We start from the raw sequence: 40,619 nt of genomic DNA on the forward strand, positions 1-40,619 counted from the left end.
CGAGCGGACCGGTCGCAAAGACCAGCATCGCCTTGCCGAAATGCTGCAGCTGCGCCATCAGCAGGATCATGATGACGACGAGCATGATCGGCGCCTTGGCGGCAATCGAATCCTGGCTCTCGGCAGCATCTTCAGCACCGCCCTGAATCTGCACCTGATAGCCGGCGGGCAAGCTGTCGCGCAGCCCCTTCATGTCGGCATACATCTTCATGGCAACGTCGTTCGGCTGCACGCCGTCAGGCAACGTGGCACGCACGCTGATCGTCGGCAGGCGGTTGCGGCGCCATTCGATGCCCTGCTCCATCACTGGAACCACCTTGGCAATCTGCGACACCGGCACGAAGCCGCCGAAATCGGTCGGCACATAGACCGAGTTGACGGCCGAGAGCAGCGAACGGCTCGTCTCCGACTCCCGGGCAACGATCGAGACCGTCTCTTCGCCATCACGGAAGTCATCGAGCGGCGCCCCGGACATCGCGGTCTGCAGCATCTGCCGGACGCGCTGCGAGGTAACACCCAGCGAACGGGCGCGATCCTGGTCGATGATGAGCTTCATCGCCGGTACCGGTTCCAGCCAATCGTCGTGGATGGCACCAAGTTCGGGGTTCTCGGCAAACTTGGCCTTCACCTCGTCGGCAATCCGGCGAACTTCCTGGCGGTCGGGCCCCATGACGCGCATCTGCACGGGCCAGCCAGTCGGCGGCCCCAGGAACAGGCGGTCGACCTTGCCACGGATATCGGGAAAGTCTTCGGCAAGGATCGTCCTGAGCTTGACGATCAGCCGCTCGCGCGCCGGTTCGTCATTCGCCATGATCAGGAGCTGGGCGAAGTTCGGATTGGCAAGCTGCTGGTCGAGCGGCAGGAAGAAGCGCGGCGCGCCTTCGCCGATATAGGTGGCGATAAACTTCTTGTCCGTATCCGCCATCATCTTGGCTTCGAGGGCCTTCGCGTTGGTCTCGACGTCCTTGATGCTGGTGCCTTCAGGCAGCCAGAGATCAACGAGGATTTCGGGACGCGAAGACTGCGGGAAGAAGTTCTGCGGGATGAACTGGAAGCTCCAGAGACTGGTGACGAAGGCGCCAACGGTGATCAGAAGCACGATGGCGCGATGGCGCACCGCCCAGCCGACGCTGTTGCGCAGGCCGCGGTAGAAGCGCGTATCGAAGACATCGTGATGCTCGCCGGTATGATGCCGCTGCTTCAGGATCATATAGCCGAGCCATGGCGTGAAATAGACCGCCACGAACCATGAAACGATAAGCGCGATACCCACGACATAGAACAGCGAACGGACATATTCACCGGCCGTCGATGCCGCAAAACCGACGGGAATGAACCCGGCTATGGTGATCAACGTGCCAGTCAGCATCGGGAAGGCTGTCGATGAATAGGCGAAACTTGCCGCCTCGACCTTCACCAGTCCCTCTTCGAGTTTTCGCTCCATCATCTCGACAACGATCATCGCATCGTCGACAAGAAGGCCGAGCGCGATGATCAATGCACCGAGCGAGATGCGCTGCAGATCGATGCCGAGCTCGTACATGATGGCGAATGTGGCCGCTAGCACCAAGGGGATCGCAATGGCGATCACCAGGCCGGAGCGCCAGCCGATCGACAGGAACGAGACGATAAGCACGATAACCAGTGCTTCGCCCAGCGCATGCATGAACTCGCTGATCGCATCGGTCACGACATCGGGCTGGTTGGAGATCTGATCGACAGCGACGCCATAGGGCAGCGCCCTCTCGAAGCGCTCGTAGGTCGCTTCGACATCCGTGCCGACATCGGTAACCTTGAAGCCCTTGGCCATGACGACGCCGACCTGAACGCTCTCATGACCGTTGAAGCGGTACTTGCGCTGATAGGGATCATCGAGACCGGAATAGACGGTGGCGATATCGCCAAGGCGGGTCACCTGATTGCCGGAGCGCAGCCGCAGTTCCCGGATATCCTCGACCTTGCGGACATCGCCTTCGACCGAGATGCGCACGGACCGCAGGCCGGTATCGACCGAACCTGCCGGATCGACATTGTTCTGGCCCTTGATCGCGTTCTGCAGATCGATGACGGTCAGGCCGCGTTCGGCCAGCGCCTTGGAGGAGACGTCGATATAGATCTTCTCCGGCTGGTCGCCGATGATGACAGCCTTCTCGACGCCGGGCGTCGTCAGCAGCATGTCACGCGCCTGGATCGCGAATTTCTTCAGCTCTGGATAGGAATAGCCGTCGCCACTGATAGAATGCAGCGTGATGAACGTATCGCCGAATTCGTCGTTGAAATAGGGGCCGAGCAGGCCCTGCGGCAGCTCGCTGGCGATATCGCCGACCTTCTTGCGGACCTGATAGAACGCGTCGGCAACGTCGGCCGAGCTGGTGTCGCCCTTCACCTGAACGGTGATGATAGAGCTGCCGGCACGGGTATAGGATTTCACCCAGTCGAGATGCGGGGTTTCCTGCAGCTTGCGCTCGATCTTGTTGGTGACCTGGTCTTCCATCTCCTGAATGGAGGAGCCGGGCCAGACGGCCTGCACGACCATGACGCGGAAGGTGAAATCCGGGTCTTCCTTCTGGCCCATGCGCATCAGCCCGAGCACCCCGGTGATCAGGATGAGGCCGAAGAGGAAGCGGGCGATGCTCGGATGGCCGATTGCCCAGCGCGACAGATTGAACGGGCGCTTCTCGGTGGTGTCGTTGCTGTCCATGATCTGTGTTCCCTCTCGCTACGCCTTACTCGACAGCGCTGGTCGCTTCGGTGGAAGCGGCCTGCTGATCGGGCAGCTTGACCTTGAGGTTCTCGGTCATGAACTGCGTGCCGGCAGCAACGACGATATCGCCGCTCTGCAGACCTTCGGTGACGCTGACGCCGTCGCCGGTGAAATCGGCAATCTTGATCTCGCGGGCATGGACGGTCGCAGCATTGCGGTCGACGATCCAGACGATCTTCTTGCCATCTTTTTCCGCCAATGCCGTCAGCGGCACGGCGACGTCAGGATTGGTATTGGTGACATTGGCCTCGACGGTCGCGGTCATGCCGAGAAGCACGCGCGGATCGTTCGGCAGGCTGACGCGGACGGAGAAGGTCCGCGACTGCGGATCGGCCGCACCCGAGACTTCGCGAACCTTGCCCTGCAGAACCAGCTTGTCATCGGACCAGAAGCTTGCCTTTACGGGTTTGCCAGGCTTGAACTCGGCAATGTCGTTCTCCGGTACGGCGATCTGCACTTCCTTCTCGCCATCGACGGCTACCGCGACGACGGGCGTACCCGAAGCCACGACCTGCCCGGTATCGGCATTGATTGCGGTCACGATGCCGTTCTGATCGGCCTGCAGCGCAGCGTAGCTTACCTGGTTTTTCGCCTGGTCGAGCGACGACAGAGCGGCATCGCGCGTCGATACCGCCTGATCGTAGGTCAGCGACGCTTGCTCAAGTTGCGATTTCGAGGCGACGCTCTTGTCGAAGAGCTGGATGGCACGCTTGTTGGCCAGATCGGCGGTCTGTACGCCCTTCTGGGCCGCCGCCAGATTGGCTTCAGCACTCTTCACGGCAAGCTCGTAGTCGGTCGCATCGACGCGTGCCAAGAGGTCACCCGGCTTCACGCGGTCGCCGATATTGACGGCGCGTTCGGTGATCTTGCCGGCAACGCGGAAGCCGAGATTCATCTCGGTGCGCGCCTTGACGGCGCCGGAATAATCAAGCGCCCGCGTGTCGCCAGCCTTGGCGATCTCGACAACCTTCACGGGCCGCAACACTTGCGGGGCTTCCGCCTTCTTCTCGTCGCTGCAGCCGGAAAGGCCGAGACTGAGAGCGCCGGCGAGCGCGAGACTGAAAATGGACGGCATAAGGCGGCTATTGAGCGAAATCATCTTCGCGCTCCCGATCTTTCGAATGTTATAGGGCGGCCGAACCGCCTGTTATTTCAATGCTTTCAGAGAGAATTCGACGAGCTCGTCAATCGTCGCCCGATTGGTCTTGGCAAGACACTGAGCAACGATTTGCGGATGGCACAGGGTGACCGTCGCCGCACCGAAACAACGCGAAGCCGCATCCGCGTCCTGTTCGGCAAACTCACCGGCCGCAATCCCCTCGCGGATCACGTCGGCAAGCAATGCATGAATGCTGTCGATATGCTTGTCGATCACGTGCCAATCGCGCTCGATCGCGACGACCACCATTTCGTGAACCTTTTCGCGATCGAGCATGGTGTCGACCGTCATCTGATACTGGCCATGCACGAAAAGCCGCAGCCGCTCCGAAGCGCTGAGCGGCAAATGGCAGGCGTCATAGGCCTGCTTGTAGCCTGCGGCCAGCATGCGTCCGCAGATCGCCTGGTGGATTTCCACCTTGGATGCAAAGAACCGGTAGATGTTGGCCGGCGACATGCCCAGATCACGGGCGACGTCGGCAACGGTCGTCTTGGCATATCCGTAATGACGGAAAAGCTTTTCCGCCGAATCCAGAATGCGCGTCACATTCTCCTGACGGCTGCTTTCGATCGTGGCTTCTGCAATTTCGCCCATGCTTTGGGTGGCCTCACTTACGACTGACGAATTTTAAATTTCGTCAGTCGTAAGATATCAGCCATCACATGTCAATCAGTGAATCAAACGTAAAAATGCCGCGGCCAACGGGCGCGCGGCATTGTATGAATGTTTTCAAATGGATCAGGAAAGCGTGACGTCGAGCGTGATCGGCACGGCCGACAGCGCCTTGGAAACCGGGCACCCGGCCTTGGCCTTGTTGGCAAGCTCGGTGAACTTCGCCTGATCGGCGCCCGGTACCTTGCCGGACAGCGAAAGATGGATGGCGGTGATCGCAAAGCCGCCTTCGACGCTTTCCAACGTCACCTTCGCCGTCGTCTCCATGCTCTCGGCCGTCAGCCCGGCTTCACCGAGGATCAGTGAAAGCGCCATCGTGAAGCAACCGGCATGCGCCGCGCCGATCAGCTCTTCCGGATTGGTACCGGGAACGCCTTCGAAACGCGTTGCAAAGCCATAGGGCTGCTCCTTGAGAGCGCCGCTCTGGGTCGAAATCTTGCCCTTGCCATCCTTGAGCCCGCCGGACCATTGGGCCGATGCTGTGCGATTGATCTGCATGCCGTCCTCCGTTGCGATTGAAACCTGAAGTGGCCAATGCCGCCACCGCGGAAGGCATCACCTTCCTTGGCGCAATATAAGGCTCGATCTCGCATTGGCGACCACCACGCGAAAATCATTCAGGCCGGATGCTGCTGCACGCTCAAACCGCCATCAACAGTCAGACAGGTGGCATTCATGAACGGGCATTCGTCAGAGATCATGAAGACGGCGGCCATGGCGATCTCCTCCGGCGTGGCGATCCGCCCGCCGGGATGAAGCTTCATCGTTTCGGCCTTGGCGGCCTCCGGATCGGGAAAACCGTTCCAGTAATCGATGACCTTCTGGGTCGCGACATAGCCCGGCGCCAGCGCGTTCACGCGGATATTCTTCGTCGCATATTCGAGCCCCAGCGACTTGGTCATGCCGAGCAACGCATGCTTTGCAAGCGGATAGGGAAATGTATGCTGGATGATGGTGAAGGCATGCGTAGAGGCGATATTGAGGATCACGCCGCCGCCCTGCTCGATCAATCCAGGCAGCACGGATTTCGTGCAATTCCAGGCGCCCTTGAGATTGATGTCGAAGCAGCGGTCCCATTCCGCATCGCTTGTTTCAAGCGGCTCGGCAAAGACATTGACGCCGGCATTATTGACCAGCGCGTTGATCGGCCCGATTTCCGAGGCAGCCTGTGAAACGGCAGCCGCGATCGCCGGAACATCGGTAATATCGGCGCGCATATACCCAACGCGGCCGCCCTTTGCGCGAAGCCCGGCCGCGGCTGCGGCAAGACGCGCCTCGTCGGTATCGATGAGAAAGACGGCAGCATCCTCGCGCAGGAAGGCCTCGGCAATCGCCAGACCGATACCCTGCGCCGCACCTGTGATCAGCACGCGCTTTCCCTTGAGACGCTCCACCAAAATTTCCTCCGTCAGATTTCCAAGGCCGAAAGGCTGATCGCCATTTGCCCCGCAAGGCTCTCGCCGGGCTGCAGCACGACAAGGCCGCCAAACTCGGGCATATGATGGCCATTCGGCAAGTGGGTCATCGGCTCGAAGCAGAAGAAACCCGCCTCGCCGCCGGGTGTATAGATCATGTAGTTGCCGAAGACCGGATCCGCCTCGATCTCAGCCATAAGCTTCAGCTCCGGCCAGACGATGCGGGCACGGCCATCCCAGCCTTCGAAGGCATTGTTGATCCACTGCGGCGGAACAGTTCGAGGCCGCGAAAAATCGAGCAGTTCGGGCACTGGCCCCCGCCTATCCGGAAGATGGCCGTCCCGCTCGGTCCAGAAATGCCGCGCTGGAGCGGTCAACGACATCTGCGCCGTCAGCAGGAAATAGGGATGAAAGCCGAGACCGAACGGAAGCGGCGCATCACCGCTGTTCGTCACGCTGAGCGCATTCACCAGGCAATTGCCGGAAATCGAAAAACTCTGCGACGCCTGATAGCTATACGGCGAAAGATCATCCGCAGCGTGGCGGAAGGTCATGTCCACTTGTTGGCGGCTGAGGGAGACGATATCCCAAAGCCCGAGCCAGCCATCACCGTGTAGATGGAGCGGATCGGCCGTGTTGGCGCGGAAGCAATAATCGCGGCCGTCAACGGTCATGACATTGTCGCCGACCCGGTTGCCGAAAGGCACCAGAGGGAAACTGGCGGAGCCGCCATCGGCACCGCCAGCGGCCACCATGAAGGCACGGCCGCGAAAACTGGCGCTGTGGATCGCGCCGCCAAGACGGGACAGGGAGATTTGAAGATCGCCATCGGCGATCCGGATCTCCTCCATGTCCGCAGACCCGCTCACCCGCGCCGTCCGGCCGCCGACGATCTCAGATTGTCGAGCAGAACGGCAATCAGCAGGATCAGGCCGCGCACGACATACTGGTAGAAGGCCTGAATGTTCAAAAGGTTCATGACGTTTTCGGCAATCCCCATGATCAGCACGCCGACAATGACACCGGTCATCGCCGCACGCCCACCGGCTAGCGACACGCCGCCGAGGACGCAGGCGGAAATGACCGAAAGCTCAAGCCCGGTCGCCGCATTCGGCTGACCGGAGGTGATGCGCGAGGCCAGCAGAATGCCGGCGATGGCGCAGACCAGACCCTGCAGCGCAAAGATCCAGATGCGCATGTTGACGACGTTGACGCCGGCAAGACGTGAGGCTTCCGGATTGCCGCCGATGGCGAGCGTGTTCTTGCCGAAGACCGTGCGGTTCAGCACGAAGCCGAAGACGATAAACAGCGCGATCATGATCCAGATCGGCGTCGGCACCGTCAGGAAGCGCGACAGCGCCAGCTGGTAAAACGAAGGATCGTTGATGCCGACAGCACGGCCATCCGAAGCGATCAGCGCGAAGCCGCGGACGATCTGCATCGTCGCCAGCGTAGTGATCAACGCATTGATGCGGAACTTGGCGATAACCACACCGTTGATGACGCCGACGATGCTGCCGCAGATCAGCGCCGCCAGCAGGCCGAGCGGGATCGAGCCGGTCGAATTCGACACCATGACGGCGATCATGCCGGAGAAGGCGACCGTCGAGCCGACCGAGAGGTCGAAGTCGCGCGACGCCAGGCAGAACATCATCGTGCAGGCGACGATGCCGATGGTGACCACCGACTGCAGCAGGCCGAGCATGTTGCGTTCCGTCAGGAAGCTCGGAACAAAGATCGAGACGATGACGAAGGCAATGGCGAAGATCACCACGAGGCCCTGTTCGCCGAGAAGGATTTTTTTCAACGAGTTCATCGTGCTGTTCCTGAATTAGATTGTGCCGGCGGCATTCTTGTCGGGCAGGGCCGCGGTCAGAATGCTGCGTTCGTCGAAATCGGCGCGTGCCACATTGGCGGCAACGCGGCCCTGGCACATGACCATGATGCGATCCGAAATACCCATCACCTCCGGCAATTCGCTGGAGATGACGACGATCGCCATGCCACCGGCCGCCAGTTCATAAAGGATTTCGTAGATCTCGGACTTGGCGCCGACATCGATGCCGCGCGTCGGCTCGTCGATGACGAGGACCTTGACACCCTGCTCCGAAAGCCAGCGGCCAAGGATCACCTTCTGCTGGTTACCACCCGACAGATTGATGATGTCCTGCTTGCGCGACGGCGTGCGCACCCGAAGCTTGGCGATGAACTGGTCGGCGACCGACGCTTCCTTCTTCGGGTTCAGCACACCGAAGGGCGATAAGTGGCGGCGCGAGGAAATCGCGATGTTCTCCTGAATCGACCGTCCCTGGATGATCCCGTCGAACTTGCGATCCTCAGGGCAGAGAACCATCCCGGCATTGATTGCCGCCTTGGGATTGTTGGGCGAGACGGCAACGCCGTCGATCGTCACTGCGCCCTGATGCCGGTGATCGGCGCCATAGAGCAACCGCGCCATTTCACTACGCCCCGCCCCAATAAGGCCGAAAAAGCCGAGGATTTCGCCCTGACGGACAGAGAAGCTGATCGGGTTGCGCAGCTTCGAGCCGGAGAGGTTCTTCACCTCGAGCCTGACGTTGCCAAGTGGCCTCTCGCGCCAGCCCCAGATATTGTTGATCTCGCGCCCGACCATCTCGGCGATGATCTGGTCGCGCGTCGTATCGGCGACTTTTGGATGATGGGCCGCAAGCTTGCCGTCACGCAAAACGGTCAGGCTGTCGCAAAGCCGGAAGATTTCGTCCAGCCGGTGCGAGACATAGAGAATGACGGTGCCTTTGGACTTCAGCTTTTCGATCAGTGAAAAGAGAATCTCGCTTTCGCGTGACGACAACGAAGATGTCGGCTCATCGAGCGCGATGACCCGCGCATCCAGCATCACAGCCTTGGCGATCTCCACCATCTGGCGGGCGCCGATCGACAGCGTCGCAACCTTTGCCGAAGGATCGACATCAATGCCGATATCATCGAGCTTGGCGCGCACCGTCTCGATCAGCGTCTTGCTGTCAATGACTCCGGCTTTGCCCGGGAAGCGTCCGAGCCAGAGGTTTTCGGCAACGGTCAGCTCGGGAACGAGCTGAAGTTCCTGGTGAATGACGATTACGCCGGCGTTGAAGGCATCGCGGACGGAGCTGTATTTCTGCTCCTCACCATCGATGACGATCGTGCCATCATCAGCCGACTGATCGCCCGAGAGGATCCGGATCAGTGTCGACTTGCCGGCGCCGTTCTCACCCATCAGCCCATGGACGGCGCCCTTTTCGACACCGAACGAGACATTGGAGAGCGCCTGCACGCCCGGATAGCCTTTGGAAATGGTCTTGAATTCGAGGAAAGCCATCATCGCTCCATCGAGAAAGAGCCCGGCGGCAGACATGCGCCGCCGGGATTAAAATCACCTTGGGAGGATGATTATTCGATGCCCAGGTCCTTGCGAACCTTTTCGTAGTCGCCGCGCAGTGCCAGCGAACCGGAGGTCAGCGTCAGCTTGGCCGGTTCCTTGCCGTTGGCGATCCAGTCGTACATGTTCATGGCGGTTTCGTAGCCATGACGCTTCGGCGAGATGATGACCGTGCCGAAGAAGCCGGTTGCGGCAGGCTTCTTGAACTCGTTGATCGCCGAGTCAGCGCCACCGATGCCGACGCCGATCACGTGGTCGGCAGCAATACCGACCGATTCCGATGCGCGGACCGCGCCAAGAACGGCTTCGTCATTGAGGCCGAAGGCAACCCAGTATTTCACGTCGGCATGCTTGTTGAGAACGGTGGTCGCAGCGTTCAGAGCGGCTTCCGTATCGGTCTTGGCCTGCGGCGCATCGAAGATGTTTTCAGCCGGGAAGCCGGCGGTCTTCAGAACCGAAATCGCGCCTTCGACGCGGTCAACAGCGGTCGGAAGCTGGTCGTAGGAAACGCGGATTGCGCCGACATTCTTCATGTCCCAGCCGCGCTTCTTGATCTCGTCGACAAGCGCCTGGCCGACGGTCTCGCCGATCTTGGTGGCGGAAATACCCATATGCGGAACGTCTTCCAGCGGCTTGCCATCGGCATCGACCAGGCGGTCGTCGACGGTCATGACCTTCAGCTGGTTGGCGGCAGCCTTGGCGACGATGCCGGGGCCGAGCTTGACGTCGGGCGTGCAGACGATGAAACCCTGGGCGCCCTGGGCGCCGAGATTGTCGATCGCCGACTGAACCTTCTCGCCGTCTTCGGCGCCGATCTTGACGACCGTGAAGCCCTTTTCCTTGGCGGCCTGGTCTGCGAACTTCCATTCATCCTGGAACCAAGGCTCTTCCGGCTGCTTGACGATGAAGCCGATCTTGACGTCTTCGGCAAAGGCGGAGCCGGCGGCCAGAATGGCAAATGTGCCAGCCAGGATGGCTGCTTTGAACAAGCGCATGTCTCTCTCCCTAACTCTCAAAAATGAGCATCTGCCTCCCAGGCAGTGCGCTAGAATTAAGTTAAATCATCATACCAGTCAATTGCCTTTGTATGATGATTGGAATAATAAGATAATATCAAGCGTGCCGGGAGGAGCCGTCGCAAAGGAAATCGAATTCGGCTAAGACGGTTCGGTTTGCTTCGCGGGCAAGGGAAAGCGGAGAAGTCATTTGGATTCCATCGAGCAGCAGAGTGGGGATGCCAATCCGCGCATCGGAAGCCGTCCGCGCGTTCGCAAGAACGTGACAGCTGCTATGGCCGAAGACATCTTTTCGGAGCGCTATCCGGCCGGATCGCCTTTGCCGCGCGAAAACGATCTCTGCGAGCTCTACGGCGTCAGCCGCACCGTGATCCGTGAATCCCTCAAGGTGCTGGAATCCAAGGGACTTGTGCGCGGCAAGCCGCGGATCGGCACCTCGGTTTGCGACCGCGACGACTGGAATATCATCGACGCCGAAGTGCTCGAATGGATGGGTCCTTATATCAAGGACTTCGATCTGCTCGGCTGCATTCTGGAAGCACGCCGCACGATCGAACCGGCTGCAGCGGAATATGCCGCCGAACGGGCAACGACCCAGGAGATCGCCGATCTCGACAGCGCCTGGCGCCAGATGCGGGATTCCGCCGGCGACCCCGAGGCCTTCACCGATGCCGACGTGACCTTCCATGCCGTACTCCTCAAGGCGAGCCATAACCAGGTCTTCCGGCGCCTGCTCAGCGCCATCCATGCCGCGCTGAAATATGCGCTGCATGCCTCGAACATTGCCGTCGAAAGCCGCGAGGACGCCGTTGCCGTGCATGGCGAACTTGTCGAGGCACTGAGGCTGCGCAACCGAGCCAAGGCGCGTGAATGCGCCAATCGCATGCTGGATCTGGCCGTGCGCGATCTCGCCGCCGCCGAAAAGGCGATCGGCCGGACCAAGTAACCAGACAGGCGGCACCGCCGCAGACGCAACACGAGATGAATGAAAGCCCGACCCCATGAAGATCACCAAGCTCACGACCTACATCGTTCCGCCGCGCTGGCTGTTTCTGAAGATCGAGACGGATGAGGGTGTCGTCGGCTGGGGCGAACCGGTGGTCGAGGGACGGGCGCTGACGGTCGAGGCCGCCGTCCACGAGCTGGCCGATTACCTGATCGGGAAGGATCCGTTCCTGATCGAAGATCACTGGACGGTCATGTATCGCGGCGGCTTCTACCGTGGTGGCGCCGTCCACATGAGCGCGATTTCCGGCATCGACCAGGCGCTATGGGACATCAAGGGCAAGGCGCTCGGGCAGCCCATCCACTCGCTCCTCGGCGGCCAGGTGCGCGACCGCATCAAGGTTTATTCCTGGATCGGCGGCGACCGCCCCTCCGACGTTGCCCGCAACGCCAAGGACGTCGTTGCCCGCGGCTTCAAGGCGATCAAGCTCAACGGCTGCGAGGAAATGCAGATCGTCGATTCCAACGAGAAGATCGATCGCGCCGTCGAGACCATCGCCACCATCCGCGAAGCGATTGGCCCGCATATCGGCATCGGCGTCGATTTCCACGGCCGCGTCCACAAGCCGATGGCCAAGGTTCTCGCCAAGGAGCTCGAGCCCTACAAGCTGATGTTCATCGAAGAGCCGGTGCTCTCGGAACACCGCGAAACGCTGAAGGAAATCGCCAACCATTGCTCGACGCCGATCGCGCTCGGCGAGCGCCTCTATTCGCGCTGGGACTTCAAGTCGGTTCTGACAGACGGCTATGTCGATATCATCCAGCCGGATCTCTCCCATGCCGGCGGCATCACCGAATGCCGCAAGATCGCCTCGATGGCGGAAGCCTATGACGTGGCGCTCGCCCCGCATTGCCCGCTCGGCCCGATCGCACTTGCCGCCTGCCTGCAGGTCGATGCCATCAGCTACAACGCCTTCATCCAGGAACAGAGCCTCGGCATTCACTACAACAAGGGCAACGACATCCTCGATTACATCTCCAACAAGGAGGTGTTCCAGTATGCCGATGGTTTCGTGTCCATCCCGCAGGGACCGGGTCTCGGCATCGAGGTGGACGAAGCCTATGTCATCGAACGCGCCAAGGAAGGCCACCGCTGGCGCAACCCGATCTGGCGCCACGAAGATGGCAGCTTCGCCGAATGGTAAGATAGCAAGGGCCGCGAAAGCGGCCCTTCTGCTTTCCGGAACGGCGACAGATGTAAGCCAACGGCGCCAAAATTGCGCCGTTAGTTGCCTGCGCCCAGCCAGGCGGTCTCCAGCGTATAGAGAGCCTGCGGGCGCTTGACGCCGCGCAGCGCATAGCGCCCGATGCAGGCGAGCTCGGCGCGATCCTCGCTCGGGATCGTATCGGCAAATTCCGACGAGATCAGCACGTTGAAATCCACCGACCGGCACATCGAGGCGATGCGGCTGACCTCGTTGACGGCAGGGCCGATAACGGTGAAGTCGAGCCGCTCCTGGCTGCCGATATTGCCGTAGAAGACATCGCCGATATGCAGGCCGAGATAGACATCGGTCGTTGGCCGGCTATCGATCGTGCGCGCGGCATTGAGCTTTGCGAGCTTTTCGCGGAGCAGCCGCTCGGCCTTCAACGCCGCGCAACAGGCTTCCGAGGGATCCTCGCCCTTGAAGATCGCCAGCACGCCGTCGCCGATCAGCTTCAAAACATTGCCGCCGGACTCGTGGATCGCCGAGATCACCACTTCACTGTACTCGTTCAGAAACGGCAGGATCTCTTCCGGCGAGGCGTTGTCGGAAATCTTCGTATAGTTCAGCAGGTCCGAGAACCAGAGAGCCGCCGAGATCCGTTCCGATTTACCGCGGCTGATCTTGCCTTCCATGACCTGACGCGCCGCATCTTCGCCCAGATAGACCTCGGCGATGGTCCGCGCGATGCGGCCGAGTGCGATACATTTGATCGCCAGTGCCAGCACCGGCACCAGCTTGCGCAGGATGACGAGATCGTGGTCCGAAAAGCCTTCCGGGTGACGCGTCGAGAAATGCGAGAAGAAACAGTCCATCTCGCCGATGGTGCCTTCCTTCTCGAAGCGGTGGATCAACGCAACGTAATCGGTATGGCCGAGCTCTGCCATCTTCTCCAGCATCTGGAAATCGGCCGGGTCCCCGAAGCCGATACGGCGGCGAACCTCGTTTTCGGTGCCGGCCCAGAGATAATAGAAGGCGGAGCGCTTCCAGCTTTCCAGCGCTTCCCCCTCACCGGTCGGTCCATATTCGAATTCGGATTCGATCTCCTGCTCGCTGTCAAAGCGAAAGGCGCGTCCCTCATGAACCGGATGCAGCGTATCCATCAGCGCCATGCCGCGGTCGATCTGCAGACCCTTGTCACGGCAGGCGATGCAGAAGCCGTCGAGCAGCTCGGACTCGGTTGCGCCCTTCAAGCCCTGTTCCGTCAGCCAGGTCGCGATGGTTCCAATGTCGCTGTATTCCATGCCATCCACCTCCCTGTTCGGCCAACAACTATCCGGATTTCGTCCCATGAGAAAGAAAAACAAGAGAGTGGCAGTCAGTCACCAGATGGCATGTTGAACGGCGTGATGATCTCGACGGCCGAAAGCGGCCCGTGGCCGTTTCGCTGCGCCTTGGAGGAGCGGTCGAGGATCGCGCGAAATGCCGAGCGCGCATCGGTGCGCAAATCATGATGCAGGACGAAATTGATCTTTCCCGCGGCCAGCAGCGTGCGGTTATCGGCATCGAGATCATGCGCGACGAACACCCGCAATGGCCGCGCGGCGGCCTCGAAGGCGGCAAGCACCGCCCGGTTGCCGCCGCCGATCGAGTAGACGGCATCGATCGCCCGGTTCGCTGCGAGCGCCTCGGCCGCCAGCGTCCCCGTCGCCGCATCCGTCCCATGCCCCTCGCTGATTTCGGTGATCCCGATCGACGGATAGCGCTCGCGGATGATGCGGCGAAAGCCGATCTCGCGCTCTTCCTCCCCCCTGAACCGTCCGCTTGACAGCGTCACCAGCACATGACCCGGCCGCTCTCCCATCTGCGAACCGATCAGATAGGCAGCCGTCTCCCCCGCTGCCCGGTTGTCGGCGCCGGCATAGGCCGCGCGCGGCGAATTCGGCAGATCGGTGACCAGCGTAACGACGGGAATCTTGGCCTCGTCGGCCCGCCGCACGGCGGCAATGACATCGGGCACATCGGGCGCTTTCAGCACGATACCGTGCGTTCCGCGAAGCCGGATGCGGTCGATCAGCTGCACCAGCTCGGCCGGTCTCATGACTTCGGCGAAGTGGAACCGGCAGCGGAACACGGTCGGCAGCAGCGTCGCGACTTCCGCCTCGAACGCGGCCCGGACAGCATCGCTGAACCGCTCCGGCGTTTCCATGACGATATCGATCGACAGCTTCCGGCTGGCGGCCTCGGCACCCGCCTGCTGCTTTTCCAGTTCGGCAATCGCCGCTTTCACGCGCTGCTCAGTCTGGCGGCGCACCCCGGGCCGCTCGTTCAGCACCCGATCAACGGTGGCCGTGCTGAGGCCGGCCTGAAAAGCGATATCCTTGACGAGGAAATGGTGCGGCATCGGTGCAGTTCTGATGGTTTTTTGATGGATCTCTGATCTATATCAGCAAATGCTGCGGCGTATAGTGCCCTCCATCAGCGATTGGAGGAGCACCTGATGAAAACCGACAACCTGCAGAAACTGCGCGCCGACCGCGTCTGGCTGACCGAAGACGCCTGCGATCTCGGCGATTTTCGCGACCTAGCCGAGAAGACGACCTTGCTCGCAGACTACCCAAATGCCGATAGCGTCGAGAAGAACGTGCTGATCTACGACAGCCGTAAGGTCGTCGCAGCGATCGCCGATCCCGAGGGCCGCCGCGCTGTGCTGGCGGAAATCTGCGAAGCCTTCGGCGACGGTCCCGGCGTGGTCGTCTTCAAACGTGCCTACGAGGATACCTCTGTCATCGACCGTGCCAGCAAGATCTTCGACGAGATCATCGAGGAGCAGCACCGCACTTCGACCGGCGGCGGCGACCACTTTGCCAAGCCGGGCGCCAATGATCGCATCTGGAATTCGCTGGAAAAGCACTGCCTGGCCGATCCCGAGAATTTCGCCCGCTACTATGCCAATCCGATCATTGCGATCGCCAGCGAAGCCTGGCTCGGGCCGAGCTACCAGATGACGGCGCAGGTCAACCGGGTCAACCCGGGCGGCGCGGCGCAATCGGCGCATCGCGATTATCACCTCGGCTTCCAGTCCTCCAAGGTAATCGAACAGTTTCCCGCCCACGTCCACAAGCTCTCACCGGTGCTGACGCTGCAGGGCGCGGTCGCCCATTGCGACATGCCGCTCGAAAGCGGACCGACGCTCTTCCTGCCGCATAGCCAGACCTATGTGCCGGGCTACCTCGCGCTCAAGCGCCAGGAATTCAAGGATTACTTCGACAAGCACCATGTCCAGCTACCGCTGAAGAAGGGCGACCTGGTCTTCTTCAACCCGGCCCTTTTCCATGCCGCCGGCACCAACCGCTCTGCCGATATCAAGCGCGTCGCGAATCTCTTGCAGGTCTCCTCCGCCTTCGGCCGGGCCATGGAGACGGTCAACCGCGAGCGCATGAGCGCCAAACTGTTTCCGGCGCTGAAGCGGCTGAAGGGACAGCTTTCGGAAGCCGGTATCGCCAACGCCGTCGCCTCCTGCGCCGAGGGCTATTCCTTCCCAACCAACCTAGATCGCGACCCGCCGGTCGGCGGCCTGGCGCCGAAGACGCAGGCACAGCTGATGCATGAGGCGCTGAAGGAAGGCTGGAGCGATGAAGCCTTTGCCAAGGCGCTTGCGGATCAGGCGGAAAAGAAGCTGACGTAAGAGCAGGAGCCCCCTCATCCGCCCTTCGGGCACCTTCTCCCCACTGGGGAGAAGGGGACACGAGACGGCGCGGCAACTCCCTTCTCCCCTCGGGGAGAAGGTGGCGGCAGCGGGATGAGAGGGCCACACACACAGAGTAGAATGCCTCTCGCACCCGCGAGGGGCTATTTGCATATCAATCAAACGGAGGAACCACATGAGCACAGACTTGAGCCGCCTGGACGGCAAGATCGCCATCGTCACCGGCGGCACCCAGGGCCTCGGCGCCACCATCGCCCGGCTGTTTGCCGAGCGCGGCGCCAAGGGCATCGTCATCTGCGGCCGCAATGAAGCGAAGGGCAAGGCCAAGGCCGAAGAGCTATCCGCCAAAACCGGCGCCAAGGTGGTCTATGTCAAGGCAGATCTCGGCAAGGTCGAAGACGCCCAGAACGTTGTCCAAGCCTGCGACCAGGCCTTCGGCCGCGTCGATGCGCTGGTCAACGCCGCTGCGATCACCGACCGCGGCACGATCCTGGACACCAGCCCGGAGCTCTTCGACCAGATGTTCGCCGTCAACGTCAAGGCGCCGTTCTTCCTGATCCAGGAGGCGGTCAAGGTGATGCGGCGCGAGAAGATCGAAGGCACGATCGTCAATATCGGCTCGATGTCGGCGAAAGCCGGTCAGCCCTTCATCGCCGCCTACTGCGCCTCGAAGGGCGCGCTGGAGACGCTGACCAAAAACACCGCCTATGCGCTGCTGCGCAACCGCATCCGCGTCAACGGTCTGAACATCGGCTGGATGTCGTCGGAGGGCGAAGACCGGATCCAGCGGGAATACCATGGCGCCGCCGAGGACTGGCTGGCAAAGGCGGCCGCAAGCCAGCCCTTTGGCCGACTCGTCGATCCCGAGGAAGTGGCACGCGCCTGCGCTTATCTCTCGTCTGCGGAATCCGGCCTGATGACTGGGTCGGTTATCTGCTTCGACCAATCGATCTGGGGGGCCTATGACGGCTCGCCGCATCCGGTTGCCGCTCTCTAAGTGACTGCCGGAGCCCGGTAATTTTCAGCGCCGGGCTCTGGCACGTCTCACCGTTTGTCGCTACGAAAGACGCATCCATTGCTTTTGGGAGGAGCATATCCGTGTCCGAAAACCCGCTCTACGATATTCGTGACGAACGCTTCCATGGCCTGATCGCCGGCAGTGCCCGGCTTGAGGAGCTCTATAGCGGCTGCCGCTGGGCCGAAGGTCCCGTCTGGTTCTCCGATTGGAACTGCCTGCTCTGGAGCGACATTCCGAACGAGCGGATGATGCGCTGGGTTCCTGATGGCACGGTCTCCGTCTTCCGCTCGCCTTCCAACTACGTGAACGGCAATACCCGCGACCGCCAGGGACGGCTGGTCTCCTGCGAGCATGGCGGACGGCGGGTGACGCGCACCGAGCCGGATGGCCGCATCACGGTTCTTGCCGACGGCTACGAAGGTAAGCGGCTGAACTCTCCCAACGACGTCGTCGTCAAATCCGATGGCTCGATCTGGTTCACCGATCCGAGCTACGGCATCATGTCGGACTATGAAGGCCACAAGGCGGAGCCCGAGCAGGAAACCCGCAACGTCTATCGCATCGATCCGCAAAGCGGCAAAATCGATGCCGTCGCCACCGACTTCATCCAGCCGAACGGCCTTGCCTTCTCGCCCGATGAAAAACAGCTCTATATCGCCGATTCAGGTTCATCGAACCATGACGTGCCCCGCCACATCCGGGTCTTCGACGTTATCGATGGCAAGACGCTAGCAAACAGCCGCTACTTCTGCTCGATCGACAAGGGCGTTCCCGACGGTTTCCGCTTCGACGTTTCGGGCAATCTCTGGAGCAGCGCGGCCGACGGCGTCCACTGCTTTGCGCCCGATGGCACTCTCCTCGGCAAGATCCTGGTGCCGCAGACGGTCTCGAATATCTGCTTCGGCGGCATCAAGAAGAACCGCCTGTTCATCACCGCGACCCAGTCGCTCTATTCGATCTACACAACCGTCAACGGTGCACAGTATCCATAAGTGATCACGAGGCGCGGCGGGACGATTGGCGGAGCCCCCGCTGAAACACCTGCTTCATCTCGGCGAACCCGTCAAAGCCAAGATGCTGGGCAAAGCGAACGACGCTTGTCTGCGAGACATTGCAGCGCTCGGCGATCTTCTGGCTGCTTTCGAAAGCGAAAACATCGGGCCGCTCGGCAGCCAGCCGGGCAAGCACTGCCAGCCGCTCCGGCACGTTACGATAGACGGCAGCCCAGAACGTCTTGCTGATGAGAAACTCGTGAACGTCGCTTTCCGCCTTCAGCGATATCGGCTGCATCGTCTCTCTCCTTGAAGGACCCGCCCGCGGAGGCCGGAGCAAATCCGCCCCAGCCCCCACGGGAGGAAGCTCAGACTTTTCCGTCGGGACGGCCGTGAAGCGCCTCGGCGCGATGCCAGTTTTCCAGGATGCGGCCATCCCTGTGCTTCTGCTGCGCCCAGCGGATACCGTTGGAGATGACCTGATGGATGATCTTGTCGTGATAGATGGGATAGGTCTCGTGGCCCGGGCTGAAGAAGAAGATGCGCCCGCGCCCACGCTGCCATGTGCAGCCGCTACGGAACACTTCGCCGCCCGAATACCAGGAGATGAAGACCAGCTCGTCAGGCTGAGGGATATCGAAGGGCTCGCCATACATTTCAGAGGCGTTGACCTCGAAATAGGGCGGCAATCCCTCTGCGATCGGATGCGAAGGATTGATGACCCAGACGCGCTCCAGATCGCCAGCCGGCGACTCGCGCCAGGAGAGATTGGCATTCGTGCCCATCAGGCGGCGGAACAGCTTCGAGTGATGACCGGAATGCAGGATGACGAGGCCCATACCCTTCAGCACCCGCTGCTGGATGCGGTCGATCAACCCGTCGCTGACCTCTTCATGCGCCATGTGGCCCCACCAGAGCAGCACGTCGGTATCCTCAAGCAAAGAATCCGGCAGGCCTTCATCCGGATCATCGAGCGTGCCGCGGCGGATCTCGAAATCGGCGTGCTTGATGCCGGCGGCAATCGCGCCATCGATGCGATCAGGATAGATATCCTGTACTTCCTTGTGCACCTGCTCGTGGCGGCCTTCGTTCCAGATCGTAACCTTGATCGTCATGATATCCTCGAATGTTATGAAGCTTGAGCCGGACGGATGACCCGCCCCGACGCGTCGAAGAGATGGCAGGCAGCCGGATCGGCCGAGAGCGAAACCCGGTCACCGGGCCGGACCGCGACATCGCCATCCGAACGGACGACGATCGGATCCCTGGTCGTGCCAACGGTGATGTAGGTCTCGACGCCGAGACGCTCGACGATCCCCACCTCGGCATTGAAGTTACCCTGCCCATCGGCCGCGATTTTCAGATGCTCGGGCCGAACGCCGAGACGCACCTCGCCCTGGGGAATATCGGCCGCGCCGGACATATCCATCGCCAGGCCGATCGTGCTTTCCAGATGCAGATGTCCGCCCTGCCGCGTCGCGGTCATCGGAATGACGTTCATCTTCGGCGAGCCGATGAAGGTGGCAACGAATTCGTTTTCGGGCTTGTGATAGAGATCCATTGGCGCACCCTGCTGAGCCACGGTTCCCTTGTTCAGCACGACGATCCGGTCAGCCATCGTCATCGCCTCCACCTGATCGTGGGTGACGTAGACGACCGTCGCCTTCAGCTCCCTATGTAGCCGCTGCAGCTCGGCGCGCATCTGCACGCGCAGTGCGGAATCGAGGTTGGAGAGCGGCTCGTCGAACAGGATCAGCGATGGCTTCTTGATGATTGCCCGGCCGATGGCGACACGCTGGCGCTGGCCGCCGGAAAGGGCGGCCGGGCGGCGATTGAGGTAGTCGGTCAGCTGCAGGATCTCGGCAACGCCTTCCACCTGCTTGCGGATCTCCGCTTCCGGCACCTTCTTCAGACTGAGCGAAAAGCCGATATTCTCCGCCACCGTCATATGCGGATAGAGTGCGTAGGACTGGAACACCATGGCGATGCCGCGCTTGTCTGGCGGCACGTCGTTGATGCGCTGGCCGTTGAGGATGAGATCACCGTCATCGATGCCCTCAAGACCGGCGATCATCCGCAGCAATGTGGACTTGCCGCAACCGGAGGGGCCGACGAAGACGGCGAATTCGCCATCATTGACGGTTATGTCGACGCCCTTGATGACTTCGAGCGCACCGTAGAATTTGCGGACGTTCTTCAGATTGATCATTCGGTTTCTCTTTCTTGTCTCAGCCCTTCACACCGCCAGAGAATGTCTGGACGAGGAAGCGCCGCGCGAAGCCGAAGGCAATGACGGCAGGCAGGAGGTAGATGAAGGCTAGGGCAGCGAGCAGGCCGTAATCGATCTCGTTGATGCGCAGGAAGGCGCGGAAGAGACCGAGCGGCAGCGTCTGTAGCTCTGGCGACGATAGGAAGATCAGCGGCAGCAGGAAATCGCCCCAGGCCGACATGAAGGTGAAGAGGCCGGCTGCGGCAAGACCAGGCAGCGCCAGCGGGATCAGCACCCGGCGGATGCGCTGCACCATCGTGGCGCCGTCCATGACGGCCGCCTCTTCATAGTCGCGCGGCAGACCATCAAAGAAGGTCTTCATGATCCACAGCGCCAGCGGCAGCTGCATGGTGGCCAGCACTAGCATGATGCCGAGATAGCCGTCGATGAAGCCTGTCCAGCGCATGATGTCACGCGCATAGCTGCCGAAAATCGGCCGGAGGATCGCGCCTTCGGCATTGTTGAGCGTCAGCAGGAACTTGTAGAGCGGCACGACCAGCGCCGTTGGCGGCAGCACGCGGATCAAGAGGATCGTGTAGAGGAACGGCAGCTTCCACCAGGCACGGGTCCGCGACAACGCATAGCCGCCAAGCCCTGCCAGCACCATGACGATAAAGGTCGCGCCGCCGACAATGAATAGCGAGTTGAACAGCCACCGGCCGCCATCTTCCTTGATGAAGACGCGGGCATAATTCCCAAGGCTCCACTGCTCCGGCCAGCGCAGGAAGAGCTGCGCGTTGCCATCGAGGGAGGCAAGCAGCACCCAGAAGAACGGCACGGCGCAGAAGATCGAGATAACCGACAGCGTGGCATAGGCCATCAGGTCGGAGCGCGTCTTGTTGGCGCTTTCGCTCGGAGAGATCACCGCCATATCAGATCTCCACCTTCATGGCCCGGACATAGCCGATGCCGAGGATCAGCGAGATGATCAATGCGACGACCGCGACCGCAGCGCCGTAACCCAGCTGGAACGCCGTGAAGGATTGGTTGTAGATATAGATGCTGACGAGTTCGGTGGCCCCACCTGGGCCGCCGCGCGTCAGGGCATACACCAGACCGAAGACGGCAATCGTCGAGACGGCGGATATCAGCATGTAGAGCAGGATCGTCGGCATCATCAGCGGCAGCGTGATGCGACGGAACATCTGCGATGGGGTAGCACCATCCATGCGGGCAGCCTCATAGATTTCGTTGGGAATAGTGCTGAGCCCGGCGGTGAGCAGGATCATCGCCGTCGCGATACCGCGCCAAGTGTTGACGATGATGATCATCGCCAGCGGAAAGGTGTTCAGCCAGTCAGCCGGCGCAATGCCGAAGAAGGCGACGATGCGCGACAGCGTCGCATGCTCGCCGCCCGCCAGCATCGAGATCCACATGAAGCCGGCAACGACCTCAGGGGCGGCGTTCGGCAGCAGGATGATCGATGAGAAAATCTGCCGGAAACGGATCTCGCGGCGCAGCGCCATGGCGGATACGAGACCGAGCACGAACTGGCCGATGACGGCCGAGCCGACCACGAAGAAGAAGGTAACGAGCAGCGAATTCCAGAACTTCGCATCATTGAACAGCCGCGCGTAGTTGCGCAGCCCGACGAAGCGTGGCCGCAGCGCAGCAGCACCGGTCAGCGCTTCGTTGGTGAAGCTCAGATAGACCGAGTACAGCGCCGGATAGATGACGAGGGCAAGCAGCAGCACCAGCGACGGCAGCAGGATGATGAGAAGCTGGCGCTCGGCGCGGCGTTCATGAGAGTTTCTGATCATCGAAGCTCACAACCTTATCGAATGAAGCGGAAGACGCGGCAGACCTGCCGCGCCTCCCAATCTTGGGCGGGAGAAAGTACCCAAGCTTATTTCACGGCATCGTCGCCGAGCGTTTCCTTGACGTAGTCGACCAGGATCTTCTGGGCGCCGGCTGCATCGGTTTCCTTGCGCAGCAGCGCTTCGGTGGCGCGGGCAACACCTTCCGAAACGGTGCCGAAGCCAGAAGCCTGCTTGAGGAACACGCCGTTTCCGGCAGCCGCATGGATGGGCACCAATTCCGTGAGCTTCTGGAAGTCGGCATTCGAAGCCGCATCCTTGCTCGCCGGAATATTGCCGATCCGGGCCGCATAGGAGACCTGCGTTTCGACGGAGCCGATTTCCATCAGCGCCTTGATGGCCAGTTCCGCGTTGGCCGACTTGGCATTGACGGCCCACGGAGCAGCGAGGTTGGCGAGCACGTACTGGCCGCCGTTTTGGCCGGGAACCGTCCAGGTGCCGACGATCTTGGTCACGTCAGGGATCGGGTTCTTGCTCTCGCGGCCCCAGTCAAAGATGTAGCACCAGGAGCCGCATGTGGTGGCGGCAAGCTTACCCTGCGGGAACATTTCATACTTCGGCACGACCCACGGCTCGGGGCCGAGCAGCGGCTGAACCGGCATCAGATCGTTGTCGATCAGCTGCTTGTAGACATCGAAGACATCCTTGACGCCTTCGCCGTTGAGATCGAACTTGCCATCGGCATCGACGATCTGCGGCGTCTTCGAGCCGACGATCAGATGCTGGAAGCCCTCGTCGAACGCGCCGCCGCCCCAGGCCACGCCGGCCGGGAAGAGCAGGCCATAGGCGCCGGTCTTCTTCTTGATCTCGGCTGCACGGTCGAGCAGGTCCTTCCAGTCCTTCGGCTGTTTGGTCGAAATACCGGCCTTATCGAGCACATCCTTGCGATAGTAGATTTCCTGGATACCCAGCATGAAGGGCATCACATAGGTTTCGCCATCGGGGCTGACGGCCAGCTGCTTGGCCACATCGTAGAGGCCGTTATAGCCTTCCCACGCCTTGAATTCCTTGGTGACAGGAGCGAGGTAACCGGCTTCCACCATATCGGCGACGGCAGATGCGGTCGGAATGGAGAACAGGTCGGGCGCATTGCCTGCGCCGAGCTCGGTCAGCAGCTTCGTCAGATAATCCTTGTCCGGCGCCGGGTATTCGACAACCTCGACCGTCACACCGTATTTCTTCTCGATGCGCTCGACCGTCGACTTCATGGCGTCGATACCCGACTGGCCATGGTTCGCAATCCGGATCGTTTCAGCATGAGCCAGCGTCGATACTGCGCTGAGCAATATGGCGCAAAGGCCACCGATAACCGTCTTCTTCAACGGAAGTCCTCCCTCTTGTTCACAATGGCGCCCTCCAGCACCTGCCGAAAATGTACACGCATTCCCATGTCTGACAAGATGATTTTGCAATCGTTTCCAATTCAAAATTTAAGCTGTTGTTTTTATATGATTATTTATAGCTTGCAACAAATACATCGTTTGTGTAATCGTTTGCACAATTGCATTCGGGAGGATTTTACATGGTACAGAAACTGCGCCTCGGCGTGATTGGCGCCGGGCTGAAGGCGGCCGAATATGCCCATAGCTGGGCCAAGATGCCGGAGATCGAATTTGCCGCGCTTGCCGACACCATCCCGGGTTCGCGCCAGCGGCTGATCGACGTCTGCAAGGAAGCCGGCGCACCCGAACCGGAAGCCTTTGAAGACTATCGCGAGATGCTGGCGAAGCGCCGCGACGCGCTGGATATCATCTATATCTCCACCCCGCATGCCTTCCATGGCGAGCAGGCCGTCGCCGTCGCCGAGGCAGGGCTCGACCTTTTCCTGGAAAAACCGATGGTCACCACCGTCCCCGAAGCTGAACGGCTGATCGCTGCGCAGAAGAAGACAGGAGTCACCATCGTCACTGCCTTTCAGGGAGGCCTCTCGCCACTGGTGCTCGACACCCGCAAGCGGGCGCTGTCAGGCGAGTTCGGCGACCTGATCGCCATATCGGGCATGATCTGGGAAAGCTGGGCCGCCAATTATGAAGGCCACTGGAAGCAGCAGCCGGAAATCTCCGGCGGCGGCTTCATGTTCGATACCGGCGCTCACATGATGAACACCGTCTGCCTGCTTGCCAATTCGGACTTCGAGAGCGTTTCCGCCTACATGCACAATCACAGCCGCAAGGTGGATATCGCCACAGCCGTTTCCGCACGGCTGAAGAACGGCGCGCTGGCGACACTGACGGCAGCCGGCGAAGGCCCTCCCGGCTGCGCCTCCTACATCACCTTCTTCTATTCCAAGGCGATCGTGCGCATCGACGCCTGGGGCGGCTGGCGCGAGATCAGCTTCGGCCGGACCAGCGAGCCACGCGAAGAAGCCGAGATTCTCGGCAATCCCATGAAGAACTTCCTCGCCATCCGCGCCGGAAGCATGGAAAACTCCGGCTCCGTTGAAATGGGCTTGCGATTCGCTAGGCTCTGGGACGCAATCAAGGAATCGGCGGCGGCGGAGGGAGTGCCCGTCAGGATCGCCGTCTAAGCAATTCCGGAAGCAAAACTGCGCAGCGGTTTTGCTTCCGGAATTGCGTGACAACAGAGGTAGACCCGCTCCGCGATACGGAGAAGAGCGGAATGGGTCTGGACGGGGTGGAAGCAGCATGAGCAGGAAACGCATCACATCCAAGGAGCTGGCGAAGCTCGCCGGCGTGTCCTCGGCGACGATCTCGCGCGCCTTCTCACCCGATTCCCGCATCGGCAGCGCCACGCGCGACCGCATCCTCGCTGTCGCCCGGGAACACGGCTACCAGCCGAACGCCATCGCCCGTTCGCTGAACAATCAGCGCTCCCGCCTCGTTGCCCTGGTGGTCAACGCCATCGGCAACCCTTGCGAGGCGGAAGAGCAGCAACTGCTCGTTCATCGCCTGCAGGCACGCCAGCTTCTGCCGATCATTCTCTGCTGTGCCGATCATTCCGACCGGCTGCAGCTTATGCGGCTGGCCTCGACCTATCAGGTCGATCACGTCGTCGTCTTCTCCGACATGGTGTCGATGCAGGATGCCGTCGATATCTTCCATACGACGAAACCGATCATCGTCTCCTTCGAGCCGCTGGAGAACGAGAATGTCTCCAGCATCCGTATCGATGGCGCCGTCGGCGCTGCCGAGATCATCGACAAGATCGTCAAGGACGGCAAGAAGCGCTTCGCCTATCTCTCCGGCACCAAGTCCAGCTGGATCGACAAGCTGCGCCGCAAATGGTTTGCCGACGGTCTCGCCAAGCACGGCTTGGCTTTTGAGGCAGAGGCCTTTGGCGACTATTCCTACGATTCCGGCTTCAAGGAAGCCGTCATGCTGCTGCACCGCTCGAAGGTGGATGCGATCATTTGCGGCAACGACGTGATGGCGATCGGTGCGCGCGACGCGGCCCGGCGCGTCCTCGGCAAGCAGACGCCCGGCGATATTGCCATCGTCGGCCAGGACGGCATCGCCATGGCCGCCTGGGACTGCAACGACCTGACGACGCTGAGCCTTGACCATGCCGCTTTCATGGATGCCGTGGTCGAGGTGATCGAACGCCACGAGCAGGATATCGAAGGCCCGCACAACATCACGCTTGCCTGCACGCCCCGCTGGGGCTCCACCGCGTAAGGCGGCGCTTTTCATTGCATCGAGGAGGAATTTCCATGACCATGATTTCACGCGCGCGCGCCTCGCGCCGCATCATTGCCCGCGCCTGCAGCAAGGAAGCCTGATATGCGTTCCGTCGTCTCCTTCAATGAATCCTGGAGCTTCCACGAGGGCTTCGGCCAGCGCCTGCTCGACGCCTTCGACGGCAGCACGACCGTCAGCCTGCCGCATACGGCCGTCGAACTGCCGTTCAATTATTTCGATGAGAACAGCTATCAGCGGCCGTTCACCTATCAGAAGCTGCTGCGCTGGATGCCCGAATTCGAGGGCCGCGAAGTCTCTATCGTCTTCGACGGCGCCATGGCCGACAACGTCGTCTACCTGAACGGCGAAGAGATCATTGCCCACAAGGATGGCTACACGCCTTTCGAGGCCCGGCTGACAGGCAAGCTGATCAAGGGCGACAACCTGATCACCGTCAAGATAGACGGCAGCGAGAACCCTGCCATCCCGCCGTTCGGAGGCCGTATCGATTACCTCACCTATGCCGGCATCTACCGCGAAGTTTGGCTGAAGGTCACGGGCGCGGTCTCGCTCAGCAACATCAAGATCGAGACGCAGAACGCCCTTGCCGAAACGAAGTCGGCGACAGTTCATTGCAAGCTCTCCAATCCGCAGGACGCGACGTTCCTCGGTACGATATCCGGCACGATCCGCGATGCCTCCGGCATTGTCATCGCCACGGCAACGGCTGAGACCACAGGCGAGGACGTGACGCTCGGCTTCAGCGATCTGAGCGGCATCGCGCTCTGGGATATCGCTAATCCGGCGCTTTACGAACTGACCGTCGACCTCAAGACCAGCCATGGGTCGGATCGCCTCACCTCGAATTTCGGCTTCCGCACCGCCGAGTTCACGCCCGAAGGTTTCCTGTTGAACGGCAAGCCGCTGAAGCTGCGCGGCCTCAACCGTCACCAGGCTTATCCCTATGTCGGCTATGCCGCCGGACGTTCGGCGCAGGAGCTCGACGCGACCATCATGAAGACGGTGCTGAAGTGCAACATCGTCCGCACCTCGCACTACCCGCAATCCAAGTGGTTCCTCGACCGATGCGACCGCTTGGGACTGCTGGTTTTCGAGGAAATCCCCGGCTGGCAGCATATCGGCGACCTCGAATGGCAGAAAGAGTCGATCGAAAACGTCCGCCGCATGATCGAGCGCGATTGGAACCACCCCTCGATCATCATCTGGGGCGTGCGCATCAACGAGTCGCTCGACAGCCACGACTTCTACGCCGAGACCAACCGTCTCGCCCGCGAGCTCGACCCGACCCGTCAGACCGGCGGCGTTCGCTACCTCACGGAAAGCGAGCTGCTGGAAGACGTCTACACGATGAACGACTTCATCCTCGGCAACGAGGAACTGCCGGGCGCCAACCGCCCGCGCACGGCACTTCGCCCGCAGCAGGAAAATACCGGCCTCGCCCACAAGGTGCCGTACCTGATCACCGAGTATAACGGCCACATGCATCCGACCAAGATGCACGACCCCGAACAGCGCCAGGCCGAACACGTCCGCCGCCATCTGGAAGTGCTGAACGCCGCCTATGGCGATCCTGACATCTCGGGCGCGATCGGCTGGTGCATGTTCGACTACAACACGCACAAGGATTTCGGCTCCGGCGACCGCATCTGCTACCACGGCGTCATGGACATGTTCCGTGAACCGAAATTCGCGGCCTACGTCTATGCCAGCCAGTGCGAGCCTTCAGATGAAGTCATCATGAAGCCGGTGACCTTCTGGGCGCGCGGCGAGCGCAGCATCGGCGGCGTGCTGCCGCTGATCATCCTCACCAATTGCGACGAAGTCGAATTGAAATACGGAACGCTGGCCAAGCGGATCGGCCCCGACCGCGAGAACTATCCGCATCTGCCGCACCCCCCTGTCGTTCTCGACCACCGGCACTTCACCGCTGATGAGCTCGGCACCTGGGGTCTGGAATGGATTGACGGCGAGTTCACCGGCTTCATCGATGGCGAGCCGGTCGCGCATCTGACGCTGGCGGCGGATCCGCTGCCTGCAAGGCTGCAGCTCGCACCTGATGCGATCGCTCTGAAGGCCCGGGAGCGCGACAGCACCCGCGTCATAATCCGCGCACTCGACCAGCGCGATCAGTGCCTGCCATTCATGGACGACAGCGTCACGCTGCGCGTCGAAGGACCGGCGAAGATCGTCGGCCCGGGCAGCGTGCCGCTGCAGGGCGGCACGGCTGGTTTCTGGCTGGAAGCAACGGGACTGACAGGCACGATCACCGTGGAAGCGACCTCAAGCCGCTTCCCGTCTGTCAGTTTCACCGTAACCGCACAGTGACGGATCAGGCGATCCGCAGCTGGCTCTGCGGGTCGAAGAACACCGCCTTGTCGAGATTGAAGGCAAGGCGGGTGTTCGTGCCCGCCTCGATGCCGGCATCGGCGCCGAGACGCGCGACGACGGATTTGCCGCCGAGCTTGGTGACGGCGAATGTATCCGCACCCGCGGGCTCGACAACTTCGATCATGCAATCACCGTGCGACACCGACTTCGCCTTGCGATCGACGCCATCGAGATCGGTCAGCGCTTCCGGGCGGATGCCGAAGATCACCGGCTTGCCATTGTAGCTCGTCAGGCTGTTGTTGCCTGCTGGCACCGGCAGCTTCAGCGGCTCGGCATTCGGACGGTCGAGCGAGACCTGCAGACCGCCGGCACCGTTTTCGACGGTCGCGTTCAGCAGGTTCATTGCCGGCGACCCCATGAAGTCGGCGACGAAGACGTTGGCAGGGCTGTTGTAGATTTCGGCAGGTGTGCCGAACTGCTGTAACACGCCATCGCGCAGAACGGCGATCTTGGTTGCCAGCGTCATGGCCTCGATCTGGTCATGCGTCACGTAAACGATCGTCGTGCCCATGCGCTGGTGCAGGCGCTTGATTTCCGTGCGCATGTCGACGCGCAGCTTGGCATCCAGGTTGGAGAGCGGCTCGTCGAACAGGAAGACCTGCGGGTTGCGCACCAACGCACGGCCCATGGCGACGCGCTGGCGCTGGCCGCCGGAAAGCTGGCTCGGCTTACGATCCAGTAGATGGCCGATCTGCAGCATCTCGGAAACCTGCTTGATCGCCTTCTCGCGCTCTTCCTTCGGCACGCCACGGATTTCCATGCCGAAGGCGATGTTTCCCGCCACCGTCATGTTCGGATAGAGCGCGTAGCTCTGGAACACCATGGCGATATCGCGCTTCGACGGATGCAGGTCGTTGATCGCTCGGCCGTTGACGCGGATTTCGCCTTCGGTGATCGTCTCAAGACCGGCAATGGTGTTGAGCAGCGTGGACTTGCCGCAGCCGGACGGGCCGACAAGCACGAGGAAGCCGCCCTCTTCGAGCTCGAGATCGATCCCCTTGAGGATATCGACAGCGCCGAAGCGCTTCTTGAGACCGGAAATTTCAAGGAAAGCCATGGATTATCCTTTGACGGCGCCCGCCATGAGACCGCGCACGAAATAGCGGCCGGCGAGAATGTAAACGAAGAGCGTCGGCACGGCGGCGATCATCGCCGCGGCCATGTTGACATTGTATTCGACCACGCCGGTCGAGGTGTTGACGACGTTGTTCAGCGCCACCGTCATCGGCATCGATTCACCGGTGCCCGCGTAAGCCGAGGCAAACAGGAAGTCGTTCCAGATGTTGGTGAACTGGTAGATGACGGTCACCACGATGATCGGCAGCGAGTTCGGCAGCATGATCCGGCGGAAGATCTGAAAGAAGCTGGCTCCGTCGACCTGAGCGGCACGCACCAACTCGGTCGGGAAGGCTTCATAGAAGTTCCGGAAGAACAGCGTGGTGAAGCCGAGACCATAGACGACGTGGACGAAAACCAGATTGACCGTCGGGTTGCCGAAGCCGAAGTTCATACCCGTCGCATTCTGCAGCGTCATGCCGAACCGGCCGAACATGCCGAGAATGGTTGCCATCGGCAGCAGCACCGACTGGAACGGAATGAAGCAGGCAAACAGCATCAGGCCGAAAACCAGCGTATGACCCGGGAAGCGCCACTTCGTCAGCACGTAGCCGTTCAGCGCGCCGAGCACCGTGGAGATAGCCACGGCCGGTACGACCATCTTGATCGAGTTCCAAAAGTAGCCCTTGATCCCGGCGCAGGTCAGGCCGACGCAAGTCTCTCCCCAGGCCTTGAACCAGGGATCGAGCGTCGGCGATTGCGGTAGCGACAGCATGTTGCCGTTCTGGATCTCGTCCATCGTCTTGAACGAGGTGACAAGCATCACGAAGAGCGGCATCAGATAGAGGACCGCGAAGATGATCAGCAAGCCATAGATTGCCGTGCGGCCGATCCAGCGGCTGTTATTGCCGCTCGAAACGGCGGGAGAGATGACGCTGCTCATCGGGATTTCTCCCTCAGTTCGGAATAGAGATAGGGAACGATGATCGCCGAGATCGTCATCAGCATGATGATCGCGCTGGCCGAGCCGACCGCCATCTCGTTCCGCTTGAACGTGTACTCATACATGAAGTTCGATGGCAGCCAGGCGGAACCGCCAGGGCCGCCCGAGGTCAGCGCGACCACCAGGTCGTAGGACTTGATCGCCATGTGGGCGAGCACGATGAAGGCGGACAGGAATACCGGGCGCAGCATGGGAATGATGATGCGGCGGTAGAGCTGCAGCGTCGAAGCGCCGTCGATCTGTGCCGCCTTGACGATCTCGCCGTCGATGCCGCGCAGACCCGCTAGGAACATGGCCATGACGAAGCCGGACGCCTGCCAGACGCCGGCGATGACGACGGTATAGATCACGAAATCCTTGTTCTTGATCCAGTCGAAATGGAAGCTCGTCCAGCCGAACTGGTGCAGCGTCTGCTCCAGGCCGAGGCCCGGATCGAGGAACCACTTCCAGGCGACGCCGGTGACGATGAAGGACAGCGCCATCGGATAGAGGAAGATCGGGCGCAACACCCCCTCGCCACGGATCTTCTGGTCGAGCAGGATCGCCAGCAGCAGACCGAGCCCCAAGCAGATACCGATATAGAGGAAGCCGAAGATCCCCATGTTGGTGATCGACGTGTACCAGGACGACGGCGGATCGCTCTCGAACGTCCAGCGCCAGAGGCGCTGATAGGCGCGCGGCCCTGTCAGTGCGTAGGACGGAAAGGTCTTGGAATTGGTGAAGGAAAGATACGCCGTCCAGACGATGAAGCCATAGACGAAAACGATCGTGATCAGGAAGCTCGGCGCCAGCACGATTTTCGGCAGGGCATCCTGCAACCGGCCGCGAATGGACGCGCGGGTCGAAGGACTGGAGGTCAGGACCGGATCGGTGGTCGCAACAGTGCTCATGAAATCAATCTCCTCCCTGCAGCATACCCGCAGGGCGCAAAGGCCTCCCCGCACTGCGCGGGGAGGCCGGATGTCGAACAGGTATTAGCGAGCGTCGTCGATCGCCTGGACGAGCTGGGTCACAGCTTCGTCGGAGGTCTTGATCTGGCCGTGAACGAACTTGGAAACGACGTCCTTATAGGCGTTGGCGATGGCCGGAGGCGCACCGTAACCCTGAGCCAGCGAGCCGAACAGCGTGCCTCCATCGTTTGCCTTCTTCAGGTCGGCGATGCCCTTCTTGCCGCAAGCGTCGAAGGCCGTATCCGGAACGTCGGTACGGGCCGGAACCGAACCCTTGACGACGTTGAATGCCGACTGGAAGCTCTTCGACAACGTTGCCGTTGCGAGCGCCACCTGAGCGGCCTTGCGGTCTTCAGGAACGTTGAACATGCCGAACATGTCGGAGTTGTAGATCACGCTGCCATCGGTGCCCGGGAAGCGGTAGCACAGGAAGTCCTTATCCGGGGTCTTCTTGGCAGCGACGAATTCGCCCTTCGCCCAGTCGCCCATGACCTGAACCAGAGCGTCACCCTTGATGACCATTGCGGTTGCCAGGTTCCAGTCGCGGCCCGAGAAGTTCGGGTCGACATACTTGATGATCTTGGCGAGGTTGTCGAAAGACTTCTTCATCGTGTCGGACTTCAGAGAGTCTTCGTCGAGATCGTTGAAGGCCTTCTTGTAGAATTCAGGACCACCGGTCGACAGGACGATCGAGTCGAACATCGTGGCTTCCTGCCAGTTCTGACCGCCGAGAGCGAGCGGGATGACGCCAGCTGCCTTGGCCTTGTCGAGAAGCGCGATCAGGTCGTCGAAGGTCTTTGGCTCGGTGCCGCCGATCTTGTCCATGACGGCCTTGGTGATCCACAGCCAGTTGACGGAGTGAACGTTAACAGGGGCAGCGACCCACTTGCCGTCGTAAACGGAGAACTTCTGGAGAGCCGCCGGAACCGACTTGTCCCAGCCTTCCTTCTTCGCGGTCTCGGTCAGGTCGCCCATGACGCCTGCCTGAGCATAGTCGAGAACGGTGTAGCCCAGCATCTGCGATGCGGTCGGGTAGGTACCGGCAGCAACCATCGCCTTCAGCGCGGTCATTGCAGCATCACCACCACCACCAGCAACCGGCACATCCTTCCAGGCGTAACCTTCCTTGGAAAGGTCGCCCTTCAAGACGTTGAGAGCAGCAGCTTCACCGCCCGAAGTCCACCAGTGCAGCATCTGCACTTCCTTGACGTCGGCCGCATGGGCGCCGAACGCAGCCATCATCACGGCAGCAGCAGCCACCGAGCCCAAAAACTTGCGCATAGTCTTCCTCCCGTTTGCAAGTCGGCAGCGAAAGCCTTTTCCGCCACCCTGATGCTTCCCACTCGCCGAGTGAGCAAACATGCCGCCGCCTCCCGGCTGCGGTTGACAATTTAAAACGATATAAATTACGCGGCGTCAAGTCTTTCTCGACTTCCGAGAAAAAAGATTATTAATGACCCAAACTACTGAAATTACTATATAATGCGTATTATCGCGCTGAAGTCGCAAAAATTTAAAACGTTTTCATAACTTTATTGCTTGCAATGCATCTGCCCGTTATGTTGATTGCCGCAGCCCAGGAAGGCCAAGTTGACCGATCCGATGAAGCCGCCCCGCGGCGAAAACCAAGACAATCTTCTGAGACGTGGCAAGCCGACGCTGCGCACGATCGCCAACCTGACCGGTTTGGCGGTGACGACGGTGTCGCGCGCGCTCAGCGACGCACCGCAAATCTCGCTGGAAACCCGCGAACGGGTGCACAAGATCGCCCGCGAAATCGGCTATCTCCCGGATCGCGCGGCGCAGCGCCTGAAGACCGGCCGCACCAATGTCATCAGCATCCTGCTCGACTCGCACCAGGAAGTCGTCGGCTTTGGCACCTCGATCATGTACGGCATTGCCAAGGCTCTGAAAGAGACCTCTTACCATCTGGTCGTGGCGCCGAACTTCCTCTCGACCACCGAGCTCGAGGCTGCCGAATACATCGTCCGCAACAGCTTCGCCGATGGCGTCATCTTTACCCGCACCGAACCCTTCGATGCCCGCGTCCGGATGCTGATCGAGACCGGCTTTCCATTCGTCAGCCACGGCCGCACCGAATTTTCGACGCAGCATCCCTATGTCGATTACGACAATTATGCCTTCGCCTATGAGGCGACGCGCCGCTTGATCACCAAGGGACGCAAGAAGGTCACCCTTCTGCTGCCACCACGGCGGCTGACATTTTACCAGCACCTGCTGCACGGCTTCATGACCGCCGTCCGCGAGGCGGGCGCCAGCTATGAGATCTCCGAGGAGATCACGCTCGATTCCCCGGCAAGCGCCATCCGCGACTATGTCCGCACGCGCGCTGCCGCCCCCGATGCCCCGGATGGCTTTATCTGTCCGGGCGAGGTGTCAGCGCTTGCGACCATCACCGGCATGAGCGACGCCGGGCTTCAACTGGCCGAGGACTACGATATCGTCGCCAAGGAGCATTCGCGCCTGCTGACCCAGCTGCAGCCAAAGGTCGAGACGATCTACGAAGACCTCGTTGCCGCCGGCGAATTGCTCGGCCGGATGCTGATCGAGCGCATCAACGACCCGGAAGCAGCAGGCAACCGCCAGCTCATCCAGACGCCACAGATCGTGTTTCCGCCCTTGTGAGCGCTGCCGACGGCTCGATCTCCGCAAGCAGCGGTAGATGATCGGACGCGCGGCGTGCCAGCGGATCGGCGATCGCCGTCACCCGCCTGACACCAAGTCCTTCCGAGACGAAGACATGGTCGATCCGCAGCACCGGAAGTCGCGACGGATAGGTCGGCCGCGGCTTACCACCGGCCAGAAGCTGGGCGTCTCGAAACTGCCGGGCAAGCGTCCGGTATGCGGGCGATAGCGGAATGGCGTTGAGATCACCGCAGATGATCGACGGCGCAGCCTGAAATGCCGACGACCCGATCCAGTCGCTGCCGAGCAACGCCGCTATTTGCTGCGCCCTGTCCACGCCTCTGAGACCAAGATGCGTGTTTAGAACGTTGAGGGTCAGGCCGTTGACATCGACCTGCACCCAGATCGCCCCGCGGGTCTCGCCGACCGAAGGCAGCGGCCCTGCCCGCATCAGCCTGGTCGGTAGCGCCGTCAGGATGGCGTCGCCATACTTCTCCTCCTCGACATGCAAAGCCGGATGGAAATGCGACTCCATCTTCAAAAGGCCCGCGATGAGATGCGCCTGATCGACGCCTCCCGTCCGCTTGCGGCCAACGTCCAGCTCCTGCAGCGCAATGATATCGGCGCCCGACTGGGCGATGACATCGGCAACCCTGTGCGGATCGATTCGCCGGTCGATACCGACGCAGCTATGCACGTTGTAGGTCAGGATCCTGATCGATCGGCCGCCCTGCAGAGGTGAAATACCGGAGAATGTGTTCATGCTGGGGGAACCCGCATTCCGCTTGTTTCGTTCCATAAACTGGAAACTGCAACGCAAGACGGAAAACTCATGCAGGGCAAACGCCTCATCATCAATGCCACCCTCATTCTCGGCCTGCTGCTGGCCGCCTACCTTCTCTACAGGGTCTTCAGCCGCTACTCGCTGGACGAGGTGATGCAGTCGATCGCGGCGATCCCGGTGTCCAGGCTCGCCGCCGGGACGGGCTTTGCGGCACTCTCCTATCTCTGCCTTACCGGCTTCGACTGGATGGGCCTGCGCTATGCCGGTAAACCGCTGAGCTACCCGAAGGCGGCGATCGCCTCCTTTACCGGCCTTTCGATCGGCCACAACCTTGGCATCGCCGCCCTGAGCAGCGGCGCAGTCCGTTACCGCTACTACGCCCGCTGGGGACTGAACACCGAGGAAGTCGCCAAGGTGATCCTCTTCTGCGGCGTCACCGTCGGCATCGGCCTCTCGGCCCTCGCCGGTATCGCGCTTCTCGTCAATCCCGGCGATGCAGCCAATCTGTTGCACCTCAGCTCGTCCGGCTTGTTCTTTCTCGGCCTCGCGTGCTTGGGCATTCCCGCGGTCTACGTTCTTCTGGCTGCCACCGTTCGCGCGCCGCTCAAACTGTGGAAATGGCAGTTCCAGATGCCGGAGGTTAAGCTGGCCGCCGGGCAGGTGGTGATCGGAACGCTGAACTTCATCTGCGTTTCCGCCTGTCTGCATCAGATGCTGGCGGCGCAGGGCGAAGCCAGCTTCGTGCAGACGGCAACCGCCTTCGTGCTCGCCAATATCGCCATTCTCCTCACCCATGTTCCGGGCGGGCTGGGCGTGCTGGAGGCAACCGTCAGCCACGTTCTTCCGGGCGCCGCATCGATCGGCGCACTTGTGGCCTTCAGAGTGATCTATTTCATTCTACCCCTGCTGATCGGCCTGCCGGTCTTCGCAATCAGCGAAATCGTCATCCGGAAGCGGAAAACGGCAAGCTCAGAAAAACACGCTGACCAGACGGCCGACGCGCAGGCGCAACCGCTGTAACGGCCAGTACGGCCTGCGCGGATCGACGATCCCTGTCCCCGGCAGCGGGCTCGTTCCGCCATGGGCAATATCAACGGCGAATTCCCGCAACCCGCGTGGGCCACGATTCAGCGCCTTTATAGTATCTAGCACCGATCGCTTTTCACTCTCCATCCGCCGCACCTCTTCGGGCTGCGCATCGAGATGCTCAGCCATCAGCCGGTGGCGAAGCGCGGTGATCGCCTGGCGGTGACCATCAGTCTCCGCCTCGATCGCCAGATCGCATTCCGTATCCAAGCCCTCGGAGCGGTTGTTCAGGTTCGACGAGCCGATGCGGATAAATGCATCATCGACAATCATCAGCTTGGAGTGGATGACGATTTCCTGCTCGCCGCCCTTCTCGTCAGGCACCACGGCATACATGACACGCAGCCGGTCATAACGGTCGATCCGCTTTAGCCGGCGGATCAGCCGATCGCGATTGTTGCCCATCGTCAGTTTCTCGATGAAGCCGTGCGAGCTGCGGGTAACGAGAACCGCGATTTCAGGACCTTCGATCTCCTTCAGCCGCTTGGCGATCTCGCGCGCCACACCGAAGGAGGCCAGATATTGGGTTTCGATATAGATATGCTTGCGCGCCGCCCGGATCGCATCCCGCGTCAGCCGGAAAGCTTCGTAATGCCCGCGCTTGCCGATCAGCCCGGGTTCGGTCAACGCGATCGCGGCCGTCGCATTGGTCATTTCTGCCGGGACGGCCAACGGCCATTCGGTATCGCTTGCAGCGGCGGGCTCTATCCGCTCGCCGGTCGCCTTCCGCCACCTGCGGCGGGCGACATCGCCGATCAGGCCTGCGGCCTCACCTGACACCATCGACTGCATGTCATGAACGGGTTCATAGGGCGTTCCGTCAGGCGCCTTGCGCAGCGGATTGCCGATCCGGTGATCCGGCTCGTCCCAGCGCCGTGCCGTGAGGTCGATGCCGCCCAGGAAACCCAGGCTGTCGTCGATCGAAACCAGTTTCTGGTGATGACAACCGCGCAGCGGATGGCGCAGATCGAAACGCATGGTGATCTGCGGATGAGACGAGAACCCGCTCTCGCGGAAGAGCCGCAGCGACTTGCCCGAATAGATCGGCCCCATGCCCCAGACCAGGATCCGGATTTGCAAGCCCGGATGCTCATCGGCAAGCGACAGCAGCAATTCCCCGAGCGTTTCGGAACTCTGCTTTGGCCGGAGACGGATATCCGGATTGAAATCCCAGCCGACGATCCAGATCGTCCGGCGGGCTTTCCTGAGTGCCTGATCAAGTGCCGAGAAATAGGCGGATCCATCCACCAGAAACGCCACTTTCTCGGCTTTGCCGGCACGCCAGGCATTGCGGCCGGTGCGAATGATGCCACCCGGGATGGCCGTCACTGCGGCCTTCATCGTGCGCCGGGCCGCTCCGGCAATCAGATCGATCGCATTTGCCGTCTTGCGGCTATCGCCGGCTGCTTGAAAATCCATCATCCTGTGCCGGTGCCCCACGCTTTTTCGATGCGTGCCTCAACGTGCGAAACGCCGCCACAGTTCCCGTACACCGAACAAAAATTATGGCTCTACAGGGCCTTGCCGCCGTGCCGTGGCGATCGGGCCCTTGCCGAGCCGATGCATTTCCCGCATGCCTTGGATAAATCAGGGAGGATGCCGCATGCGAAACTACTCAGCCTGCATCGAATGGCTGTTTGCCGAACCGGGCGACGAATTCTCAAGCCGCATCGATAGCGCCGCAGAGGCCGGTCTGCATTTCATCGAATTCTGGCGCTGGACCGACAAGGATCTCGACGCCATCGAACGCAAACTGAAGAGCACCGGCCTCAAGGTTTCGAGCCTCGTTGCCGAACCGATGATCCCGCTGACAGACATTGCCAATCGCGAAGTTTGGCTCGAAGGCCTGAAGCAGTCCGTCGCGGTCGCAAGGCGGCTCGGCGCCCCGGTGCTGATTGCGCAAGCCGGAGACGACCTGCCCGGATTATCGCGCGACGAGCAGCGTGCCGCGCTGACAGACACACTTCGCGCCGCCGCCGATATCCTGAAAGGCACGGGCGTCCGCCTCGGCGTCGAGCCGCTCAACACGCGCATCGACCATATCGGCTATTTCCTAAGCTCGACGAAGGAAGCACTCGATATCGTCGATGACGTCGACCGGCCGGAAATTGGCATCGTCTACGACATCTACCATTCCGCAGTGATGGACGAGAAAACCGAAGATGTCATCGGCGGGCGCGTCTCCCGCGTCGTCCACCTCCACATTGCCGACCACCCCGGCCGCAACGATCCCGGCACAGGAACGATCGACCTCAAGCATCGACTCGATTGGCTCTACGCGAAAGGCTATGAGGGTGTCGTGGGAATGGAGTACCGGCCCGTAAAATCCGGTCGCGACGGCGTCACGGCAGCAATCGAATCGCTTGGCGGCTGAACAGCAGCGGCCTATCGATCGCTGCCGGCCTCCATACTCCATGGGCTCTCCGCCACCAGCTTTTGCAGCCAGCTGCGAAACGAGACCAGCGGCGGGTAGTTTGCGCGCGACTGTGGCCAGGCGAGCCAGTAGGTTCCGGTGCCGGTTACCGACGGTTTCAGCAGCGGAAGAAGCCGCCCTTGCTGGATTTCATCCCTGGCCAGATAGTCGGGCAGCAGCGCCACGCCTAGTCCGGCGATCGCCGCTTGGGTCATCGTCGCGAACTGATCGAAAAGCATGCCGGTGACGTTTTTCGGTTTGATCCCTTGCGCTTCAAACCAGATCGCCCAGGCCTTCGACCGCGTTTCGAGCTGCAGCAGCGGCAGGTCCAGCACGTCGCCCGCATCGTTGACAGGCTTGTCTCTCAGCAGCGCCGGTGAGATGCAAGCCGTCAGGCGCTCCTCGAAGAGCTCGAGATGATCGGCGTCGCGCCAATCGGCGGCGCCAAAATGGATTGCCGCGTCGAACCCTTCGGCCGCGAAATTGAAGCGCTTCAGGCGGGTCGCCAGGCTGACATTGATCCCGGGATGGTCCTTGAGGAAATCTCCGAGCCGCGGCGCCAGCCATCGCGTGCCGAAGGCGGGCAGGATGGCGAGGGTCAGCGTGCCGCCGCCGGGATTGGCGGAAAATTCCATGCTGCCGCGCTGGATGAGATCGAGTGCCCGGCTGATATCGCGGCCATAGGCCTGCGCCGCCTCGGTCGGCACCAGCCGCTGCCTGTACCTGTCGAAAAGCGGGCGGCCGAGCTGCTGTTCCAGCGTCTGGATCAGCCGGCTGACCGTGCTTTGCGTCAGGTTGAGCTCGCGCGCGGCCGCTGCCGTGGAGCCATTGCGCAGCACCGCCTCGAAGGCCGAGAGATGGCTGCTATGAGGAAGAAATCGCCTCTGGCGCATCGGCAACCTATGCATGGCATGCATAAACTCATTCGCAAATACAGTTTCCATAGACATCAGGCAATCGATAGACGCATAATTCCCGATGAAACCCATGTCTTTGCCGTGAGGATCGCTTGTCAAACTCTGCCAACACAGTTTCCAAACCATCGTCGAGCGCATTCGCCTGGGATGACCCTTTCCTGCTGGACGAGCAACTGAGCGAAGACGAGCGGATGATCCGTGATTCCGCAGCCGCCTTCGCCAAGGCCGAGCTGCTGCCACGCGTCCAGGAAGCCTATATGGAAGAAGAGACCGATGTTGGCCTCTTCAAGCTGATGGGCCAGACCGGCCTGCTCGGCGTCACGCTGCCGGAAGAATATGGCGCTGCCAACGCCTCCTACGTCGCCTACGGCCTTGTCGCCCGCGAGATCGAGCGCATCGATAGCGGCTACCGCTCGATGATGAGCGTCCAGTCCTCGCTGGTCATCTACCCGATCTATGCCTACGGCTCCGACGCACAGAAGAGGAAATATCTACCGGGCCTCGTTTCCGGCGAGCTGATCGGCTGTTTCGGTCTGACCGAGCCGGATGCCGGCTCCGATCCGGGCGGCATGAAGACCCGTGCCGAGAAGATCGAGGGCGGTTATCGCCTGCGCGGCTCGAAGATGTGGATCTCCAACGCGCCGATCGCCGACGTCTTCGTCGTCTGGGCAAAGTCCGAAGCCCACAAAAATGAGATCCGCGGCTTCGTGCTTGAAAAGGGCATGAAGGGCCTCTCAGCCCCAAAAATCGGCGGCAAGCTGTCTTTGCGCGCCTCAATCACCGGCGAGATCGTCATGGATGGCGTCGAAGTGGGCGAAGACGCGATCCTGCCCGGAGTCTCGGGTCTCAAAGGCCCCTTCGGCTGTCTCAACCGCGCCCGCTACGGCATTTCCTGGGGTGTGATGGGTGCGGCCGAAGACTGCTGGTTCCGCGCCCGTCAATACGGCCTCGACCGCAAGCAGTTCGGCAAGCCGCTCGCCGGCATGCAGCTGTACCAGAAGAAGCTCGCCGACATGCAGACCGAGATCGCCCTCGGCTTGCAGGGATCTCTGCGCGTCGGCCAGCTGATGGACCAGCACAAGATGGCGCCGGAGATGATCTCTATCGTCAAGCGCAACAATTGCGGCAAGGCGCTGGATATTGCCCGCCAGGCCCGCGACATGCACGGCGGCAACGGTATCCAGATCGAATTCCACGTCATGCGCCATTCTCAGAACCTGGAAACGGTCAACACCTACGAGGGCACGCATGACGTCCACGCTTTGATCCTGGGCCGGGCGCAGACCGGCATCCAGGCGTTCTTCTAGGGAATAGAGTTGAACGCAAAATACCCGCTTAA

The 40,619-nt window shown here is 61.1% G+C and carries 36 protein-coding genes (1 of these 36 only partly in view); 12 read left to right on the forward strand and 24 right to left on the reverse strand.

Features of this window, described 5'->3' with window-relative positions; all coding sequences use genetic code 11:
* The 9 genes from AC1DNK_RS10355 to AC1DNK_RS10395 form a co-directional block, all read right to left on the reverse strand.
* On the reverse strand, positions 1-2,701 hold the 5' portion of the coding sequence (locus AC1DNK_RS10355) for an efflux RND transporter permease subunit (RefSeq protein ID WP_477940834.1). The gene continues 443 nt to the left of window position 1, outside the view; 2,701 of the gene's 3,144 nt are visible here — the first part of the coding sequence; the start codon lies at positions 2,699-2,701; its stop codon lies off the left edge, out of view.
* Between the two features lie 25 nt (positions 2,702-2,726).
* Complete coding sequence (locus AC1DNK_RS10360) at positions 2,727-3,863, reverse strand: efflux RND transporter periplasmic adaptor subunit (protein WP_477940836.1); 1,137 nt, start codon at positions 3,861-3,863, stop codon at positions 2,727-2,729.
* Between the two features lie 48 nt (positions 3,864-3,911).
* Positions 3,912-4,517: a TetR/AcrR family transcriptional regulator gene (locus AC1DNK_RS10365; protein ID WP_112385665.1), complete on the reverse strand. Its 606-nt coding sequence runs from the start codon at positions 4,515-4,517 to the stop codon at positions 3,912-3,914.
* 144 nt (positions 4,518-4,661) lie between these two features.
* Entirely contained in the window at positions 4,662-5,093 is a 432-nt protein-coding gene (locus tag AC1DNK_RS10370) for an OsmC family protein (RefSeq protein WP_112516875.1), read from the reverse strand.
* 119 nt (positions 5,094-5,212) lie between these two features.
* Complete coding sequence (locus AC1DNK_RS10375) at positions 5,213-5,992, reverse strand: SDR family oxidoreductase (RefSeq protein WP_477940838.1); 780 nt, start codon at positions 5,990-5,992, stop codon at positions 5,213-5,215.
* A gap of 11 nt (positions 5,993-6,003) precedes the next feature.
* On the reverse strand, positions 6,004-6,879 hold the full coding sequence (locus tag AC1DNK_RS10380) for an aldose 1-epimerase (protein WP_477940840.1): 876 nt from the start codon (positions 6,877-6,879) through the stop codon (positions 6,004-6,006).
* Positions 6,876-7,826 carry an L-arabinose ABC transporter permease AraH gene (araH, locus tag AC1DNK_RS10385; RefSeq protein WP_112385669.1) on the reverse strand — a complete coding sequence of 317 codons (951 nt, stop codon included), beginning with the start codon at positions 7,824-7,826 and terminating at the stop codon, positions 6,876-6,878. Before araH ends, AC1DNK_RS10380 begins: the two co-directional genes overlap by 4 nt.
* Before the next feature lie 15 nt (positions 7,827-7,841).
* On the reverse strand, positions 7,842-9,347 hold the full coding sequence (gene araG, locus AC1DNK_RS10390) for an L-arabinose ABC transporter ATP-binding protein AraG (protein WP_477940938.1): 1,506 nt from the start codon (positions 9,345-9,347) through the stop codon (positions 7,842-7,844).
* Positions 9,348-9,418: 71 nt separating this feature from the next.
* A complete protein-coding gene (locus AC1DNK_RS10395; RefSeq protein WP_112385670.1) occupies positions 9,419-10,402 on the reverse strand; it encodes an arabinose ABC transporter substrate-binding protein in 984 nt (327 codons plus the stop codon).
* 211 nt (positions 10,403-10,613) lie between these two features.
* On the opposite strand from AC1DNK_RS10395, the gene AC1DNK_RS10400 reads away from it, so the two are divergent.
* Both AC1DNK_RS10400 and dgoD read left to right on the forward strand, forming a co-directional pair.
* Positions 10,614-11,369 (forward strand): FadR/GntR family transcriptional regulator, encoded by a 756-nt coding sequence (locus AC1DNK_RS10400; protein ID WP_112385671.1) that lies wholly within the window; start codon positions 10,614-10,616, stop codon positions 11,367-11,369.
* Between the two features lie 55 nt (positions 11,370-11,424).
* Positions 11,425-12,573: a galactonate dehydratase gene (gene dgoD, locus AC1DNK_RS10405; protein ID WP_477940843.1), complete on the forward strand. Its 1,149-nt coding sequence runs from the start codon at positions 11,425-11,427 to the stop codon at positions 12,571-12,573.
* An 80-nt stretch (positions 12,574-12,653) separates the two neighbouring features.
* Here the strand turns inward: dgoD and AC1DNK_RS10410 are convergent, their stop codons facing one another.
* Both AC1DNK_RS10410 and AC1DNK_RS10415 read right to left on the reverse strand, forming a co-directional pair.
* Positions 12,654-13,877, reverse strand: a complete 1,224-nt coding sequence (locus AC1DNK_RS10410; protein WP_112385673.1) for an adenylate/guanylate cyclase domain-containing protein — start codon at positions 13,875-13,877, stop codon at positions 12,654-12,656.
* Positions 13,878-13,951: 74 nt separating this feature from the next.
* Positions 13,952-14,977 carry a LacI family DNA-binding transcriptional regulator gene (locus tag AC1DNK_RS10415; protein ID WP_477940844.1) on the reverse strand — a complete coding sequence of 342 codons (1,026 nt, stop codon included), beginning with the start codon at positions 14,975-14,977 and terminating at the stop codon, positions 13,952-13,954.
* Between the two features lie 96 nt (positions 14,978-15,073).
* Between AC1DNK_RS10415 and AC1DNK_RS10420 the strand changes: the two genes are divergently transcribed.
* The 3 genes from AC1DNK_RS10420 (at position 15,074) to AC1DNK_RS10430 (ending at position 18,292) form a co-directional block, all read left to right on the forward strand.
* Entirely contained in the window at positions 15,074-16,261 is a 1,188-nt protein-coding gene (locus tag AC1DNK_RS10420) for a phytanoyl-CoA dioxygenase family protein (RefSeq protein ID WP_477940846.1), read from the forward strand.
* A 196-nt stretch (positions 16,262-16,457) separates the two neighbouring features.
* Positions 16,458-17,279: an SDR family oxidoreductase gene (locus AC1DNK_RS10425; RefSeq protein WP_477940848.1), complete on the forward strand. Its 822-nt coding sequence runs from the start codon at positions 16,458-16,460 to the stop codon at positions 17,277-17,279.
* Positions 17,280-17,380: 101 nt separating this feature from the next.
* On the forward strand, positions 17,381-18,292 hold the full coding sequence (locus AC1DNK_RS10430) for an SMP-30/gluconolactonase/LRE family protein (protein WP_477940850.1): 912 nt from the start codon (positions 17,381-17,383) through the stop codon (positions 18,290-18,292).
* Positions 18,293-18,296: 4 nt separating this feature from the next.
* Here the strand turns inward: AC1DNK_RS10430 and AC1DNK_RS10435 are convergent, their stop codons facing one another.
* The 6 genes from AC1DNK_RS10435 to AC1DNK_RS10460 form a co-directional block, all read right to left on the reverse strand.
* Positions 18,297-18,590 carry a MurR/RpiR family transcriptional regulator gene (locus AC1DNK_RS10435; protein ID WP_477940852.1) on the reverse strand — a complete coding sequence of 98 codons (294 nt, stop codon included), beginning with the start codon at positions 18,588-18,590 and terminating at the stop codon, positions 18,297-18,299.
* Positions 18,591-18,660: 70 nt separating this feature from the next.
* Positions 18,661-19,407 (reverse strand): ThuA domain-containing protein, encoded by a 747-nt coding sequence (locus AC1DNK_RS10440; RefSeq protein WP_477940854.1) that lies wholly within the window; start codon positions 19,405-19,407, stop codon positions 18,661-18,663.
* A gap of 14 nt (positions 19,408-19,421) precedes the next feature.
* Entirely contained in the window at positions 19,422-20,501 is a 1,080-nt protein-coding gene (locus AC1DNK_RS10445; protein WP_477940856.1) for an ABC transporter ATP-binding protein, read from the reverse strand.
* A gap of 19 nt (positions 20,502-20,520) precedes the next feature.
* A complete protein-coding gene (locus tag AC1DNK_RS10450; RefSeq protein WP_477940858.1) occupies positions 20,521-21,432 on the reverse strand; it encodes a carbohydrate ABC transporter permease in 912 nt (303 codons plus the stop codon).
* A 1-nt stretch (position 21,433) separates the two neighbouring features.
* Positions 21,434-22,321 (reverse strand): carbohydrate ABC transporter permease, encoded by an 888-nt coding sequence (locus AC1DNK_RS10455; protein WP_477940861.1) that lies wholly within the window; start codon positions 22,319-22,321, stop codon positions 21,434-21,436.
* Positions 22,322-22,407: 86 nt separating this feature from the next.
* Positions 22,408-23,700 carry an ABC transporter substrate-binding protein gene (locus AC1DNK_RS10460; RefSeq protein WP_477940863.1) on the reverse strand — a complete coding sequence of 431 codons (1,293 nt, stop codon included), beginning with the start codon at positions 23,698-23,700 and terminating at the stop codon, positions 22,408-22,410.
* A gap of 200 nt (positions 23,701-23,900) precedes the next feature.
* On the opposite strand from AC1DNK_RS10460, the gene AC1DNK_RS10465 reads away from it, so the two are divergent.
* From AC1DNK_RS10465 to AC1DNK_RS10475, 3 genes are all read left to right on the forward strand, one after another.
* Positions 23,901-24,905, forward strand: a complete 1,005-nt coding sequence (locus AC1DNK_RS10465) for a Gfo/Idh/MocA family protein (protein ID WP_477940865.1) — start codon at positions 23,901-23,903, stop codon at positions 24,903-24,905.
* A gap of 118 nt (positions 24,906-25,023) precedes the next feature.
* Positions 25,024-26,013, forward strand: coding sequence for a LacI family DNA-binding transcriptional regulator (locus AC1DNK_RS10470; protein ID WP_477940867.1), 990 nt, complete (start codon positions 25,024-25,026; stop codon positions 26,011-26,013).
* Positions 26,014-26,118: 105 nt separating this feature from the next.
* Entirely contained in the window at positions 26,119-28,362 is a 2,244-nt protein-coding gene (locus tag AC1DNK_RS10475; RefSeq protein ID WP_477940869.1) for a glycoside hydrolase family 2 protein, read from the forward strand.
* 4 nt (positions 28,363-28,366) lie between these two features.
* Here AC1DNK_RS10475 and AC1DNK_RS10480 read toward each other — a convergent pair whose 3' ends face one another.
* The 4 genes from AC1DNK_RS10480 to AC1DNK_RS10495 all read right to left on the reverse strand — a co-directional run bounded on the left by AC1DNK_RS10480 (position 28,367) and on the right by AC1DNK_RS10495 (position 32,715).
* Complete coding sequence (locus AC1DNK_RS10480; protein WP_477940871.1) at positions 28,367-29,482, reverse strand: ABC transporter ATP-binding protein; 1,116 nt, start codon at positions 29,480-29,482, stop codon at positions 28,367-28,369.
* A gap of 3 nt (positions 29,483-29,485) precedes the next feature.
* Positions 29,486-30,424: a carbohydrate ABC transporter permease gene (locus AC1DNK_RS10485; RefSeq protein ID WP_477940872.1), complete on the reverse strand. Its 939-nt coding sequence runs from the start codon at positions 30,422-30,424 to the stop codon at positions 29,486-29,488.
* Positions 30,421-31,374 carry a carbohydrate ABC transporter permease gene (locus AC1DNK_RS10490; RefSeq protein WP_477940874.1) on the reverse strand — a complete coding sequence of 318 codons (954 nt, stop codon included), beginning with the start codon at positions 31,372-31,374 and terminating at the stop codon, positions 30,421-30,423. The genes AC1DNK_RS10485 and AC1DNK_RS10490 overlap by 4 nt, the downstream gene beginning before the upstream one ends.
* An 84-nt stretch (positions 31,375-31,458) precedes the next feature.
* Entirely contained in the window at positions 31,459-32,715 is a 1,257-nt protein-coding gene (locus AC1DNK_RS10495; RefSeq protein WP_477940877.1) for an ABC transporter substrate-binding protein, read from the reverse strand.
* Between the two features lie 309 nt (positions 32,716-33,024).
* Between AC1DNK_RS10495 and AC1DNK_RS10500 the strand changes: the two genes are divergently transcribed.
* On the forward strand, positions 33,025-34,080 hold the full coding sequence (locus tag AC1DNK_RS10500) for a LacI family transcriptional regulator (RefSeq protein WP_112385691.1): 1,056 nt from the start codon (positions 33,025-33,027) through the stop codon (positions 34,078-34,080).
* Here AC1DNK_RS10500 and AC1DNK_RS10505 read toward each other — a convergent pair.
* Positions 34,043-34,843, reverse strand: coding sequence for an endonuclease/exonuclease/phosphatase family protein (locus AC1DNK_RS10505; RefSeq protein ID WP_477940879.1), 801 nt, complete (start codon positions 34,841-34,843; stop codon positions 34,043-34,045). The two genes, AC1DNK_RS10500 and AC1DNK_RS10505, sit on opposite strands and share 38 nt — an antisense overlap.
* 69 nt (positions 34,844-34,912) lie before the next feature.
* On the opposite strand from AC1DNK_RS10505, the gene AC1DNK_RS10510 reads away from it, so the two are divergent.
* Positions 34,913-35,884 (forward strand): lysylphosphatidylglycerol synthase domain-containing protein, encoded by a 972-nt coding sequence (locus tag AC1DNK_RS10510; protein WP_477940880.1) that lies wholly within the window; start codon positions 34,913-34,915, stop codon positions 35,882-35,884.
* On the opposite strand, the gene AC1DNK_RS10515 is transcribed toward AC1DNK_RS10510, so the two are convergent.
* A complete protein-coding gene (locus AC1DNK_RS10515; RefSeq protein WP_477940882.1) occupies positions 35,834-37,372 on the reverse strand; it encodes a phospholipase D-like domain-containing protein in 1,539 nt (512 codons plus the stop codon). The two genes, AC1DNK_RS10510 and AC1DNK_RS10515, sit on opposite strands and share 51 nt — an antisense overlap.
* 181 nt (positions 37,373-37,553) lie before the next feature.
* On the opposite strand from AC1DNK_RS10515, the gene AC1DNK_RS10520 reads away from it, so the two are divergent.
* Complete coding sequence (locus AC1DNK_RS10520; RefSeq protein ID WP_477940883.1) at positions 37,554-38,324, forward strand: TIM barrel protein; 771 nt, start codon at positions 37,554-37,556, stop codon at positions 38,322-38,324.
* Between the two features lie 11 nt (positions 38,325-38,335).
* On the opposite strand, the gene AC1DNK_RS10525 is transcribed toward AC1DNK_RS10520, so the two are convergent.
* On the reverse strand, positions 38,336-39,256 hold the full coding sequence (locus tag AC1DNK_RS10525; protein ID WP_477940885.1) for a LysR family transcriptional regulator: 921 nt from the start codon (positions 39,254-39,256) through the stop codon (positions 38,336-38,338).
* A 116-nt stretch (positions 39,257-39,372) separates the two neighbouring features.
* On the opposite strand from AC1DNK_RS10525, the gene AC1DNK_RS10530 reads away from it, so the two are divergent.
* Complete coding sequence (locus tag AC1DNK_RS10530) at positions 39,373-40,587, forward strand: acyl-CoA dehydrogenase (RefSeq protein WP_477940887.1); 1,215 nt, start codon at positions 39,373-39,375, stop codon at positions 40,585-40,587.
* Positions 40,588-40,619: the final 32 nt, after the last annotated feature.

This window comes from Rhizobium sp. 01N424 (assembly GCF_056399485.1).

What these genes read in the sequence shown, in the direction of transcription:
- AC1DNK_RS10360 (WP_477940836.1), bottom strand. Translation starts at nt 3,863, where the DNA reads ATGATTTCGCTCAATAGCCGCCTTATGCCGTCCATTTTCAGTCTCGCG.
- AC1DNK_RS10365 (WP_112385665.1), bottom strand. Translation starts at nt 4,517, where the DNA reads ATGGGCGAAATTGCAGAAGCCACGATCGAAAGCAGCCGTCAGGAGAAT.
- AC1DNK_RS10370 (WP_112516875.1), bottom strand. Translation starts at nt 5,093, where the DNA reads ATGCAGATCAATCGCACAGCATCGGCCCAATGGTCCGGCGGGCTCAAG.
- araH (WP_112385669.1), bottom strand. Translation starts at nt 7,826, where the DNA reads ATGAACTCGTTGAAAAAAATCCTTCTCGGCGAACAGGGCCTCGTGGTG.
- araG (WP_477940938.1), bottom strand. Translation starts at nt 9,347, where the DNA reads ATGGCTTTCCTCGAATTCAAGACCATTTCCAAAGGCTATCCGGGCGTG.
- AC1DNK_RS10395 (WP_112385670.1), bottom strand. Translation starts at nt 10,402, where the DNA reads ATGCGCTTGTTCAAAGCAGCCATCCTGGCTGGCACATTTGCCATTCTG.
- dgoD (WP_477940843.1), top strand. Translation starts at nt 11,425, where the DNA reads ATGAAGATCACCAAGCTCACGACCTACATCGTTCCGCCGCGCTGGCTG.
- AC1DNK_RS10410 (WP_112385673.1), bottom strand. Translation starts at nt 13,877, where the DNA reads ATGGAATACAGCGACATTGGAACCATCGCGACCTGGCTGACGGAACAG.
- AC1DNK_RS10415 (WP_477940844.1), bottom strand. Translation starts at nt 14,977, where the DNA reads ATGCCGCACCATTTCCTCGTCAAGGATATCGCTTTTCAGGCCGGCCTC.
- AC1DNK_RS10420 (WP_477940846.1), top strand. Translation starts at nt 15,074, where the DNA reads ATGAAAACCGACAACCTGCAGAAACTGCGCGCCGACCGCGTCTGGCTG.
- AC1DNK_RS10425 (WP_477940848.1), top strand. Translation starts at nt 16,458, where the DNA reads ATGAGCACAGACTTGAGCCGCCTGGACGGCAAGATCGCCATCGTCACC.
- AC1DNK_RS10435 (WP_477940852.1), bottom strand. Translation starts at nt 18,590, where the DNA reads ATGCAGCCGATATCGCTGAAGGCGGAAAGCGACGTTCACGAGTTTCTC.
- AC1DNK_RS10440 (WP_477940854.1), bottom strand. Translation starts at nt 19,407, where the DNA reads ATGACGATCAAGGTTACGATCTGGAACGAAGGCCGCCACGAGCAGGTG.
- AC1DNK_RS10445 (WP_477940856.1), bottom strand. Translation starts at nt 20,501, where the DNA reads ATGATCAATCTGAAGAACGTCCGCAAATTCTACGGTGCGCTCGAAGTC.
- AC1DNK_RS10450 (WP_477940858.1), bottom strand. Translation starts at nt 21,432, where the DNA reads ATGGCGGTGATCTCTCCGAGCGAAAGCGCCAACAAGACGCGCTCCGAC.
- AC1DNK_RS10455 (WP_477940861.1), bottom strand. Translation starts at nt 22,321, where the DNA reads ATGATCAGAAACTCTCATGAACGCCGCGCCGAGCGCCAGCTTCTCATC.
- AC1DNK_RS10465 (WP_477940865.1), top strand. Translation starts at nt 23,901, where the DNA reads ATGGTACAGAAACTGCGCCTCGGCGTGATTGGCGCCGGGCTGAAGGCG.
- AC1DNK_RS10470 (WP_477940867.1), top strand. Translation starts at nt 25,024, where the DNA reads ATGAGCAGGAAACGCATCACATCCAAGGAGCTGGCGAAGCTCGCCGGC.
- AC1DNK_RS10475 (WP_477940869.1), top strand. Translation starts at nt 26,119, where the DNA reads ATGCGTTCCGTCGTCTCCTTCAATGAATCCTGGAGCTTCCACGAGGGC.
- AC1DNK_RS10480 (WP_477940871.1), bottom strand. Translation starts at nt 29,482, where the DNA reads ATGGCTTTCCTTGAAATTTCCGGTCTCAAGAAGCGCTTCGGCGCTGTC.
- AC1DNK_RS10485 (WP_477940872.1), bottom strand. Translation starts at nt 30,424, where the DNA reads ATGAGCAGCGTCATCTCTCCCGCCGTTTCGAGCGGCAATAACAGCCGC.
- AC1DNK_RS10490 (WP_477940874.1), bottom strand. Translation starts at nt 31,374, where the DNA reads ATGAGCACTGTTGCGACCACCGATCCGGTCCTGACCTCCAGTCCTTCG.
- AC1DNK_RS10495 (WP_477940877.1), bottom strand. Translation starts at nt 32,715, where the DNA reads ATGCGCAAGTTTTTGGGCTCGGTGGCTGCTGCTGCCGTGATGATGGCT.
- AC1DNK_RS10505 (WP_477940879.1), bottom strand. Translation starts at nt 34,843, where the DNA reads ATGAACACATTCTCCGGTATTTCACCTCTGCAGGGCGGCCGATCGATC.
- AC1DNK_RS10510 (WP_477940880.1), top strand. Translation starts at nt 34,913, where the DNA reads ATGCAGGGCAAACGCCTCATCATCAATGCCACCCTCATTCTCGGCCTG.
- AC1DNK_RS10515 (WP_477940882.1), bottom strand. Translation starts at nt 37,372, where the DNA reads ATGATGGATTTTCAAGCAGCCGGCGATAGCCGCAAGACGGCAAATGCG.
- AC1DNK_RS10520 (WP_477940883.1), top strand. Translation starts at nt 37,554, where the DNA reads ATGCGAAACTACTCAGCCTGCATCGAATGGCTGTTTGCCGAACCGGGC.
- AC1DNK_RS10525 (WP_477940885.1), bottom strand. Translation starts at nt 39,256, where the DNA reads ATGCGCCAGAGGCGATTTCTTCCTCATAGCAGCCATCTCTCGGCCTTC.